Annotated in this window: 50 protein-coding genes, 2 tRNA genes and 6 pseudogenes (2 of these 58 running past the window's edge); 35 read left to right on the top strand and 23 right to left on the bottom strand. The window is 40.8% G+C overall.

What is annotated here, in order from left to right; all coding sequences use genetic code 11:
• The 8 genes from rsmI to K1I97_RS01440 all read left to right on the top strand — a co-directional run.
• A protein-coding gene (gene rsmI / locus K1I97_RS01475; RefSeq protein ID WP_223330952.1) for a 16S rRNA (cytidine(1402)-2'-O)-methyltransferase crosses the window boundary here: on the top strand, nt 1-60 show its end. The gene continues 819 nt to the left of window position 1, outside the view; only the last 60 of its 879 coding nucleotides appear in the window; the start codon falls outside the window, past its left edge; it ends in the stop codon at nt 58-60.
• 186 nt (nt 61-246) lie between these two features.
• On the top strand, nt 247-1,581 hold the full coding sequence (trmFO, locus tag K1I97_RS01470) for a methylenetetrahydrofolate--tRNA-(uracil(54)-C(5))-methyltransferase (FADH(2)-oxidizing) TrmFO (protein ID WP_084972271.1): 1,335 nt from the start codon (nt 247-249) through the stop codon (nt 1,579-1,581).
• Between the two features lie 84 nt (nt 1,582-1,665).
• On the top strand, nt 1,666-2,403 hold the full coding sequence (gene pyrH, locus K1I97_RS01465; RefSeq protein WP_000002996.1) for a UMP kinase: 738 nt from the start codon (nt 1,666-1,668) through the stop codon (nt 2,401-2,403).
• 7 nt (nt 2,404-2,410) lie between these two features.
• Nucleotides 2,411-2,968, top strand: a complete 558-nt coding sequence (frr, locus tag K1I97_RS01460) for a ribosome recycling factor (RefSeq protein ID WP_084972272.1) — start codon at nt 2,411-2,413, stop codon at nt 2,966-2,968.
• 59 nt (nt 2,969-3,027) lie between these two features.
• A complete protein-coding gene (cvfB, locus tag K1I97_RS01455) occupies nt 3,028-3,882 on the top strand; it encodes an RNA-binding virulence regulatory protein CvfB (RefSeq protein WP_001095456.1) in 855 nt (284 codons plus the stop codon).
• A gap of 11 nt (nt 3,883-3,893) precedes the next feature.
• Nucleotides 3,894-4,499, top strand: coding sequence for a GrpB family protein (locus K1I97_RS01450; RefSeq protein WP_223330953.1), 606 nt, complete (start codon nt 3,894-3,896; stop codon nt 4,497-4,499).
• Complete coding sequence (locus K1I97_RS01445) at nt 4,496-4,711, top strand: YozE family protein (protein WP_001232084.1); 216 nt, start codon at nt 4,496-4,498, stop codon at nt 4,709-4,711. The genes K1I97_RS01450 and K1I97_RS01445 overlap by 4 nt, the downstream gene beginning before the upstream one ends.
• 80 nt (nt 4,712-4,791) lie before the next feature.
• Complete coding sequence (locus K1I97_RS01440; protein ID WP_223330954.1) at nt 4,792-5,787, top strand: PhoH family protein; 996 nt, start codon at nt 4,792-4,794, stop codon at nt 5,785-5,787.
• Between the two features lie 242 nt (nt 5,788-6,029).
• On the opposite strand, the gene K1I97_RS01435 is transcribed toward K1I97_RS01440, so the two are convergent.
• Complete coding sequence (locus K1I97_RS01435) at nt 6,030-6,500, bottom strand: arginine repressor (protein ID WP_223330955.1); 471 nt, start codon at nt 6,498-6,500, stop codon at nt 6,030-6,032.
• Nucleotides 6,501-6,516: 16 nt separating this feature from the next.
• Nucleotides 6,517-8,790 (bottom strand): Xaa-Pro dipeptidyl-peptidase, encoded by a 2,274-nt coding sequence (locus K1I97_RS01430; RefSeq protein ID WP_223330956.1) that lies wholly within the window; start codon nt 8,788-8,790, stop codon nt 6,517-6,519.
• Nucleotides 8,791-8,955: 165 nt separating this feature from the next.
• On the opposite strand from K1I97_RS01430, the gene K1I97_RS01425 reads away from it, so the two are divergent.
• The 3 genes from K1I97_RS01425 to pyk all read left to right on the top strand — a co-directional run bounded on the left by K1I97_RS01425 (nt 8,956) and on the right by pyk (nt 14,718).
• Nucleotides 8,956-12,057 (top strand): DNA polymerase III subunit alpha, encoded by a 3,102-nt coding sequence (locus tag K1I97_RS01425; RefSeq protein WP_223330957.1) that lies wholly within the window; start codon nt 8,956-8,958, stop codon nt 12,055-12,057.
• An 81-nt stretch (nt 12,058-12,138) separates the two neighbouring features.
• Nucleotides 12,139-13,146 carry a 6-phosphofructokinase gene (gene pfkA, locus K1I97_RS01420; RefSeq protein WP_060955526.1) on the top strand — a complete coding sequence of 336 codons (1,008 nt, stop codon included), beginning with the start codon at nt 12,139-12,141 and terminating at the stop codon, nt 13,144-13,146.
• Nucleotides 13,147-13,212: 66 nt separating this feature from the next.
• Nucleotides 13,213-14,718 carry a pyruvate kinase gene (gene pyk / locus K1I97_RS01415; RefSeq protein ID WP_223330958.1) on the top strand — a complete coding sequence of 502 codons (1,506 nt, stop codon included), beginning with the start codon at nt 13,213-13,215 and terminating at the stop codon, nt 14,716-14,718.
• A 38-nt stretch (nt 14,719-14,756) separates the two neighbouring features.
• On the opposite strand, the pseudogene K1I97_RS01410 reads toward pyk, so the two are convergent.
• Nucleotides 14,757-15,114 (bottom strand): annotated as a pseudogene (locus K1I97_RS01410) (transposase); the annotation flags it as partial.
• Nucleotides 15,115-15,310: 196 nt separating this feature from the next.
• Here K1I97_RS01410 and K1I97_RS01405 point away from each other — a divergent pair.
• The 4 genes from K1I97_RS01405 (at nt 15,311) to metG (ending at nt 20,541) form a co-directional block, all read left to right on the top strand.
• A complete protein-coding gene (locus K1I97_RS01405; protein ID WP_223330959.1) occupies nt 15,311-16,462 on the top strand; it encodes an efflux RND transporter periplasmic adaptor subunit in 1,152 nt (383 codons plus the stop codon).
• A complete protein-coding gene (locus tag K1I97_RS01400; RefSeq protein WP_223330960.1) occupies nt 16,446-17,147 on the top strand; it encodes an ABC transporter ATP-binding protein in 702 nt (233 codons plus the stop codon). The genes K1I97_RS01405 and K1I97_RS01400 overlap by 17 nt, the downstream gene beginning before the upstream one ends.
• A gap of 1 nt (nt 17,148) precedes the next feature.
• Nucleotides 17,149-18,408: an ABC transporter permease gene (locus K1I97_RS01395; RefSeq protein ID WP_223330961.1), complete on the top strand. Its 1,260-nt coding sequence runs from the start codon at nt 17,149-17,151 to the stop codon at nt 18,406-18,408.
• Nucleotides 18,409-18,543: 135 nt separating this feature from the next.
• Entirely contained in the window at nt 18,544-20,541 is a 1,998-nt protein-coding gene (metG, locus tag K1I97_RS01390; RefSeq protein ID WP_223330962.1) for a methionine--tRNA ligase, read from the top strand.
• 16 nt (nt 20,542-20,557) lie between these two features.
• Here metG and K1I97_RS01385 read toward each other — a convergent pair whose 3' ends face one another.
• The 3 genes from K1I97_RS01385 to coaA form a co-directional block, all read right to left on the bottom strand.
• Nucleotides 20,558-21,091, bottom strand: a complete 534-nt coding sequence (locus K1I97_RS01385) for a DNA topology modulation protein (RefSeq protein ID WP_223330963.1) — start codon at nt 21,089-21,091, stop codon at nt 20,558-20,560.
• A 52-nt stretch (nt 21,092-21,143) separates the two neighbouring features.
• Nucleotides 21,144-21,380 (bottom strand): 30S ribosomal protein S20, encoded by a 237-nt coding sequence (gene rpsT, locus K1I97_RS01380; protein WP_001274000.1) that lies wholly within the window; start codon nt 21,378-21,380, stop codon nt 21,144-21,146.
• Between the two features lie 67 nt (nt 21,381-21,447).
• Nucleotides 21,448-22,368: a type I pantothenate kinase gene (coaA, locus tag K1I97_RS01375; protein WP_223330964.1), complete on the bottom strand. Its 921-nt coding sequence runs from the start codon at nt 22,366-22,368 to the stop codon at nt 21,448-21,450.
• 209 nt (nt 22,369-22,577) lie between these two features.
• Between coaA and K1I97_RS01370 the strand changes: the two genes are divergently transcribed.
• The 8 genes from K1I97_RS01370 to K1I97_RS01335 all read left to right on the top strand — a co-directional run bounded on the left by K1I97_RS01370 (nt 22,578) and on the right by K1I97_RS01335 (nt 30,322).
• Nucleotides 22,578-23,168, top strand: coding sequence for a class I SAM-dependent methyltransferase (locus tag K1I97_RS01370; protein ID WP_223330965.1), 591 nt, complete (start codon nt 22,578-22,580; stop codon nt 23,166-23,168).
• Nucleotides 23,165-24,442, top strand: a complete 1,278-nt coding sequence (locus tag K1I97_RS01365; protein ID WP_223330966.1) for a pyrimidine-nucleoside phosphorylase — start codon at nt 23,165-23,167, stop codon at nt 24,440-24,442. The genes K1I97_RS01370 and K1I97_RS01365 overlap by 4 nt, the downstream gene beginning before the upstream one ends.
• 19 nt (nt 24,443-24,461) lie before the next feature.
• Entirely contained in the window at nt 24,462-25,124 is a 663-nt protein-coding gene (deoC, locus tag K1I97_RS01360) for a deoxyribose-phosphate aldolase (RefSeq protein ID WP_223330967.1), read from the top strand.
• Complete coding sequence (locus K1I97_RS01355; protein WP_223330968.1) at nt 25,111-25,500, top strand: cytidine deaminase; 390 nt, start codon at nt 25,111-25,113, stop codon at nt 25,498-25,500. The genes deoC and K1I97_RS01355 overlap by 14 nt, the downstream gene beginning before the upstream one ends.
• Nucleotides 25,501-25,590: 90 nt before the next feature.
• Nucleotides 25,591-26,646 (top strand): BMP family lipoprotein, encoded by a 1,056-nt coding sequence (locus tag K1I97_RS01350; protein ID WP_223330969.1) that lies wholly within the window; start codon nt 25,591-25,593, stop codon nt 26,644-26,646.
• Nucleotides 26,647-26,782: 136 nt separating this feature from the next.
• Entirely contained in the window at nt 26,783-28,315 is a 1,533-nt protein-coding gene (locus tag K1I97_RS01345) for an ABC transporter ATP-binding protein (protein ID WP_223330970.1), read from the top strand.
• Nucleotides 28,308-29,363 (top strand): ABC transporter permease, encoded by a 1,056-nt coding sequence (locus tag K1I97_RS01340; RefSeq protein WP_223330971.1) that lies wholly within the window; start codon nt 28,308-28,310, stop codon nt 29,361-29,363. Before K1I97_RS01345 ends, K1I97_RS01340 begins: the two co-directional genes overlap by 8 nt.
• A gap of 2 nt (nt 29,364-29,365) precedes the next feature.
• Complete coding sequence (locus K1I97_RS01335; protein WP_223330972.1) at nt 29,366-30,322, top strand: ABC transporter permease; 957 nt, start codon at nt 29,366-29,368, stop codon at nt 30,320-30,322.
• Between the two features lie 58 nt (nt 30,323-30,380).
• On the opposite strand, the pseudogene K1I97_RS01330 reads toward K1I97_RS01335, so the two are convergent.
• Nucleotides 30,381-31,656: pseudogene (locus tag K1I97_RS01330) on the bottom strand (ISL3 family transposase).
• A 235-nt stretch (nt 31,657-31,891) separates the two neighbouring features.
• On the opposite strand from K1I97_RS01330, the gene K1I97_RS01325 reads away from it, so the two are divergent.
• A complete protein-coding gene (locus K1I97_RS01325) occupies nt 31,892-33,022 on the top strand; it encodes an ABC transporter ATP-binding protein (protein ID WP_223330973.1) in 1,131 nt (376 codons plus the stop codon).
• A gap of 93 nt (nt 33,023-33,115) precedes the next feature.
• Here K1I97_RS01325 and K1I97_RS01320 read toward each other — a convergent pair whose 3' ends face one another.
• Complete coding sequence (locus tag K1I97_RS01320; RefSeq protein ID WP_223330974.1) at nt 33,116-35,491, bottom strand: bifunctional 2',3'-cyclic-nucleotide 2'-phosphodiesterase/3'-nucleotidase; 2,376 nt, start codon at nt 35,489-35,491, stop codon at nt 33,116-33,118.
• Between the two features lie 277 nt (nt 35,492-35,768).
• A pseudogene (locus K1I97_RS01315) lies at nt 35,769-36,026 on the bottom strand (helix-turn-helix domain-containing protein); the annotation flags it as partial.
• Between the two features lie 148 nt (nt 36,027-36,174).
• On the opposite strand from K1I97_RS01315, the gene K1I97_RS01310 reads away from it, so the two are divergent.
• From K1I97_RS01310 to ssb, 3 genes and pseudogenes are all read left to right on the top strand, one after another.
• Nucleotides 36,175-36,606 carry a MarR family winged helix-turn-helix transcriptional regulator gene (locus tag K1I97_RS01310; protein WP_223330975.1) on the top strand — a complete coding sequence of 144 codons (432 nt, stop codon included), beginning with the start codon at nt 36,175-36,177 and terminating at the stop codon, nt 36,604-36,606.
• Complete coding sequence (locus K1I97_RS01305) at nt 36,599-36,958, top strand: rhodanese-like domain-containing protein (RefSeq protein ID WP_223330976.1); 360 nt, start codon at nt 36,599-36,601, stop codon at nt 36,956-36,958. Before K1I97_RS01310 ends, K1I97_RS01305 begins: the two co-directional genes overlap by 8 nt.
• A gap of 314 nt (nt 36,959-37,272) precedes the next feature.
• Nucleotides 37,273-37,518 (top strand): annotated as a pseudogene (ssb, locus tag K1I97_RS01300) (single-stranded DNA-binding protein); the annotation flags it as partial.
• On the opposite strand, the pseudogene K1I97_RS01295 reads toward ssb, so the two are convergent.
• A pseudogene (locus tag K1I97_RS01295) lies at nt 37,492-37,605 on the bottom strand (IS30 family transposase); the annotation flags it as partial. The pseudogenes ssb and K1I97_RS01295 sit on opposite strands and share 27 nt — an antisense overlap.
• 240 nt (nt 37,606-37,845) lie before the next feature.
• Between K1I97_RS01295 and K1I97_RS01290 the strand changes: the two are divergent.
• Together K1I97_RS01290 and dtd are read left to right on the top strand one after the other, a co-directional pair.
• Entirely contained in the window at nt 37,846-40,062 is a 2,217-nt protein-coding gene (locus K1I97_RS01290) for a RelA/SpoT family protein (protein WP_223330978.1), read from the top strand.
• Nucleotides 40,063-40,091: 29 nt separating this feature from the next.
• Nucleotides 40,092-40,535 carry a D-aminoacyl-tRNA deacylase gene (gene dtd / locus K1I97_RS01285; protein WP_223330979.1) on the top strand — a complete coding sequence of 148 codons (444 nt, stop codon included), beginning with the start codon at nt 40,092-40,094 and terminating at the stop codon, nt 40,533-40,535.
• Between the two features lie 31 nt (nt 40,536-40,566).
• Here dtd and K1I97_RS01280 read toward each other — a convergent pair whose 3' ends face one another.
• From K1I97_RS01280 to K1I97_RS01255, 6 genes are all read right to left on the bottom strand, one after another.
• Nucleotides 40,567-40,980, bottom strand: coding sequence for a hypothetical protein (locus K1I97_RS01280; protein ID WP_223330980.1), 414 nt, complete (start codon nt 40,978-40,980; stop codon nt 40,567-40,569).
• Nucleotides 40,981-41,087: 107 nt separating this feature from the next.
• Nucleotides 41,088-41,738: a metal-dependent transcriptional regulator gene (locus tag K1I97_RS01275; RefSeq protein ID WP_223330981.1), complete on the bottom strand. Its 651-nt coding sequence runs from the start codon at nt 41,736-41,738 to the stop codon at nt 41,088-41,090.
• Nucleotides 41,739-41,821: 83 nt separating this feature from the next.
• Nucleotides 41,822-42,316, bottom strand: coding sequence for a thiol peroxidase (tpx, locus tag K1I97_RS01270; RefSeq protein WP_093586402.1), 495 nt, complete (start codon nt 42,314-42,316; stop codon nt 41,822-41,824).
• 118 nt (nt 42,317-42,434) lie between these two features.
• A complete protein-coding gene (locus K1I97_RS01265) occupies nt 42,435-43,367 on the bottom strand; it encodes a metal ABC transporter substrate-binding protein (RefSeq protein ID WP_223330982.1) in 933 nt (310 codons plus the stop codon).
• A gap of 25 nt (nt 43,368-43,392) precedes the next feature.
• Complete coding sequence (locus K1I97_RS01260; RefSeq protein WP_000559795.1) at nt 43,393-44,241, bottom strand: metal ABC transporter permease; 849 nt, start codon at nt 44,239-44,241, stop codon at nt 43,393-43,395.
• Nucleotides 44,238-44,960, bottom strand: coding sequence for a metal ABC transporter ATP-binding protein (locus K1I97_RS01255; protein WP_223330983.1), 723 nt, complete (start codon nt 44,958-44,960; stop codon nt 44,238-44,240). Before K1I97_RS01255 ends, K1I97_RS01260 begins: the two co-directional genes overlap by 4 nt.
• Nucleotides 44,961-45,139: 179 nt before the next feature.
• Between K1I97_RS01255 and K1I97_RS01250 the strand changes: the two genes are divergently transcribed.
• Both K1I97_RS01250 and K1I97_RS01245 read left to right on the top strand, forming a co-directional pair.
• Nucleotides 45,140-47,032, top strand: coding sequence for a M13 family metallopeptidase (locus K1I97_RS01250; RefSeq protein WP_223330984.1), 1,893 nt, complete (start codon nt 45,140-45,142; stop codon nt 47,030-47,032).
• Between the two features lie 123 nt (nt 47,033-47,155).
• Nucleotides 47,156-47,920, top strand: coding sequence for a hypothetical protein (locus K1I97_RS01245; protein WP_223330985.1), 765 nt, complete (start codon nt 47,156-47,158; stop codon nt 47,918-47,920).
• Nucleotides 47,921-48,014: 94 nt separating this feature from the next.
• On the opposite strand, the gene K1I97_RS01240 is transcribed toward K1I97_RS01245, so the two are convergent.
• The 3 genes and pseudogenes from K1I97_RS01240 to K1I97_RS01230 form a co-directional block, all read right to left on the bottom strand.
• Complete coding sequence (locus K1I97_RS01240; RefSeq protein WP_223330986.1) at nt 48,015-48,644, bottom strand: MBL fold metallo-hydrolase; 630 nt, start codon at nt 48,642-48,644, stop codon at nt 48,015-48,017.
• Between the two features lie 101 nt (nt 48,645-48,745).
• A complete protein-coding gene (locus tag K1I97_RS01235; protein ID WP_223330987.1) occupies nt 48,746-49,939 on the bottom strand; it encodes a ferredoxin reductase family protein in 1,194 nt (397 codons plus the stop codon).
• 162 nt (nt 49,940-50,101) lie between these two features.
• Nucleotides 50,102-50,410: pseudogene (locus tag K1I97_RS01230) on the bottom strand (Mbeg1-like protein); the annotation flags it as partial.
• A gap of 727 nt (nt 50,411-51,137) precedes the next feature.
• Here K1I97_RS01230 and K1I97_RS01225 point away from each other — a divergent pair.
• Nucleotides 51,138-52,427, top strand: coding sequence for a membrane protein (locus tag K1I97_RS01225; RefSeq protein ID WP_011836379.1), 1,290 nt, complete (start codon nt 51,138-51,140; stop codon nt 52,425-52,427).
• A gap of 9 nt (nt 52,428-52,436) precedes the next feature.
• Nucleotides 52,437-53,525, top strand: coding sequence for an AI-2E family transporter (locus K1I97_RS01220; RefSeq protein ID WP_001055024.1), 1,089 nt, complete (start codon nt 52,437-52,439; stop codon nt 53,523-53,525).
• Nucleotides 53,526-53,663: 138 nt separating this feature from the next.
• Here the strand turns inward: K1I97_RS01220 and K1I97_RS01215 are convergent.
• From K1I97_RS01215 to K1I97_RS01200, 4 genes are all read right to left on the bottom strand, one after another.
• Nucleotides 53,664-53,736: transfer RNA gene (locus K1I97_RS01215), tRNA-Lys, on the bottom strand.
• Nucleotides 53,737-53,798: 62 nt separating this feature from the next.
• Nucleotides 53,799-54,314 carry a DUF308 domain-containing protein gene (locus tag K1I97_RS01210; protein ID WP_000672740.1) on the bottom strand — a complete coding sequence of 172 codons (516 nt, stop codon included), beginning with the start codon at nt 54,312-54,314 and terminating at the stop codon, nt 53,799-53,801.
• Between the two features lie 346 nt (nt 54,315-54,660).
• Nucleotides 54,661-54,733: transfer RNA gene (locus K1I97_RS01205), tRNA-Lys, on the bottom strand.
• Nucleotides 54,734-54,997: 264 nt separating this feature from the next.
• A complete protein-coding gene (locus K1I97_RS01200) occupies nt 54,998-56,269 on the bottom strand; it encodes a replication-associated recombination protein A (protein WP_223331167.1) in 1,272 nt (423 codons plus the stop codon).
• Nucleotides 56,270-56,384: 115 nt separating this feature from the next.
• Between K1I97_RS01200 and K1I97_RS01195 the strand changes: the two genes are divergently transcribed.
• Entirely contained in the window at nt 56,385-56,855 is a 471-nt protein-coding gene (locus K1I97_RS01195) for a DUF3013 family protein (RefSeq protein ID WP_223330988.1), read from the top strand.
• Between the two features lie 18 nt (nt 56,856-56,873).
• Nucleotides 56,874-57,439 carry the 5' portion of a M50 family metallopeptidase gene (locus K1I97_RS01190; RefSeq protein ID WP_223330989.1) on the top strand. Its footprint extends 502 nt past the window's final position, so only the first 566 of its 1,068 coding nucleotides appear in the window; the start codon lies at nt 56,874-56,876; its stop codon lies off the right edge, out of view.

Here is a 57,439-nt window from a genome sequence, read left to right as displayed (position 1 = left end):
AATAAAAGCCAACTCTACGCTGCCTACCACGACTGGGAAGAGAAACAATTCAACGACTAAACAGGGAAGTTTGCCTTCTTCCCTTTTTTTGTTATACTAGTAAAAGAAAAATTAGAAAGATTTGTGGGAGTGAAAAAGTCCAGTGGACTTTTTCAGCCTGAGCCAAGAAACTCGAAAGCGAAGTAAGTTCGGTTGGCTTTTTCAATGTGAAGCTTGTCCTCACACTCCCAAAGAGGTATTAGTGTCGTGTCTCAATCTTATATCAATGTTATCGGTGCTGGTTTGGCAGGGTCTGAAGCTGCTTACCAAATCGCAGAACGTGGTATTCCAGTTAAACTCTATGAAATGCGTGGTGTCAAATCAACTCCTCAGCACAAAACAGACAATTTTGCTGAGTTGGTTTGTTCCAATTCCTTACGTGGGGATGCTTTGACAAATGCCGTTGGACTCCTCAAGGAAGAAATGCGCCGCTTGGGTTCTGTTATCTTAGAATCTGCTGAAGCTACACGTGTTCCTGCAGGCGGAGCCCTTGCGGTGGACCGCGACGGTTTCTCCCAAATGGTGACCGAAAAAGTAGCCAATCATCCCTTGATTGAAGTGGTTCGTGATGAAATTACAGAATTGCCAACGGATGTTATTACAGTTGTAGCGACTGGTCCTTTAACCAGTGATGCCCTAGCTGAGAAGATTCATGCCCTTAATGATGGGGATGGATTCTATTTCTATGACGCGGCGGCACCTATTATCGATGTCAACACCATCGATATGAGTAAGGTCTATCTCAAGTCTCGTTATGACAAGGGAGAGGCAGCCTACCTCAATGCTCCCATGACCAAACAAGAGTTTATGGATTTTCATGAAGCTTTGGTCAATGCGGAAGAAGCACCGCTCAATTCGTTTGAAAAAGAAAAGTATTTTGAAGGTTGTATGCCTATCGAAGTCATGGCCAAACGTGGCATTAAAACCATGCTTTATGGACCTATGAAACCAGTTGGGCTGGAGTACCCAGACGACTATACGGGGCCTCGTGATGGCGACTTTAAAACACCGTATGCAGTTGTCCAGCTTCGTCAGGACAATGCAGCTGGTAGCCTCTACAATATCGTCGGTTTCCAGACCCACCTCAAATGGGGAGAACAAAAGCGTGTCTTCCAAATGATTCCAGGTCTTGAAAATGCTGAGTTTGTCCGTTATGGGGTCATGCACCGCAATTCGTACATGGATTCACCAAATCTTCTCGAACAGACCTACCGTTCTAAGAAACAGCCTAATCTCTTCTTTGCTGGTCAGATGACGGGTGTGGAAGGCTATGTTGAGTCAGCAGCTTCAGGCTTAGTTGCGGGTATTAACGCGGCTCGTCTTTTCAAGGGGGAAAGCGCAGCTATTTTCCCAGAGACCACAGCGATTGGAAGTCTGGCTCATTACATCACTCATGCAGATAGTAAACATTTCCAACCAATGAACGTCAATTTTGGGATTATCAAGGAGTTGGAAGGCGAGCGTATCCGTGATAAGAAGGCTCGTTATGAAAAAATTGCAGAGCGTGCCCTTAAGGACTTAGAGGAGTTTTTAACGGTCTAATTTTTTTTGAAAGAATTGCTCATGACACTATAAAAATCTAAGAAATTGTGATAAAATAGGTAGGATGAAAAAAGGAGAGTAAAAATGGCGAACCCCAAGTATAAACGTATTTTAATCAAGTTATCAGGTGAGGCTCTTGCAGGTGAACGTGGCGTAGGGATTGATATCCAAACAGTTCAAACAATCGCAAAAGAGATTCAAGAAGTTCATAGCTTAGGTATCGAAATTGCCCTTGTTATTGGTGGAGGAAATCTCTGGCGCGGAGAACCTGCTGCAGAAGCAGGAATGGACCGCGTTCAGGCCGATTACACTGGAATGCTTGGGACCGTGATGAATGCTCTTGTGATGGCAGATTCATTGCAACAAGTTGGTGTTGATACGCGTGTGCAAACAGCCATTGCTATGCAACAAGTGGCAGAACCTTACGTACGTGGACGTGCTCTTCGCCACCTTGAAAAAGGGCGTATCGTTATCTTTGGTGCTGGGATTGGTTCACCTTACTTCTCAACAGATACAACAGCAGCCCTTCGTGCAGCTGAAATCGAAGCGGATGCCATCCTTATGGCTAAAAATGGGGTCGATGGTGTTTACAATGCCGATCCTAAGAAAGACAAGACTGCCGTTAAGTTTGAAGAATTGACCCACCGTGACGTTATCAATAAAGGTCTTCGTATCATGGACTCAACTGCTTCAACCCTCTCTATGGACAACGACATTGACTTAGTTGTCTTTAACATGAACCAACCAGGCAACATCAAACGTGTCGTATTTGGTGAAAATATCGGAACAACAGTTTCAAACAATATCGAAGAAAAGGAATAAGAAAATTATGGCTAATGCAATTGTAGAAAAAGCTAAAGAGAGAATGACCCAGTCTCACCAATCACTTGCTCGTGAATTTGGTGGAATCCGTGCCGGTCGTGCCAACGCAAGCTTGCTAGACCGTATCTACGTAGAATACTATGGAGTCGAAACTCCTCTTAACCAAATCGCTTCAATTACCATTCCAGAAGCGCGTGTCTTGTTGGTAACACCATTTGACAAGTCTTCATTGAAAGACATCGAACGTGCCTTGAATGCTTCTGATCTTGGTATTACACCAGCTAATGACGGCTCTGTGATCCGCTTGGTTATCCCAGCTCTTACAGAAGAGACTCGTCGTGACCTTGCCAAAGAAGTGAAGAAGGTCGGTGAAAATGCTAAAGTGGCTGTCCGCAACATCCGTCGCGACGCTATGGACGAAGCTAAAAAGCAAGAAAAAGCAAAAGAAATCACTGAAGACGAATTGAAGACTCTTGAAAAAGATATTCAAAAAGTAACAGACGACGCTGTGAAACACATCGACGACATGACTGCCAACAAAGAAAAAGAAATCTTGGAAGTCTAAAAATAAACAGAAAAACTCAGTTGGCATTGCTGGCTGAGTTTTATTCGAAAGAAGGAAATATGAATACAAATCTTGCAAGTTTTATCGTTGGACTCATCATCGATGAAAATGACCGTTTTTACTTTGTGCAAAAGGATGGTCAGACTTATGCTCTTGCTAAGGAAGAAGGTCAACATACAGTAGGTGATACGGTCAAAGGTTTTGCCTACACGGATATGAAGCAAAAACTCCGCTTGACCACTCTAGAAGTGACTGCCACTCAGGACCAATTTGGTTGGGGAACCGTAACAGAAGTTCGTAAGGACTTGGGTGTTTTTGTCGATACCGGTTTACCTGATAAGGAAATCGTTGTGTCACTCGATATCCTCCCTGAGCTCAAGGAACTCTGGCCTAAGAAGGGTGATAAACTTTACATCCGTCTTGAAGTGGACAAAAAAGACCGCATCTGGGGCCTCTTGGCTTATCAGGAAGACTTCCAACGTCTGGCTCGTCCTGCTTACAACAACATGCAGAACCAAAACTGGCCAGCCATTGTTTACCGTCTCAAGCTGTCAGGGACCTTTGTCTATCTGCCAGAGAATAACATGCTTGGTTTCATTCACCCAAGTGAGCGCTACGCAGAGCCACGTTTGGGACAAGTGCTAGATGCGCGTGTCATTGGTTTCCGTGAAGTGGACCGCACCTTGAACCTTTCTCTCAAACCACGTTCCTTTGAAATGTTGGAAAATGATGCTCAGATGATTTTGACCTACTTGGAAAGCAATGGCGGTTTCATGACCTTAAATGATAAGTCATCTCCTGACGATATCAAGGCAACCTTTGGTATCTCTAAAGGTCAGTTCAAGAAAGCGCTCGGTGGCTTGATGAAGGCTGGTAAAATCAAACAAGACCAGTTTGGGACAGAGTTGATTTAGGCCTCATAGACATGAAAAAGAAACTTGAAGAAATGAGTTTAGAGGAACTCTGGCAACTTTTTCCTATTTTTCTAGTAGAGCACAAGTCAGAGTGGAAAGACTGGTATGAATCGGAAAAAACAAGTCTGAAAAAAATATTGGGTGCAAATGTTATTAAAAGAATAGAACATATCGGTAGCACTGCTATCCCTAATATTTGGGCCAAAAATATCGTTGATATTTTATTAGAAGTAGACAGAATAGAGGATTTAGCAAGAGTTAGGGATTTATTGGTGAAGAATGGTTGGCTAGTGATGTCGGAAAGTCCTAACAGGATTTCGCTAAATAAAGGCTATACAGAGCAGGGCTTTGCCGAGAAGGTTTTTCATCTACATTTGCGATTGATGGGAGATCATGACGAGATTTATTTTAGAGATTATCTCTGCCAGCATCCAGATATCGCCCAAGCGTATCAGGAATTAAAACTAAGTTTGTGGAAAAAATTTGAACACAATCGAGACGCCTATACAGATGCTAAAACAGATTTTATAAACCACTACGTTTCAGAGGCTAAGTCCAGTAATTTTCAAGAATCAGAAAAGTGTCATCAAAAAACTCTTGATAGGAGAAAGAATTGAGAAAATCATTTTACACTTGGCTCATGACCGAGCGCAATCCTAAAAGTAATAGCCCAAAAGCAATTTTGGCAGATCTCGCTTTTGAGGAGTCAGCCTTTCCAAAACATACGGATGATTTTGATGAGGTGAGTCGCTTTTTGGAGGAGCATGCCAGCTTCTCTTTTAACCTAGGAGATTTTGACGCCATCTGGCAAGAATACTTAGAACACTAGAGACAATGAGATGAGGCTAGTATTTTATTGTTCTCTTTGCTATAATAAAAAGAAATAAACGGATTAGAGAGGTTCTTTATTTGAAGGAACATTCAATAGACATTCAACTAAGTCATCCAGATGACTTGTTTCATCTTTTTGGATCCAACGAGCGCCATCTTCGTTTGATGGAAGAAGAACTCGATGTGGTGATTCATGCTCGTACAGAGATTGTCCAGGTTTTGGGAGAAGAGGCTGCCTGTGAGGAAGCCCGTCAGGTTATTCAGGCATTGATGGTCTTGGTTAATCGTGGGATGACGGTTGGCACACCAGATGTAGTGACTGCGATTAGCATGGCCAAAAACGATGAAATCGACAAGTTTGTCGCCCTTTACGAAGAAGAAATTATCAAAGACAATACTGGGAAACCGATCCGTGTCAAAACCTTGGGTCAAAAGCTTTATGTAGACAGTGTCAAACAGCATGATGTGACCTTTGGAATTGGGCCAGCAGGGACAGGGAAGACCTTCCTTGCAGTGACCTTGGCAGTAACTGCCCTTAAACGCGGGCAAGTAAAGCGGATTATCCTCACTCGACCAGCAGTGGAAGCGGGAGAGAGTCTAGGATTTCTTCCGGGAGATCTCAAGGAGAAGGTCGATCCCTATCTTCGACCAGTTTATGATGCCCTGTATCAGATTCTGGGGAAAGACCAAACGACTCGTCTCATGGAACGTGAGATTATCGAAATTGCGCCCCTTGCCTACATGCGTGGGAGGACCTTGGACGATGCCTTTGTCATTCTAGATGAGGCACAAAATACGACCATCATGCAGATGAAGATGTTCTTGACTCGTTTAGGCTTTAATTCTAAAATGATTGTCAATGGAGATATCAGTCAGATTGACCTACCACGTAATGTCAAGTCCGGTTTGATTGATGCCCAAGAAAAACTTAAGAACATTCACCAAATTGACTTTGTTCATTTTTCAGCTAAGGATGTGGTTCGCCATCCAGTTGTCGCTCAGATTATCCGAGCTTATGAACCAGCTCCAGTCAAGGTTGAAGAAAAGGGACAAGAAGTAGAAGAACTTGTATAGAGACTGGAAATAGAATATTGAAAGAGAATACATTTTAATCACTCTTTTCATCGTTAAGGTGATGAAAGTTAATTTCTTAAGGTTGAAGTAATTTCCAACATGAAATCAAGTTTATTATAGATTATATGGGATTTTTTCTATAGTAAAAGAGAGTTTATAATCCTTACACTGATTTTGCATATTGTAGAAATTATATCGTTATAAAACAGAACCCCGTGATTGTATTTATCACGGGGGATTTTTTAGTCATTGAAGAAAAATGGTGGCGCAAATTTTTTTAGAATTTCAAAGCAAGTCTGTGCTTCTTCAGCATTTTCACAGATAAGAAGGCAGACGTCATCACCACATACGGTGGCAATGATTTGTTTGAAATCAAGCGCATCGAGAACAGCTCCAAACGATTGGGCAAGGCCTGGCAAGGTTTTGAGGACAACCTGATGCTGGACAGGACGTAGCATGACCAAGCTATCTTCCATATAGTTTTCCAAGCGTTTTTCCCACTTGGAGATGGAACCAGTATTTAAAACATAGTAAGAATGATCTGCTTCGCGAACCTTTGATAGATTCATGGTTTTGATATCGCGTGAGAGAGTGGCCTGTGTGACTTGAATATCATTTTCAGCTAGTAAAGTTTGCAACTCTGCTTGTGTATGAATCTTATTTTTAGCTACAAGTGAACGGATGAGTTGGTGTCTATGTTCAGATTTATTCATATGAGGCTGACTCCTTTTATGAGGGGATAGTGATAGAAGACTGTGCTAAATCAATAGTTAAGTGGTAGTCTGTATTATCTCGAATTGTAATCTCAAAGTCTGTTGTGTAGAGAACAAGGCGAAGTGTGTCACCTTTTTTCAGCTTGTAGATAGTTGGTTGCAGTTCTAGCTTGAAGTCCATCCATTCATTTGGTTGGATATTTTCAATCCTTAAGAGATCGTTTCGATTTTGCAAATTAAGGTAGCCTTTGGAGATGACACGTTGAACACTTGGAGTAAATGGCAGTTCGCAGAGATTTTCAAGCATATGGTAGCGACCATTATCAATTGTTCGGACAGATTGAACCGCTGGATAAGGTTGTAGATATTTCTTTTGTCCAAGTTCCAGCAGTTGAGCAGATAATAAGCCCTTGTTTGTACTTGATTTGACACGAAGTTTCAGCTCCACTCGACCATTTAAGTGGATGTCATTGGTCACTGGAAGGTCAATGGTGATTTGATTGGCTTTTCCTTGGTAAAGCTCAGTGTTGAAGGTCTGGTAAGTCTTGCCATAACGGTCAAAATCTTTTTGATCATACTGATTTTGAATCACTTTTTCCTCATTACCAAGAGAGAAGGTATGCAGTTCATCTTGCTTGCCAAAGTCATCAAGACCCTGCCAACTTTGAGGTACAGTATTGTCTTGCCAGATGACAGTAGGAAGTTGATAGCTTGAGTCAAGTCCTAACAATTTCTTGCTTAAGAGAGCATTCATGGACTCGCGGAAATCGATCGACTGCCAGTTGTTCATATAAACGTGGGCGCCATGATGGAAAAAGAGGTGCTTATTGATATGGCTAGGAAGGGCATGAAACATCTGGTAAACATGAAGAGGTTTGACGTTCCAATCCTGGGAACCATGCGTAAAGACGACCTCAGCTTGAACCTTGTGAGCATTGAGCAGATAGTTGCGGTCATGCCAAAACTGATTGTAGTCACCAGTCTTGCGATCGAGTTTCTCTTTTACCTTTTCTAAGTCCGCTTGATGAGCTTCATTACAACGGATATAGTCACCAGCTAAGAGATTGCGGGAGTAGGTCAATTCAGCAAGTGAGTCAAAATCCTCACCTGGATAACCACTAGGGCTAGTGACCAGACCATTTTCACGATAGTAGTTACACCAAGAGGAAATACCTGCTTCAGCGATAATCACTTCTAAGCCATCAACACCAGTGGTCGCAAGACCATTGGACATGGTGCCTAGATAAGAAATTCCTGTTGTTGCGACTTTTCCGTTTGACCAATCAGCCTTGATTTGACGTTTGCGCGTGTGATCCGTGAAAGCACGGCAACGGCCATTAAGCCAGTCAATCACGTTTTTATATGCTTCAATCTGCTGGTAGTCCCCATTGGTCATGAGACCTTGGGAATCCTTGGTTCCAACACCCGATACATAGAGATTGGCAAATCCACGTGGGAGGAAGTAATCGTTGAGAGTGTAAGAACTATTGATGTGAGTTAGCTTTTCTTCAGTTTCAGAGACGGTTTCTGCTTGACCATGAGGCTCGACAAAATTCAGCTTAGGTTCCTCGAGCTCAATGGTGTGGGGTGGCTTGACCTCAAGCTCTCCTTCCATTTTGTAGAGAGCCTTGTCGCTGGCTTTGTCGTTGGTGCCTTGGTGATAAGGACTTGCAGTCATAACCGCAGGAATCTGTCCATCATAGCGAGGGCGAATAATGCTGACCTTGACTAAATCAGGGAGTCCGTCTTTATCAGTATCCACACGGCTCTCGACATACACGACTTCACGAATGACATCATGAGTAGAGAAGGTTGCTAAGCTCTTGCCGTTAAAGTAGTGGTAGTGATTATCTTCCGCAATAAGCCCATCACTAACAAGCTGGTCAATGAGTGTATTTCCTTTTTTAGTTCGCGTATTGAGCAATTGATAAAGATTTTCGATGAGATCTCCATAAACAATAGGAAATCCAGTTTCTTTACGGAATTGTTCGGCGTCTTCAAAGTCAACCAGATAACTAAATCCCAGAAGTTGAAAAACTACTGTGTAGAAAATCTCCGTAGTTAACTCACGGTCTGACTGGAAAAAAGTTACTAAATCTGTTTCTCTATCTGCTGCCAGAGTGGATAGAGCATAATCGGTGTTCGCATAAGTGAAAAAACTCCAGCGGACAAATTGTTCAAGTTGTTTTTTTGATGCTTGTTCTGGTGCCAGCTTCAAACCAAGCTGAGATAACTCGCGTAAAACTTGCGAATGAAAAACAGGAAGGTAGCTGAATTGATTAAAACGCATGGGGCTCTCCTTTGAAAATATTCTAAATTTAGTATATCAAAAATAAGATAAAAAAGATATTGTTGACCTGTGATGAAATCACTTTAAAAGGAATGGCCTCTAGCTTTTCATTCTAGTTTTTAAAATGGTATAATAGTACTATATCTAAAGCAAGGGGGAGAAGAAATGATTGCACAGCTCGACACCAAGACTGTTTATAGTTTTATGGAAAGTGTGGTTTCGATTGAAAAATACGTACAAATGGCTAAAGAATATGGCTATTCTCACCTTGCTATCATGGATGTGGATAATCTCTATGGAGCCTATCATTTTCTAGAAGCGACTCGTAAGTATGGCATTCAACCTTTAATTGGTCTTGAAATGACCTTGGTCAAAGATGAGGACAATATTTCTCTTCGTTTTCTAGCCCTATCTACTAAAGGTTACCAAGAGTTGATGAAGTTATCCACTCTAAAAATGACTGGTCGAAAAAATTGGTCTGACTTTACCAGTCACCTTGAGGATATTGCTGTTATTGTTCCTTATTTTGATGGAATTGAAAAGCTGGATTTGGGACTTGAATATTTTATCGGTGTTAGCCCCGATACTCACCAAGAAGGCTTTACCAAACCCATTCTTCCACTGTATCAGGTCAACTCTTTTGAGAAAGAAGACATACAGGTTTTGCAAATCCTATCGGCAATCAAGGATAATGTCAGTCTGAGAGAAGTGGATGTGCATTCACAACAAGGGATCTTTCTACCAGCCTCAGACTTAGAAGCTCGATTTAAAAATCGCTTCCCTCAGGCACTTGCCAATCTCCAAGGTGTGATAGAGAATGTTAGCTACCAACTTGATCCAAGTTTAAAACTCCCTCGCTTTAATCCGGAAAGACCAGCGGTAGAAGAGCTTAGAGAGAGGGCTGAACAAGGGTTGACTGACAAGGGGTTAAGATCAGCTCTTTATCGAGAGCGGTTGAATGAAGAATTGGCTGTTATTCATGATATGGGCTTTGATGACTATTTTCTAGTTGTTTGGGATTTGTTGCGTTTTGGACGTTCCCAAGGCTACTATATGGGAATGGGGCGCGGTTCTGCTGTAGGTAGCTTGGTAGCCTACTCACTTGACATCACAGGGATTAATCCGGTTGAGAAAAACTTGATTTTCGAGCGCTTTTTAAATCGTGAGCGGTACACCATGCCTGATATTGATATTGACATTCCAGACCTTTATAGACCAGAGTTCATTCGTTATGTTCGTGATCGGTATGGCAGTCAACACGTAGCGCAGATTGTCACTTATTCGACCTTTGGAGCAAAGCAAGCAATTCGGGATGTTTTCAAACGTTATGGTGTCCCTGAGTATGAACTAACCAATATTACGAAAAAAATCAGCTTCCGAGATACGCTAACGATGGCCTATGAAAAGAATTTGCAATTTAGGCAGGTCATCAATAGTAAAATCGAATACCAAAAAGCTTTTGAGATTGCTCGGAAAATTGAAGGGTATCCTCGTCAGACCTCTATCCATGCGGCAGGGGTAGTTATGAGTGACCAAGACTTGACGGATTATATTCCTCTAAAATATGGTGAGGATATGCTCATCACCCAGTATGATGCTCATGGTGTTGAAGCCAATGGACTTCTAAAAATGGATTTCCTCGGTTTACGTAACCTGACTTTCGTACAGAAAATGCAGGAATTACTGGCAGAGTCAAAAGGTATTCATCTAAAAATCGAAGAGATTGATCTGGAAGACAAAGAAACCTTGGCCCTCTTTGCGTCTGGAAATACGAAAGGTATTTTCCAATTTGAACAACCAGGAGCCATTCGACTCTTGAAACGAGTCAAGCCACAAGTCTTCGAAGAAGTGGTAGCAACAACATCTCTAAACAGACCAGGTGCTAGTGATTATATCGATAATTTTGTGGCTCGTAAGCATGGCAAAGAAAAGGTGACGGTGCTGGATCCTGCCTTGGAGGACATCCTGTCATCAACCTACGGTATCATGCTCTATCAAGAGCAAGTCATGCAGGTAGCTCAGCGCTTTGGAGGCTTTAGTCTTGGGAAAGCCGACATTCTCAGACGAGCCATGGGTAAGAAAAATGCTAAAGAGATGCATTTGATGAAGGAAGATTTTATCTCCGGTGCAGTTAAACTCGGGCATTCAGAAGAGAAAGCCAATCAAGTTTTTGCAGTGATGGAAAAGTTTGCAGGCTATGGATTTAATAGATCCCACGCTTATGCTTACTCAGCACTGGCATTCCAACTTGCTTATTTCAAGACGCACTATCCTGCTATTTTCTTTCAAGTTATGTTGAATTATTCCAGCAGTGATTATATTATAGATGCATTGCAGATGGGCTTTGATGTAGGGCCTTTAGCCATCAATAGCATTCCCTATCATGATAAGATTACTCAGAAGACAATCTATCTTGGTTTGAAAGCCATTAAAGGAATGCCGAGAGATTTTTCCTATTGGATCATTGAAAATCGTCCCTTCTCAAGCATTGAGGATTTCGTCACACGTCTTCCTAAGAATTACAAGAAACTGTCACTTTTGTCTCCTCTGGTTGAACTGGGGCTCTTTGATGAATTTGACAAGAACCGCCAGAAAATCCTAGTAAACCTACCCAACCTCTTTGTATTTGTTGAGGAGTTGGGAGGACTCTTTGCGGATGCAAACTATAGTTGGACGGAGGCTGATGATTTTACAGAAGCAGAGAAATTTTACAAGGAGCAGGAACTGATCGGGGTTGGTATCAGTGCCCATCCTCTACAGACACTTGCCAAACAAGCCATTTATCCAACGACCCCGATTGCTAATCTTATTGAAGGAGCTCAAGCTACTCTCCTAGTTGAAGTTCAAAAACTAAAAGTGATTCGAACTAAGAAAGGCGAGAGTATGGCCTTTCTACAGGTCCATGATAGTAAGTCTCGGATGGATGTGACTGTATTTTCGGATCAGTATCGAAAATTCGCCTCTATCCTATCCGAAGGGAAATTTTACTATATCAATGGTAAGGTTCAATCTCGAGATGGTCGTTTGCAAATGATTGCACAAGATTTGAAAGAAGCAGTGGCTGAGCGATTCTGGATTCAAGTTAAAAATCACGACTACGATAAAGAAATTTCAACTATCTTGGAACAATATAAAGGCTCAATTCCTGTTATTATCAGGTATGTAGAGGAAGAAAAAACAATTGTTTCCTCCCGTCATTTTGTAAAAAAAGACCCTACTTTGGAGGAGAAATTAGAGGGAATTGCTATGAAAACGATTTATCGCTAAAAATACGGAAAATAGAAGAATTTTCGATTTAAATGTGGTATAATCAGTAAGAATGTTAAAAGAAAAAGGAGCATAAACCAAATGAAACGTATTGCTGTTTTGACCAGTGGTGGGGACGCCCCTGGTATGAATGCTGCCATCCGTGCAGTAGTTCGCCAAGCAATCTCAGAAGGAATGGAAGTTTTTGGTATCTATGATGGATATGCAGGTATGGTTGCCGGTGAAATTTATCCACTTGATGCTGCTTCAGTAGGAGACATCATTTCACGTGGTGGTACTTTCCTTCACTCTGCTCGTTACCCTGAGTTTGCAAAACTCGAAGGTCAACTTAAAGGGATTGAGCAATTGAAAAAACACGGTATCGAAGGTGTCGTAGTTATCGGTGGTGACGGATCTTATCATGGAGCTATGCGCTTGACTGAGCATGGATTCCCTGCTATTGGACTTCCAGGTACAATCGATAACGATATCGTAGGTACTGACTTTACAATCGGATTTGATACTGCAGTTACGACTGCTATGGATGCCATTGATAAGATTCGTGATACATCATCAAGTCACCGTCGTACTTTCGTTGTTGAAGTAATGGGACGTAACGCTGGTGATATCGCTCTTTGGGCTGGTATCGCAACTGGTGCTGATGAAATTATCATCCCTGAAGAAGGCTTCAAGATGGAAGATATCGTAGCTAGTATCAAAGCTGGTTATGAGCACGGTAAAAAACACAACATTATCGTTTTGGCAGAAGGTGTTATGTCAGCAGCTGAATTTGGTCAAAAACTAAAAGAAGCAGGAGACACTAGTGACCTTCGTGTAACAGAACTTGGTCACATCCAACGTGGTGGATCACCAACTGCGCGTGACCGTGTATTGGCATCACGCATGGGGGCACACGCTGTTAAACTCCTTAAACAAGGAATCGGTGGTGTCGCTGTTGGTATCCGTAACGAAAAAATGGTTGAGAATCCAATCCTTGGTACAGCAGAAGAAGGAGCTTTGTTTAGCTTAACAGCTGATGGTAAGATCGTTGTTAACAACCCTCATAAAGCTGATCTTGAACTTTCTGATTTGAACAAGAGCTTGTCCTAATCAACTTTCATTAATTTGGTAACATGACCATAAAAGGTCGAATTATATAAAGGAGTCACAAAAATCATGAACAAACGTGTAAAAATCGTTGCAACTTTAGGTCCTGCGGTTGAAATCCGTGGTGGTAAAAAATTCGGTGAAGACGGATACTGGGGTGAAAAACTTGACGTTGAAGCTTCAGCTAAAAACATTGCTAAATTGATTGAAGCAGGAGCAAACACTTTCCGTTTCAACTTCTCACACGGTGACCACCAAGAACAAGGTGAGCGTATGGCAACTGTTAAACTTGCTGAAAAACTTGCAGGTAAAAAAGTTGGTTTCCTTCTTGATACTAAAGGACCTGAAATCCGTACAGAATTGTTTGAAGGTGACGCAAAAGAGTACTCTTACAAAACTGGTGAAAAAATCCGTGTTGCAACTAAACAAGGAATCAAATCAACTCGTGATGTGATTGCTTTGAACGTTGCTGGTGCCCTTGATATCTACGATGATGTTGAAGTTGGTCACCAAGTTTTGGTTGACGATGGTAAATTGGGTCTTCGTGTTTTCGCAAAAGACGATGCAACTCGTGAATTTGAAGTAGTCGTTGAAAATGACGGTATCATTGCTAAGCAGAAAGGTGTAAACATCCCTAACACTAAAATTCCTTTCCCTGCTCTTGCTGAACGTGATAACGATGATATCCGTTTCGGTTTGGAACAAGGTATCAACTTCATCGCGATTTCATTCGTACGTACTGCAAAAGACGTCGACGAAGTTCGTGCAATCTGTGAAGAAACTGGTAACGGACATGTTCAATTGTTTGCGAAAATCGAAAACCAGCAAGGTATCGACAACTTGGATGAAATCATTGAAGCTGCTGACGGTATTATGATTGCTCGTGGTGACATGGGTATCGAAGTACCATTCGAAATGGTTCCAGTTTACCAAAAAATGATCATCACTAAAGTGAACGCAGCAGGTAAAGTTGTTATCACAGCAACAAACATGCTTGAAACAATGACTGAAAAACCACGTGCAACTCGTTCAGAAGTATCAGACGTATTTAACGCTGTTATCGACGGAACTGACGCTACAATGCTTTCAGGTGAGTCTGCAAACGGTAAATACCCACTTGAGTCAGTAACAACAATGGCTACAATTGACAAGAACGCACAAACTCTTCTTAACGAATACGGACGTTTGAACTCAGATACTTTCGAACGTAACTCTAAGACAGAAGTTATGGCTTCAGCTGTTAAAGATGCTACGAACTCAATGGATATCAAATTGGTTGTTACTTTGACTAAGACTGGTCACACTGCTCGTTTGATTTCTAAATACCGTCCAAATGCTGATATCTTGGCATTGACATTCGACGAATTGACAGAACGTGGCTTGATGTTGAACTGGGGTGTTATCCCAATGTTGACAGAAGCACCTTCATCAACTGATGACATGTTTGAAATTGCTGAACGTAAAGCAGTTGAAGCAGGTCTTGTAGAATCTGGTGACGATATCGTTATCGTTGCAGGTGTACCACTTGGCGAAGCGGTTCGTACAAACACAATGCGTATCCGTACAGTACGTTAATCTAACCTTAAAACCTATTATATAAAGATGCCTCTTTATCAACTGTAGTGGGTTAATGAAAAGTTACAATTTGGAGAGGGCCTTTGGGCCCTCTCCTTTTTGATATTCGAAGCGATGAGGATTCTGATTTCAAAATTGTTAAAGTTCCGAAAGTCGAAAGCATTTCTCTCGATGACTTTGATGAGGTTATTGGTAGCTTCTAGTTTTGCGTTTGAGTAGAGCAGTTTCAGTACGTTCAGGATTTTGTCTTAATCTTTCAAAAAGGTCTTGAAAATGGTTTGGAAAATAGGATTTACACAAGAAATGGACAGACTGTTTCTCTTGAAAGTGAAGAAGCAAGAGTCTATCTAGAATTTCTTTATTGGCCAAGTACATGTGAAAAGTTGAGTTTTTAAAATGAATCAGAGTTTGTACCTCGTACACGTATTTTGGATTCTTTCTGGAATCATAGTTAGCTATTGCAAATATCGTAGAATCTAGAGCGAAAGCGTGAGTTCAAGACTGTTTCTCTTTTCTCGCTATACAATCATTGTTTATAGTGGATAAATTTGATATAATGGACTTTAATGGAAAATATGAAAGGCATTTTAGGATGAAGAAGAATACGAAAAGGAAAAAAAGGAAATTTTACACAGTCATTGGAATTGCAAGTGTTGTTATTGTCGGGGCTATTGGGATTTTACTTTTTAGACAACCTTCTAAGGTTGCTGTTAAAGATACAACTTCTCATTTGGTGACTGCCAAAGAAGGAACGGTTGCTTCATCTATTCTTTTATCTGGTACTGTTACTATAAAAAATGAACAGTATGTATATTTTGATGCAAGTATGGGTGAGATTGAAGAAATTTTAGTCTCTGTTGGAGATAAGGTCGAAAAAGGACAAGCATTAGTAAAATACAATAGTTCCGACGCTCAGGCAGCATATGATGCTGCCAATCGTGCAGTAGCAAAGATTGATCGTCATATTAGTGAATTAAAGGAATCTCGAAGCAAAGCCCTTACTTACTCTGAAGAATATGGTGGTTCAGATGCTAGCACAGTATCTTCCCTTGATTCTCAAATTAAGGATGCACGTGATAATCGTGCAGATGCAGAAGCTCAAGTTAAAAAAGCAAAGGCTCAATTAGATGCGACAACTATTTTAAGTACAATAGAAGGAACAGTTGTAGAGGTGAATCGTGATCTTTCCAAATCTTCTGCGGGTAATGGCAAAGTAATAGTGCATGTAGTGAGCAATGAAAATTTGCAAGTTAAAGGCGAATTATCTGAGTACAATCTTGCCAAGCTTTCAGTCGGACAAGAAGTGACCTTCACTTCTAAAGTCTACCCAGATAAGACTTGGACAGGGAAAATCAACTATATCGCAACTTATTCAAAGAGTGGTGTTGATGGAAGCAATGGTGTAGGTGCATCGAATGTTGGCCCTAAATATCCATACACTATTGAAATTACGAGTGATATCGGTGAGTTGAAGCAAGGATTTTCTGTTAGTGTAGAAGTTAAAAGCGACAGTACATCTCTTCTCGTACCATTAACCAGCATTGTAGAAGAAGAAGGTAAAAACTACGTCTGGGTTGTTGACGAAGAGAATAAGGCTAAGAAAATCGAAGTTAGCCTAGGAAATGCTGACGCAGAAAACCAGGAAATTACTTCTGGTTTGACAAATGGGGCTAAAGTCATCAGTAATCCAACAACTTCCTTGGAAGAAGGAAAAGAGGTGAAGGCTGATGAAGAAACTAATTAGTCTAAAAAATATCTGTCGGAGTTATCGAAATGGAGATCAGGAACTTCAGGTTTTGAAAAATATCAACTTAGAAGTGAATGAAGGAGAGTTTGTTGCTATTATGGGACCGTCTGGTTCTGGAAAATCTACTCTAATGAATACCATCGGAATGTTGGATACGCCAACGAGTGGTGAGTATTACTTAGAGGGGCAGGAAGTGGCTCAATTAGATGAAAAACAGTTGGCTGAAGTCCGTAACCAAGAGATTGGCTTTGTCTTTCAACAATTCTTTCTTTTGTCTAAACTAGATGCCCTTCAGAATGTTGAATTGCCTTTAATATATGCTGGAGTTTCAGCTTCCAAACGCCGTAAATTGGCAGAGACCTATTTGAAAAAGGTAGACTTGGCAGATAGAAGTCACCACTTGCCTTCGGAATTATCTGGTGGGCAAAAACAACGGGTAGCCATTGCCCGTGCCCTTGTCAACAATCCTTCGATTATTCTGGCAGATGAACCAACTGGAGCTTTGGATACAAGGACAGGAAGCCAAATCATGGAACTCTTGGTGGAGTTAAATGAAGAAGGAAGAACCATTATTATGGTCACGCATGAGCCTGAGATTGCGGCTTATGCAAAACGTCAGATTGTAATTCGTGATGGAATTATTGCATCTGATAGTGGGCATTTAGAAGGGGAGGGGCATTAAGATGGAAAATCTAAAATTTGCCTTTTCATCGATTATGGCACACAAGATGCGTTCATTTTTGACCATGATTGGGATTATTATAGGAGTATCTTCAGTCGTTGTTATCATGGCTCTGGGAGACTCTATGTCTCGTCAGGTCAATAAAAATATGACCAAATCTCAGAAAAATATTCAGGTCTTCTTCTCGCCTATTAAAAGTAAGGATGGCTCTTTTACCCAAAAACAATCTTCTCTAACGCTTTCAGGTAGAGAGGATACCGCTTATGTTGTCCCACCCAAAACACAGGAAGCATGGGTTAAGGAAGCCGCTAAACTAAAAGGTGTAGATGGTTACTTTGTGACGAATAGTATAAATGTTACTCTGACTTATAAAGATAAAAAAGTTGAGCAGGCTAGTTTAACAGGTGGTAATATGACCTATATGACTGCCGCTGAAAATGAAATAATAGCTGGTAGGAGTCTAAGAGAACAAGATTACAGAGATTTTGCAAGTGTGATCTTACTCGATGAAGAACTGGCTAAAAGTCTTTTTGACTCACCACAGGCAGCTCTTAATCAGATAATCTCAGTTAATAACTTTCATTATCGAGTTATCGGAGTATACACAAGTTCTGAGGCTAAAACTGCAAAGATGTTTGGTATCGGAGGTTTGCCAATTACAACTAATACATCTGTTGCTGTTAATTTCAATATGGATGAAATATCTAATATTGTCTTTCGTGTGAATGATACGAGTCTGACACCGACTTTAGGACCAGAACTCGCACGTAGAATGACAGAAATATCAGGAGTGCATCAAGGAGAATACCAAGTTGCGGATGAAACAGCAACTTTTGAAGAAGTTCAAAAACTCTTTGGCTTTATAACCACGATTATCAGTGCCATCGCAGGGATTTCACTCTTTGTTGGTGGAACTGGAGTTATGAACATTATGCTGGTTTCGGTGACAGAACGTACGCGGGAGATTGGTTTGCGTAAGGCGCTCGGAGCTACAAGGGCCAATATCTTAGTTCAGTTTTTGATTGAGTCCATGATTTTGACTTTGCTAGGTGGAGTCATCGGTCTTGGGATTGCTGCAGGAATGACTATGTTAGCCGGAGTGCTACTTCAAAATATGATTGCAGGTATCGAAGTTGGAGTTTCCATCCCAATTGCTCTCTTTAGCTTGGCTGTGTCAGCCAGTGTTGGGATGATTTTCGGAGTCTTGCCGGCCAATAAAGCCTCTAAGCTTGATCCGATTGAAGCCCTTCGTTATGAATAAAATATAGAACAGAAAAAACAAGATGGACACTTGTCTGTCTTGTTTTTGTATGGATTTTCCTATCGAAAATCGCTAAAAATATGATATAATGAAGTGTTAGAAAAACAGGTTTCATTTGCCTGGAAAGGAAAAATTATGTCTGAAAAGAATTTTTATATTACAACGCCGATTTACTATCCATCTGGTAAACTTCATATCGGTTCTGCCTACACAACCATCGCTTGTGATGTCCTAGCTCGATACAAACGCCTCATGGGCTACGATGTCTTTTATTTAACAGGTCTTGACGAGCATGGTCAGAAAATCCAGCAAAAAGCTGAAGAAGCTGGCATTACACCTCAAGTTTATGTTGATGGGATGGCGGTTGGCGTCAAAGAACTCTGGCAATTACTAGATATCTCATACGATAAATTCATCCGTACGACTGATGATTACCATGAAAAAGTAGTGGCTCAGGTCTTTGCACGCTTACTTGCTCAAGATGATATTTACTTGGGCGAATACTCTGGTTGGTATTCAGTTTCAGATGAGGAATTCTTTACAGAAAGCCAGCTTGCGGAAGTTTTCCGTGATGAAGCTGGAAATGTGACAGGCGGTATCGCTCCATCAGGTCACGAAGTGGAATGGGTTTCTGAAGAATCTTACTTCCTTCGCCTCAGCAAATACCAAGACCGTTTGGTTGAATTTTTCAAATCGCACCCTGATTTCATCACTCCTGATGGTCGCCTTAATGAAATGTTGCGCAACTTCATCGAGCCAGGTTTGGAAGACTTGGCGGTTTCTCGTACAACCTTTACATGGGGTGTGCCAGTCCCTTCCAATCCAAAACACGTTGTCTACGTTTGGATTGATGCCCTTCTTAACTATGCGACTGCTCTTGGTTACGGTCAAGAGGATCATGCTAACTATGATAAATTCTGGAATGGAACAGTCTTCCACATGGTCGGAAAAGACATTCTTCGTTTCCACTCCATCTACTGGCCAATCCTTCTCATGATGTTGGATATGAAATTGCCTGACCGCTTGATTGCCCATGGTTGGTTTGTCATGAAAGACGGCAAGATGTCTAAGTCAAAAGGGAATGTCGTTTACCCTGAAATGCTAGTAGAACGTTATGGACTGGATCCACTTCGTTACTACCTCATGCGTAGCCTTCCAGTCGGTTCAGATGGAACCTTCACTCCAGAAGACTATGTCGGCCGTATCAACTATGAATTGGCCAATGACCTCGGAAACCTCCTCAACCGTACGGTTTCCATGATTAACAAGTACTTTGATGGGCAAGTCCCTGCCTATGTAGAGGGTGTGACTGAGTTTGACAATGCTCTTGCTCAAGTAGCAGAACAATCAATCGCTGACTACCATACACACATGGATGCGGTTGACTACCCACGTGCTTTAGAAGCAGTCTGGACGCTTATCTCACGTACCAATAAATACATCGATGAGACAGCTCCATGGGTCTTGGCTAAGGATGAAGCACTTCGTGACCAATTGGCAAGTGTCATGAGCCACTTGGCAGCCAGCCTTCGTGTTGTAGCTCACATGATTGAGCCATTTATGATGAGAACTAGTCGCGCTGTATTGGCACAACTTGGTCTAGCAGAAGTTTCTAGCCTAGAAAACTTGAGCTTGGCAGATTTCCCTGCAGGTGTGACTGTTGTTGTCAAAGGAACACCAATCTTCCCACGTCTCGACATGGAAGAAGAGATTGCCTATATCAAAGAACAAATGGAAAGCAACAAACCAGCAGTCGAAAAAGAATGGAATCCAGATGAAGTTGAACTCAAACTCAACAAGGATGAAATCAAGTTTGAAGACTTTGACAAGGTTGAGATCCGTGTCGCAGAAGTCAAAGAAGTTTCTAAAGTGGAAGGTTCTGACAAGTTGCTCCAATTCCGCCTCGATGCAGGTGATGGCGAAGACCGTCAAATCCTCTCAGGAATTGCCAAATACTATCCAAACGAACAAGAATTGGTCGGCAAGAAGGTCCAAATCGTTGCCAACCTCAAACCACGCAAGATGATGAAGAAATATGTCAGCCAAGGAATGATCCTCTCAGCTGAACATGAAGGCAAGTTAACCCTTCTCACAGTTGATCCAGCTGTACCAAACGGAAGTGTGATTGGCTAATAGCAAAAAACCAACGTTAGACACGTTGGTTTTTCTTGTTATGTACGAGATTTTCTAAGAAGTAATCCATCTCCTTTTGCGACTTGAGGACAATTACTTTCTCAGGGTAGGTTTCTTGAACCCGTTGATAGCGTTCTTTAGCATTCTTTGTCCGCCCATCCCAGAGAATCCATCTGATAAAATCCCAGTCAAAGCGTTCAGGACAGCCTGCTGCCATACTTTCTCTGACCTTGCCTCGGTATGTGAGATACCGTTTAAAGGCTCGAAAGAGACAAGTCCATGGGGAAAAGTTGAGAAAGATGATTTGGTCAGCTTCCAGCATTCTTTCTTCATAGTAACACCAAGAGTAGTTGCCGTCGATGACCCAAGCTTCGTGCTTTGTGAGAAAGTTTTTCATCTCAGTCAACATCCATTCGCGGTCACTGTCTTGCCAACCAGGTTGAAACTGAAGTGTATCCATATGCAGTTTGGGGATGGAGTAGTAGTGAGATAACTTTTCTGCTAGGGTTGACTTGCCTGATCCAGAATATCCGATGATTGCGATTTTCATTTTCTACCTTTTCTGATTAGAAGACAAAAAAACAGCCTCTATGGACTGTTTCTTATTTAGCAAGTTTAGCTGAAAGACGAGCTTTATCGCGGCTTGCTTTGTTTTTGTGAATCAAACCTTTAGTTTCTGCTTTGTCGATAGCTGAGCTAGCAGCACGGAAAAGTTCTTCAGAAGGGTTTGCTTCGAAAGCTTTGATAGCAGTACGCATAGCTGATTTTTGAGCTGAGTTTTTTTCGTTTTGTTTAACGTTCAATTCAGCGCGTTTGATAGCTGATTTAATGTTTGCCAATGTTCTTACCTCCATATTTACTAACTATACCATTATATCTGAAAACTTAGGTTTTGACAAGGGAAAATTATTTTTTTAGGTAAATTTCATCGATTTCGTGGTTTTTAGTCTTGTGGAGAATAACCTCGGCGCGATTCCTTGTTGGTTCGATATAGTTTTGTAGATTTATTAGATTAATGCTGGTCCAGATCTGATGAGCGAAGGCTTCGACCTCTCCAATCGGCATTTGCGTAAAGCGGTGGTAGTAGCTGCCAGAATCATTCTGGGCAAAGCTAAGGAGTTTTAAGAAACGATCCAGATACCAGCTTTCAATGTCCTCGACAGCAGCATCCACATAGATGGAGAAATCAAAGAAATCAGTGATGTAAAGTCGCTCATTTTGAGGGTTTTGAAAGACATTGATGCCCTCGACAATGACAAAATCAGCAGCTTTGACGCGTTGCTTCTCTCCAGGAACGATGTCATACACTTCATGAGAATAGACAGGAATGTCAACATCTTGCCCATTCTTTAGACGGTCAAGAAAATTCAGCAAAGTTTCCATATCATAACTCTCTGGAAAACCTTTGCGATTTAAGATATCTTGCTCAATTAAAGTTTGGTTGGGATAGAGAAAACCGTCAGTTGTCACCAATTCTACAGTAGCATCCGGGAGAGTACGTGATAGAAGAATCTGAAGTAAGCGACTAGTGGTCGATTTCCCCACAGCAACACTACCAGAAACCCCAATGATAAAAGGTTGGGATTTGCTTTCACGTTGGAGGAAAATTCCTTTTGAAAAGGCCAAATCATCCTTGGTGCGCTTGTAAATATGGATAAGATGGACTAGGGGAAGATAGACATCCGTTACGTCCTGTAGACTAATCTGGTCATTGAAACTCTTGATGGATTCTAACTCTTCCTCTGTCAAGGGAGGGGTTGTTTTGCGATGCAATGATTGCCAAGTTTGGCGACTGATTTTTTCAAAATGTAAAAATTCGTTGGTCATAAGTTTGTCTTTCTGATTCGATACTTTAGTATATCATATTTAACTTATAAAAACAGAAACGAATTGAACCTATTTATGATATATAGTTTTTGAAAGAAATGAAAACCTATGAAAAACTTTTGTTGTTATTATAGCAGATGTAGTCTATGTCTTGAAATTTAGCTTTGTAAACGATTTAACATTTCACTAAATTATGGTAAAATAGTTTTATGAGTAAAATGTATTATGCAGAAAATCCTGATGCTGCTCACGACATTCATGAGTTGAGAGTGGAGTTGTTGGGAGAAAAAATGACCTTTTTGACGGATGCGGGTGTTTTTAGCAAGAAAATGGTTGATTTTGGGAGTCAGCTTTTATTGAAGTGCCTAGAGGTTAACAAAGGAGAAACGATTCTTGATGTAGGCTGTGGATACGGGCCTTTGGGTTTGTCATTGGTCAAGGCTTATGGAGTTCAGGCGACCATGGTCGATATCAATAATCGTGCCTTGGACCTAGCGCGACAAAATGCTGAACGTAATAAAGTAGAAGCAACGATTTTCCAATCCAATATCTATGAACAAGTTGAAGGGAAGTTTGACCATGTTATTTCCAATCCGCCGATTCGAGCGGGCAAACAGGTTGTTCATGAGATTATCGAAAAGAGCAGAGATTTCTTGAAAGACGGAGGAGATTTAACCATTGTCATTCAGAAAAAACAAGGAGCTCCAAGTGCTAGAAATAAGATGGAAGACGTTTTTGGCAATTGTGAAATCGTAAAGAAAGATAAGGGATACTATATCCTTAGAAGTGTGAAAGAATGAGAGCGGTTGATTTAATCCAAAAGAAACGAGATGGTCAAGAACTGACTGCAGCTGAAATCAAATGGTTGGTAGAAGGCTATGTGGCTGGAACTGTTCCAGACTATCAGATGTCTGCTTTTGCTATGGCTGTTTATTTTAAAGGAATGACCACACGTGAGATTTCTGATCTAACGATGAATATGGTCAAGACAGGTCAGGAGTTTGATTTGTCAGCTATTGAGGGGGTTAAAGTTGATAAGCATTCGACTGGTGGTGTAGGTGATAAGGTGACCTTAATCTTGGCTCCACTTGTTGCGAGTTTCGGTGTGCCCGTTGCTAAAATGAGTGGTCGTGGTCTCGGCCATACTGGTGGGACAATTGATAAATTGGAGTCCATTAAGGGCTACCAAGTCGAGCGAAGTCAAGAGGATTTCATTCGTCAGGTACAGGATATTGGTGTATCTGTCATTGGGCAGTCCGATCAACTGGTTAAAGCAGACAAACTTCTCTATGCCCTCCGAGATGTGACCGCAACTGTCGACACGATTCCTTTGATTGCGAGTTCGGTGATGAGCAAGAAAATTGCTGCAGGAGCGGATGCCATTTTGCTAGACGTAACGGTCGGTGAGGGTGCCTTCATGAAGACGGTTGATGAGGCGCGCGAATTGGCTCAAACCATGGTGGATCTTGGTAAGGCTGTTGGTCGAAAGATAGTAGCAGTCATTACCGATATGAGCCAACCCTTGGGAAAAGCTATTGGCAATCGTCTCGAAATCCTTGAGGCAATCGAGATTCTCCAAGGAAAAGGCCGAGAAGATATTAGTCACTTTATCTGCGAGCTAGCTCAGATTATGCTTGGCTTGGCTGATGTTGAGAAAACGATTGAGGAAATCCGTCAACACCTGGAAAATGGCCAAGCACTGGCTAAGTTTGAAGAAATGGTAGCAGCACAAGGCGGTGATTTAGAAGATCTTTATCGCCCCGTCAAAGTTGCCCATGTGGTGGAAATCCCTGCTCAAGAAACGGGTGTTATTTCAGCTCTCCCTGCCATGGAATTTGGACTTTATGCCATGAGGCTGGGGGCTGGTCGTGCAGTCAAGTCTGATGACTTGGACTATGAAACAGGGATTGTTTTTGAAAAGAAAGTTGGAGAATCCGTTCAAAAAGGGGAAATTGTTGCAAAAGTTTATACAAATGGAAAAATTTCTTCTGAACTAGTTACAGAATTTCAAAAATATGTTAAAATAAATGATGGAGTGCAAAGTTTACGAGAAATTATAGAAATTATCTCATAAAACCAGGGAGAATCCGAATATGAAATTAAATAAATATATCGATCATACGCTTTTAAAGCAAGATGCAAGTCAAGAACAAATTGATCGTTTGCTATCTGAAGCGCGTGAGTATGACTTTGCCAGCGTTTGTGTCAATCCTACATGGGTTAAACATGCGAAAACAGGGCTTGAAGGCTCAGATGTAAAAGTTTGTACAGTAGTAGGTTTTCCTTTGGGAGCAACAACTTCAGCTGTGAAAGCTTTTGAAACAAAAGAAGCCATCCAAAATGGTGCAGATGAGATTGATATGGTTATCAATGTCGGTGCCCTCAAATCGGGCAATCTTGAGTTGGTTGAATCGGACATCCGTGCTGTCGTAGAGGCAAGTGGTGACAAGTTAGTAAAAGTTATTATTGAAGCTTGCTTGTTGACAGACGATGAAAAGGTTGTGGTTTGCCAATTATCCCAGAAAGCAGGCGCTGACTTTGTCAAAACATCAACTGGATTTTCAACTGGTGGTGCCACGATAGAGGATGTTCAGTTGATGCGTAAAACAGTCGGGCCAGATATGGGAGTTAAGGCAGCTGGTGGAGCTCGCTCTTATGCGGACGCTCTTGCCTTTGTAGAAGCAGGTGCTACTCGTATTGGAACATCAGCTGGAGTTACAATTTCAAAAGGAGAATTAGCAGATGGCGACTACTGAGTTGATCGAACTAGCAATTGAAACCAGCAAGTATGCCTATGTCCCCTATTCTCACTTTCCTATCGGAGCTGTTTTAGTAGCCAAGGACGGTAGCATTTATACGGGTGTGAACATCGAGAATGCTAGTTATCCCTTGACTAATTGCGGAGAACGTACAGCTATTTTCAAAGCAGTTTCGGAGGGGCAACGCGAATTTTCAGAATTGATTGTCTACGGACAAACTGAAAAACCCATCTCGCCATGTGGTGCTTGTCGCCAGGTCATGGTTGAGTTTTTTGAACAAAATCTAAAGGTGACCCTTGTCGCTAAAGATAAATCGACGGTCGAGATGACGGTCGGAGAGTTACTTCCATACTCATTTACAGACTTAAATTAGTCTGAGCTACTCTTCGAGTGGCTGTGGTCTACGTGACCAAACGATCTATAATTGCAACATCGTTGCACATCTTATTTAGGAGGTTCAGTAATGAACAAGAAACAATGGCTAGGTCTTGGTCTAGTGTCTGTCGCAGCAATCGGACTTGCTGCATGTGGGAATCGTGCATCTAAATCAGATAGCTCAAATGCTAAAACTGATTTAAAAGCTGCTATCGTAACCGATACAGGTGGTGTTGATGATAAATCATTTAACCAATCTGCATGGGAAGGTTTGCAAGCCTGGGGTAAAGAAAATGGTCTTTCAAAAGATAACGGATATACTTACTTCCAGTCTACGAGTGAAGCGGATTTCACGAATAACTTTAGCCAAGCAGCAACAAATGGCTATAAATTAGTTTATGGTGTTGGTTATAAATTAGCGCCTGCTGTTACGGCTGCTGCGGATGAGAATGCTGATATTAATTATGTTATTATTGATTCTGTTATCAATGATAAGAAAAATGTAGCATCTGCTGTTTTTGCTGATAATGAGGCTGCTTATCTTGCAGGTGTTGCTGCTGCAAAAACTACAAAGACAAATAAAGTTGGCTTTATTGGTGGAGCACGTGGCGAAGTTATTACTCGTTTTGAAAAAGGCTTTGAAGCAGGTGTGAAATCTGTCAATAAAGATATCTTAGTTGATGTTCAATATGCCGAAGACTTTAATAATCCTGAAAAAGGAAGAACAATTGCAGCCACTCAATACGCTGCAGGAGCTGACGTCATTTATCAAGCTGCTGGTGGTACTGGAGCTGGTGTCTTCAAGGAAGCAAAAGACTTGAATGAGAAGAAGAATGAAGACGAAAAGGTTTGGGTTCTTGGTGTTGACCGTGACCAAGTTGACGAAGGAAAATACAAATCAAAAGATGGTAAGGAATCTAATTTCGTATTGGCCTCTACCTTGAAACAAGTTGGTAAAACTGTTCAAGAAATTGCAACTCAAACTGCTACTGGTAAATTCCCTGGTGGAAAAGTGATTACATTCGGTTTGAAAGATAACGGTGTTGATTTGACAACTTCTAATCTTTCTGAAGACACTAAAAAAGCAGTAGAGGATGCCAAAAAACAAATCATTGATGGTAGTGTAAAAGCTCCTGAAAAATAGTAAAAATCCAGAAGCGACCCAACCTTCTTGGGTTGCTTTTTTAGGATATTGAGGCATTTTGTCTCAATAGAACTTACTAGTTTAGTTAGTAGGTTCTACTGAAATAAAATATAAATTTCTAGAAAGGAATACTCTAATGGCACATGAAAATGTCATTGAGATGCGTGAAATAACCAAGGTTTTTGGTGAATTTGTCGCAAATGACAAAATCAACCTACAGCTACGTAAAGGTGAGATTCATGCACTTCTTGGTGAAAATGGAGCTGGGAAATCTACCTTGATGAATATGTTAGCTGGTCTTTTAGAGCCAACTAGTGGAGAAATTTTTGTCAAAGGAAAGTCGGAAAAATTGGATTCTCCTTCTAGGGCTGCAGCTCTTGGAATAGGAATGGTTCATCAGCACTTTATGTTGGTTGAAGCATTCACTGTTGCTGAAAATATTATTCTTGGTAGCGAAATAACAAATAAAGGTGTATTAGATTTGAAAAAAGCTAATGCGGATATCCTTGAGTTATCGGAGCGCTATGGCTTAGCTGTTGATCCAACAGCTAAAGTTGAAGATATTTCTGTTGGTGCCCAACAACGTGTAGAGATCCTGAAAACTCTCTATCGTGGTGCCGAAATTCTGATTTTTGATGAGCCAACAGCAGTGTTGACACCTGCTGAGATTTTGGAATTAATGGATATTATGAAAACTCTTGTCAAAGAAGGGAAATCTATTATCCTCATCACTCATAAATTAGATGAAATTCGGGCTGTAGCGGATTGCGTCACTGTTATTCGCCGTGGAAAATCAATTAAGACCGTTAGTATTGAAGGTGCTTCAAACAAAGATTTGGCTGAAATGATGGTAGGGCGCTCGGTTTCTTTTGTTACTGAAAAGGAGGAAGCTAAGCCTAAAGACGTCGTACTCCAGATTTCTGATTTGATAGTGAATGAAAATCGCGGTGTGCCAGCTGTTAAAGAACTTTCTCTTGAAGTTCGTGCAGGTGAAATAGTGGGAGTTGCTGGTATTGACGGTAATGGCCAGAGTGAGTTGATTCAGGCTATTACTGGACTTCGAAAAGTAAAATCAGGAAGCATTAAAATCAAGGGAAGAGAAGTTGTAGGATTTTCTCCACGGAAGATTACTGAAATGCAAGTTAGTCATGTACCTGAAGATCGTCACCGTGATGGTTTGGTACTTGAAATGATGCTTTCTGAAAATATCGCTCTCCAAACTTACTATAAAGAACCACTCAGTAACAAAGGTGTTTTAAATTATAATCAGATTAATTCTTACGCCCGCAAATTGATGGAAGAATTTGATGTTAGAGCAGCTAGTGAACTCGTTCCAGCACGTGCTTTGTCAGGAGGAAATCAACAAAAAGCTATTATTGCTCGAGAAGTTGATCGTGATCCAGATCTATTAATTGTCAGTCAACCTACTCGCGGATTGGATGTTGGTGCGATTGAATATATTCATAAACGCTTAATTTCTGAACGTGATAAAGGAAAAGCTGTTCTTGTTGTTAGCTTTGAATTAGATGAAATTCTCAATTTATCAGATCGCATTGCTGTCATCCACGATGGAAAGATTCAAGGAATTGTAAAGCCATCTGAAACTAATAAGCAAGAGCTTGGTATTCTAATGGCTGGTGGAGAAATCAAGGAGGGTTCTAATGGATAAAAAAATACAGCAAATTGCTATTCCTTTTATTTCAGTGCTCTTGGGAATCTTACTTGGTGCCATCATTATGTGGATTTTTGGCTATGATGCCTTGTGGGGTTATGAAGAGTTGTTCAAAACGGCTTTTGGTTCTGTCAAAAATATTGGAGAAATTTTTCGAACTATGGGGCCTCTGATTTTGATTGCTCTTGGGTTTGCAGTGGCTAGTCGTGCTGGTTTTTTCAATGTAGGTTTGCCAGGTCAGGCCTTGGCAGGGTGGATTGCAGCTGTTTGGTTTGCTTTGTCTTTTCCAACAATTCCTCGTTTAGCAATGTTACCGTTGACTGTCCTTGTAGCAGCAGTTGCAGGTGGTTTGATTGGTTTAATTCCTGGCATGCTAAGAGCATTTTTAGGTACCAGTGAAGTCATTGTTACCATTATGATGAACTATATTGTTCTATTTGCTGGAAATGAAATCATTCGTAATTTTCCTAAAGAATTAATGGTTGATTCTGAATCAAGTATTCCTGTGTCGGCAAATGCTAGCTATCGTCTAGATTTTCTTACCGAAATTACCAAGTCACGTATGAATCTTGGAATTTTTATTGCTTTGATTGCTGTCGTGGTAATTTGGTTCATTATAAAGAAAACTACACTTGGTTTTGAAATTCGCTCGGTCGGTCTCAATCCTAATGCTTCGGATTATGCAGGGATGTCAGCGAAACGTACTATCATCCTTTCAATGGTAATTTCTGGAGCTCTTTGTGGTATTGGAGGAGCGGTTGAGGGAATAGGTACTTTCCAGAACGTTTACGTTCAAGCAGGCTCCCTAGCTGTTGGATTTAATGGTATGGCAGTTGCTCTTCTTGCTAGCAACTCCCCTGTCGGTATCATTTTTGCTGCTTTTCTGCTTGGAACATTACAAACAGGTGCTCCAGGTATGACGACGGCTACTATTCCTCCAGAACTTGTCAATATTGTGACAGCTTCTATCATCTTCTTTGTAAGTGCTCACTATATTATTGAGAAATATATCAAACCGATAAAACGAATGAAAGGAGTAGAATAAGAATGAATATTGTTGCTATACTAACAATACTTGTATCAAATATGCTAGTTTATGCTGCTCCTCTCATTTTTACCAGCATTGGGGGTGCCTACTCTGAGCATGCCGGTGTAGTTAATGTTGGTTTGGAAGGCATTATGGTTATGGGAGCTTTTACAGGAGTTGTCTTTAACTTAACTTTTGCTGGAAGTCTAGGAGAAATGACTATTTGGTTTTCTCTTTTTGCAGGTGGTTTAGTTGGTCTCGTTTTTTCTGCGATTCACGCTGTCGCAACTATTAATTTTCGAGCCGATCATGTTGTTAGTGGTACTGTATTGAACTTGATGGCACCAGCTTTAGCAGTCTTTCTTGTGAAAGCTATTTATGGAAAAGGGCAAACTAATAATATTGAACTATCTTTTGGTAAATTTGATTTTCCAATTTTGTCTAATATTCCTATCATTGGAGATGTTTTCTTTAAGAATACTAGCTTAATGGGATACCTAGCTATTGGATTCTCGTTTTTGGCTTGGTTCATTATGTTTAAGACGAAATTCGGGCTTCGCTTACGTTCAGTAGGTGAACATCCTCAGGCCGCTGATACATTAGGAATTAACGTTTATCTCATGCGTTACTATGGAGTGTTAATTTCTGGATTCTTAGGAGGAGTAGGTGGAGCTTTATATGCTCAATCTGCTTCGGTTAATTTCTCTGCTACGACTATTGTTGGCCCTGGTTTTATCGCTCTAGCTGCTATGATTTTTGGTAAATGGAATCCGATAGGTGCTATGCTTTCAAGTCTTTTCTTTGGACTTTCCCAAGCTTTGTCTGTTGTTTCTACTCAGATTCCTTTCCTTGCTCATATACCTGCGGTTTATCTTCGTATTGCACCTTATGTGTTGACAATTATTGTCTTGGCCGCTTTCTTTGGTAAATCAGTTGCACCAAAAGCAGACGGTATTAACTACATCAAATCAAAATAAATGTACAAAAAAACGTCGGTTTAGTGGCTCATTGTCAACTGTAGTGGGTTGAAGTCAGCTAAGCTCGAGAAAGAACGAATTTCGTTCTTTCTTTTTTAATGTTGAGAGCGATGAAAATCCTTTTTTTGAAGTTTTCAAAGTTTCGAAAACCAAAAGCATTGCGTTTGATGAGTTTAATGAGATTATTAGTTGCTTCCAATTTGGCGTTGGAATAAGGTAATTGAAGGGCGTTGACGATTTTCTCTTTATCCTTGAGGAAGGTTTTAAAGACAGTCTGAAAAAGAGGATGAACCTGCTTTAGATTGTCCTTGATGAATCTGAAAAATTTGTCTGGTTCCTTATTCTGAAAGTGAAAAAGCAAGAGCTGGTAGAGCTTATAGTGGTGTTTCAAGTCTTCTAAATAGCTCAAAAGCTTGTCTAGAATTTCTTTATTCGTCAAGTGCATACGAAAAGTAGGGCGATAAAATCGCTTATCACTCAATTTACGGCTATCCTGTTGAATGAGTTCCCAGTAACGTTTGATGGCCTTGTATTCATGGGATTTTCGCTCAAATTGGTTCATGATTTGAACACGAACACGGCTCATAACACGGCTAAGATGTTAACAATGTGAAAGCGATCTAGAACGATTTTAGCACATGGAAAAAGCTGTTTAGCCAAGTCATAGTAAGGACTAAATATATCCATAGTAATGATTTTCACCTGACAGCGAACGGTTCTATCGTAGCGAAGAAAGTGATTTCGGATGATAGTTTGTGTCCTGCCTTCAAGAACTGTGATGATATTGAGTTTTTCAAAATCTTGTGCAATGAAACTCATCTTCATCTCCCGATTGAAACAGTCACTCCCCTGACTGTTTCAACATCCCAAGACATAATCTCAGGAAGTCGGTTAAAATCATGTTTAAAGTGAAAGTCATTGAGCTTGCGAATGACAGTTGAAGTTGAAATGACTAGCTGATGGGCTATATCGGTCATAGAAGACTTTTCAATCAACTTTTGAGCAATTTTTTGGTTGATAATACGAGGAATTTGGTGATTTTTCTTGACAATAGAAGTCTCAGCGACCATCATTTTCGAACAATGATAGCACTTGAATCGACGCTTTTTAAGAAGGATTCTAGTAGGCATACCAGTCGTTTCAAGGTAGGGAATCTTAGACGGTTTTTGGAAGTCATATTTCTTCATTTGATTTCCGCAATCAAGACAAGATGGGGCGTCGTAGTTCAGTTTAGCGATGATTTCCTTGTGTGTATCTCTATTGACGACATCTAGAATCTGGATATTGGGGTCTTTAATATCGAGCAGTTTTGTGATAAAATGTAATGGTTCCATATGATTCTTTCTAATGATGGTTTGGTCGCTTTTCATTATAGGTTATATGGGACTTTTTTTCTACAACAAAATAGGCTCCATAATATCCATAGGGGATTTACCCACTACAAGTATTATAGACTTATTTTGTGCAAGTTGCACAGAACTTTTTTATTTTTTTGGTCACCTTGCCATAGAAAGGTAAAGCGTTTTCATTTATAATAAAACTATCAAAAGACAAAAGGAGTTCACCTCGATGGTAGAATTAAATCTTAAAAATATTTACAAAAAATATCCAAACAGCGAACACTATTCAGTTGAAGACTTCAACTTGGACATCAAAGATAAAGAGTTTATCGTTTTCGTAGGTCCTTCAGGATGTGGTAAATCAACAACTCTTCGTATGATTGCTGGTCTTGAAGACATCACAGAAGGTACTGCATCTATCGATGGCGTGGTTGTCAATGACGTAGCTCCAAAAGACCGTGACATCGCCATGGTTTTCCAAAACTACGCTCTTTACCCACACATGACTGTATATGACAACATGGCTTTCGGTTTGAAATTGCGTAAATACAGCAAGGAAGACATTGACAAACGTGTTCAAGAAGCTGCAGCAATCCTTGGTTTGAAAGAATTCTTGGATCGTAAACCTGCTGACCTCTCAGGTGGTCAACGTCAACGTGTTGCCATGGGTCGTGCCATCGTCCGTGATGCAAAAGTGTTCTTGATGGACGAACCTTTGTCAAACTTGGATGCTAAACTTCGTGTATCTATGCGTGCTGAAATTGCGAAGATCCACCGTCGTATCGGAGCTACAACTATCTACGTAACTCACGACCAAACAGAAGCGATGACACTTGCAGACCGTATCGTTATCATGTCAGCAACTAAGAACCCTGCTGGTACAGGTACTATCGGACGTGTTGAACAAATCGGTACACCTCAAGAAGTTTACAAAAACCCAGTTAACAAGTTCGTTGCAGGATTCATCGGAAGCCCAGCTATGAACTTCATCAATGTGAAATTAGAAGGCAATGAAATTGTTTCTGACGGTTTCCGCTTGAAAGTTCCAGAAGGAGCTTTGAAAGTTCTTCATGAAAAAGGCTACGAAGGAAAAGAATTGATTTTCGGTATTCGTCCAGAAGATGTGAATGCAGAACCTGCTTTCCTTGAAACATTCCCAGAATCAGTTGTAAAAGCAACTATTTCTGTATCAGAATTGCTTGGTTCAGAATCTCACCTTTACTGCCAAGTTGGTAAAGACGAATTTGTTGCGAAAGTGGATGCTCGTGACTACTTGCAAACAGGTGCAACAGTTGAACTTGGATTTGACTTGAACAAAGCACACTTCTTCGATGTAGAAACTGAGAAAACAGTCTACTAAGCAAATGAAATGTCAAAACACTGCTAGAGAAATCTGGCAGTGTTTTTGCTGGTTAAAAAGAAGCAGGACGAGTCTCGTCTTGCTTCTATTATATTATTCTTCCTTTTTCTTGAGAGAAAGCCCAAGCCCCGCTAGAATGACACCTAGGAAGGTTAGGATAGACGTTTTCTCACCTGTATTTGGTAGGGTAGTAGCTACTGGATTATGAGTGCTTGGTAAAATAATAGTTTGGCCACCGTTTGAAAGAGTGATTGCATCGCCTTGATTTTGTCCCTGCGTATCTTGAATTTCGTGGTGATTTGTTTCTGCAGGTTTAGTCTTAGGCTCTACATAAAGAAGGCGGTATTCGCCGAAACCTTCTTGGTCAGAGCTTGCTAGATATTGAATGTCACCATCTGTGCCGACCAAGTCTTTGGCCTTATCAGCTGTCAAGAAACGAACGTCCAACCCTTTTATGCTGTTTGTGAAGTGCCAGTTTTTATCTGCACTTGGGTTGATATTTTTTACATCGAGGATATAGTTGATGATAACCTGGCGATTTTCAAGTCCGAGGAGACGATTGAGGCTAGCATCACGAACACCAGGGAATTTACCATTTGCGCGATAATTGTTGGTTACCACGATGAATTCCTGATCTGGACGGACATCTTTTCCTTGGTATTTTAGGTTGCGGACACGACTAGCATCAGGGTGGATTAACTTACCTTCGCGATCGTATTTATTTGGTTGGGTGACGTCGTACTCATAGGTTACACCGTCAATCACGTCAAAGTTATAAGTGCGGTAGCTTGGATTGATGAGCTGTTGCGCTTCTTTTTTAGTTGGATCAATCGTGTTGAACTGACCAGCAGACATTTCCAACCATTCTTTGAGTTGAGCTCCAGTGACTTTTAGGATGGCCGTGACATTGTCGTAGAGGTAGAGATCGGCTACGTTTTTGATGGCGATTGGGCCAGCTGGAATATCTGTATAGGCAGTAGCATCTCCACGGGTTCCCGCCTTAAATGGTGCCGCAGCCGAGAGAATAGGAAGATTTCCTTCAGGAGTCCCTGCTAGTTCTTTCTTAGCATACCAGATTTGCGCGTTATTGACGATTTGGACAGATGGATCATCCTTGACAAGGGCAAAATAACTCGTGATCGGTGCGGTTGTTGTTCCGACTTGTTGGCGAACGTATTGGATGGTTCCTTCGTGGGCTGTTTTGGCAATTTCTTTGATTCGTTCATCAGCGTCTTTGGACTTAGTGTGAATCTTACGAATAGAACCTTTGCTGTTGGCAACAGTCCATTTTCCGTTTTTGTAGATAAGGTTAAGGTCGATAATGCCGAGGTGATCCCCATATTTTCCAGCCATGGTTACAGGGGTACCATTAATCTTACCATTTACGCCATCAACACCAGCATATTTTTCATAAAAGCCAGTGCCATTTCCACTTGGAAATTCAGCGTGAGAATGCCCTGTTACAACTGCATCCACACCAGGTAGACTTGCAATTTGATAGCCTTCGTTTTCTTCCCCTTTTTCGTACTTATCATCTCCGATGCCTGAGTGAGAGAGTACAAGAGTGATGTCTGCACCTGCTTTGCGCATTTCAGGGATAATCTTTTGAATAGCTTCGACGGAGTCATTGACCTGAATTTTTCCTTCGAGGTTGGCCTTGTCCCAGCTGAGAATTTGAGGGGGAACAATTCCAGTCACCCCAATTTTGACGGTCGTTTTGCGACCAGTTTTATCAACAAAGGTTTTGCTGATGATTTTATAAGGGTCGTAGACATAAGCGCCCGTTTTAGGATCTACAACATTGGCGTTGACAATTGGCATTCCAGCTGTATCAATGACACGTTTGAGGTAGTCTAAACCATAGTTAAACTCATGATTTCCTAGTGTACCAGCTTCAAAACCGAGCTTTTGAAGGGCTGCATACATAGGGTGTTGTTCCCCTTCTTTGACAGGGTTAACGATGGCCTTGTAAGTTCCAAGTGGCGTTCCTTGGATGGTGTCTCCATTATCTACGAGAAGTGTATTGCTATTTTCTTTTTTAGCTTCCTCGATGAGAACAGCTGTCTTTGCTAGTCCAACGTTCTCAGCAGGTTTGTCTTGGTAATAATCATAGTTAACTAGATTAGTGTGAAGGTCAGTTGTTGCAAGGATGCGGACATCGACTTCCTGTCCTTCTGTTAGTTGAAGGGCTTTGTCGTCTGCAAGGCTTCCTTCTTTAGAAGGGGTTGTTTCAGTGCTTGCTACTGGAGTAGCATTTTCATCTTGCTTAGCAGGAGCGTCTGTTTTTTCAGATGCCGTTCCCTTTTCATTTCCAGTAGTTGCAACGGGTTTCTCAGATTGATTTGCTACTGGCGTTGGTGTTGTGCTAGTATCTAGATTTGCAGCTTTTTCATCTGCTTGTGCAGTAGAAGCCGCAAATACAGCTGCAGTCAGACCTAAAAGGGCTGCTTGTTTACGAAATGATGACATAAAAATCTCCTCAAAAATAGTTTCACTCTATTATACAGGATGGAAGGCAATCAATCAAGTTAATTACGAATGTTTTTATAATCTGTGTTTAAAAACGATAGGAAATGACAAATTATTTATAAAATGCCCTCATTAATTATAAAAATAAATGATAAATTGCAAGAATAAGCGCAACATTTACTCTAACTCATCCACTAGAGTCTCATAAGCAGTTCTGTAAGCTAAACATTTTCGTGGTTGGTGATTGATATCATATAGGGCCTTGTTCAAAGCCTCAGGAGGATTTTAAACCGTTCTCAATTTCCTTTTTCAACTTTGGTGTGAAACAAGACTTCCGACCTTTTTGCTTAGCCTTGTGGTCGTACTGTTCCTGTGCTAAGACTGCGGAGTAACCATTTTGACATCGTCTCAACTCTCTTGAAATAGTAGACTTATGGACGCCAAGTTTTCTTGCAATTTGGCAAGGTTTTAAACCTAATTCCAAGTAGGTTTCTCTCTTTATTCGGTCGGTTATGGTAAGATGGAAGTAGCTCATAGTTTTTCCTCGGGATTCTGTTTGTGTGGTTACTTACAGTTTACACCAATGAAACATTATGAGTTTTTTTGTTGCACTATATTTTACAATTTATCTTGACAAAAAAATATTTTTGTTATATAATCAGTTAAACTGATTATCAGAAAGGATGATTAATATAGATGTAAATAAATCGTTGGGTTTTCAATTAAGCAAAATAGCTCAGGAAATGGATTGGCGTTTCTCAGAATTGTTGAAAGAATATCAAATAAATTCAAGAGATTATGGAATACTGTTAGTCATATCTAACAAGGAAGAGCTAACGCAAATAAATGTTGGCGATTTGCTTAAAATTGATAGAACAACTATTGGACAATTAATTGATTGCTTGGAAATGAAAGGACTAATTTTTCGGAAGCGGAATCCACAGGATCGCCGGCAAAACATCGTGTTGCTAACAGATAGCGGTAGAGAACTTGTAGAAACAATGTGGTTAAAAATGCTAGGAGTCGAGAAAGAAGTGCTGAATGACTTATCAGGTATTCAAGAGAAGGTTATCTTAGATATTGCTCAATTTATAAAGGAGAAGAACAATGGATAAATTAGAGTTTTTAAAACTGCAAACAGAGTTGACTATTAGTCCGATGGACTATTTGGCACAAGCTAAATCAGGAACAGAGTTCATGTTAATTGATGTACGAAATGCCCCTCCGCATTTGAAGAAAGAAAAAATTCAAGGAGCGATAGAAATTCCTCTGAATAACTTAGCTTCCTGTTTAGAGGAGTTGCCTAAGGATAAGGAAATTGTTGTTTATTGTTGGGATGTTTGGTGCAATATGGCTAAAAAAGCTTCCATTATCTTGTTGGAAAATCATTTCAAAGTAAAAGAATTATCTGGTGGTATAGCTGCTTGGAAAACTTTAGGTTTATTTACAGAAGATTTGCATAATTAACAATAGCAGTGAAGCAAATGAGCTTAATTTCTCATTTGCTTCACTGCTATAATGATTGTAAGTATTTTTAAATTTTTCCTCATACTGTCTCAAAAGAAGACGCTGTCGCTATTGCTTTGCGAGTCGGTTGATGATTGAGGAGTGGCTGTGGGGCTCTGGCTCGGAGTGTTGTATTTGTAATAGTTATCGGAGCCGCCGTTGTACAAATCTAGTAGGAAAAGGGCAGAAACTGCAACTTTCCTTTTTAACTATACTATACCACATTTTTTCACTATTTTCCTCCTATTACGAATGATAAGATAGGAGGAAAGAATATGTATAATAAAGTTATCTTAATTGGACGCTTGACGTCTACACCAGAATTGCACAAAACCAACAACGACAAGTCCGTAGCGCGCGCAACTATCGCTGTGAACCGTCGTTACAAAGACCAAAATGGGGAACGCGAAGCCGACTTTATCAATCTGGTTTTTGGGGGGAAATTGGCTGAAACCTTGGCAAGCTACGCAACAAAAGGCAGTCTCATTTCAGTAGATGGTAGACTTATGGACACTAAGTTTACTTGCAAATTGGCAAGGTTTCAAACCTAATTCCAAGTAGGTTTCTATCTTTATTCGATCGGTTATGGTAAGATGAGAGTAGCTCATAGTTTTTCCTCGGGTTCTGTTTGTGTGGTTACTTACAGTTTACACCAATGAAACGCTATGAGTTTTTTTGTTGCACTATATTTTACAATTTATCAAATAAAAATAATAAAACAGTTTAAAGTTTATTGTTCTTTTTGAGATCCTTGTAAGGAATGGAGTAAATTATAGAACTGCAGAGCTTTTCTAGTTTTCATATCCTTAAAAAAGTGATAAAATGGTAGGAAGAATTGGAGAGTATAGATGCCGAAAGAAGTGAATTTGACGGGCGATCAGGTAGTCGCTTTAACGAAAGAATATTTAACAAAGGAAGACGTTGCTTTTGTACAAAAAGCATTGATTTACGCAGTTGATTGTCATAGTGGGCAGTTTCGGAAATCAGGAGAGCCCTATATTATCCATCCCATTCAGGTAGCAGGAATTCTGGCTAAGCTCAAGCTGGATGCCGTAACCGTTGCCTGTGGTTTTTTGCATGACGTTGTTGAAGACACAGATGCGACACTGGATGATTTGGAGAGAGAGTTCGGTCATGATGTTCGGATTATCGTTGATGGGGTGACCAAGCTTGGTAAGGTTGAGTACAAATCACTCGAGGAACAATTGGCTGAAAATCACCGCAAGATGCTTATGGCCATGTCTGAGGATATCCGTGTTATCTTGGTTAAATTATCGGATCGTTTGCACAATATGCGGACTCTCAAACACCTGCGAAAGGACAAGCAAGAACGGATCTCCAGAGAAACCATGGAAATTTACGCACCACTTGCTCATCGTCTAGGGATTTCCAGTGTCAAGTGGGAGTTGGAAGATCTATCTTTCCGTTACCTCAATCCAACTGAGTTTTACAAAATCACTCACATGATGAAGGAAAAACGCAGAGAACGTGAGGCTTTGGTCGATGAAGTCGTAACCAAGTTGGAAGAGTATGCTACCGAACGCAATCTCAAAGGAAAAATCTATGGTCGTCCTAAGCATATCTATTCGATTTACCGCAAGATGCAGGATAAGAAGAAACGCTTTGAGGAAATTTATGACCTGATTGCCATTCGCTGTATCTTAGATACCCAGAGTGATGTCTATGCTATGCTAGGTTATGTGCATGAACTTTGGAAACCGATGCCAGGCCGCTTTAAAGACTATATCGCCAATCGCAAGGCCAATGGTTACCAGTCTATCCATACGACTGTTTATGGGCCAAAAGGTCCGATTGAATTCCAGATTCGTACTAAAGAAATGCACGAAGTGGCTGAGTACGGGGTTGCGGCTCACTGGGCTTATAAGAAAGGCATTAAAGGGCAGGTCAACAGCAAGGAATCTGCTATTGGGATGAACTGGATCAAGGAGATGATGGAGCTCCAAGACCAGGCTGATGATGCCAAGGAATTTGTGGACTCTGTTAAGGAAAACTATCTGGCGGAGGAGATTTACGTCTTTACTCCTGATGGTGCAGTTCGCTCCCTTCCAAAAGATTCAGGACCGATTGACTTTGCCTATGAAATCCATACCAAAGTCGGTGAAAAAGCGACTGGCGCCAAGGTCAATGGCCGTATGGTTCCGCTGACAACCAAGCTCAAGACAGGGGATCAGGTTGAAATTATCACCAATCCCAACTCCTTTGGTCCGAGTCGTGACTGGCTCAACATGGTCAAGACCAGCAAGGCGCGCAACAAGATTCGTCAGTTCTTTAAAAATCAAGACAAGGAATTATCCGTTAACAAGGGCCGTGAAATGTTGATGGCCCAGTTCCAAGAAAACGGCTATATAGCCAATAAGTTTATGGACAAGCGCCATATGGACGAGGTTCTTCAAAAGACCAGCTACAAGACAGAGGAGGCTCTCTACGCAGCCATTGGTTTTGGAGAAATTGGCGCTATTACCGTCTTTAACCGTTTGACCGAAAAGGAACGTCGTGAGGAAGAACGCGCTAAGGCCAAGGCGGAAGCAGAAGAGCTTGTCAAAGGTGGCGAAGTTAAGGTCGAAAACAAAGAAACCCTCAAGGTTAAGCATGAGGGTGGTGTGATCATTGAAGGTGCTTCAGGACTCCTCGTTCGTATTGCCAAGTGTTGTAATCCAGTGCCGGGTGACGACATTGTCGGCTACATTACTAAGGGACGCGGTGTAGCTATTCATCGTGTGGACTGTATGAATCTCCGTGCCCAAGAAAACTATGAGCAACGTCTCCTTGATGTGGAATGGGAAGATCAATTCTCAAGCAAGGAATACACTGCCCACATCGATATCTATGGTCTCAACCGTACAGGACTCTTAAATGATGTTCTGCAAGTTCTCTCCAACACAACCAAGAATATCTCAACCGTTAATGCTCAACCAACCAAGGATATGAAATTTGCTAATATCCATGTCTCCTTTGGTATTTCCAACCTCTCAACTCTAACGACAGTAGTGGATAAGATTAAAAGTGTGCCAGAGGTCTACTCTGTCAAACGAACCAACGGCTAATTCTCCTAGCTCTTACTAGAAAGGCTATTATGAAAATCATTATCCAACGGGTTAAAAAAGCCCAAGTGAGTATCGAAGGCCAAGTTCATGGAAAAATTAATCAGGGGCTTTTATTACTGGTCGGTGTTGGGCCAGAGGACCAAGAGGAAGATCTGGACTATGCTGTGAGAAAGCTTGTCAATATGCGGATTTTTTCAGATGCAGAAGGCAAGATGAATCTGTCTGTCAAGGATATTGAAGGGGAATTCCTTTCTATTTCTCAGTTTACCCTCTTTGCGGATACCAAGAAAGGCAATCGTCCCGCCTATACAGGAGCAGCCAAGCCGGATATGGCAGCTGCCTTCTATGAGGCTTTCAACCAAAAGCTAGCTCAGGAAGTGCCCGTTCAGACAGGCATCTTTGGAGCGGATATGCAGGTGGAGCTGGTCAATGACGGACCGGTCACCATTATCCTTGATACAAAAAATAGATAAGAAAACCAAGCCCAGCTGGCTTGGTTTTTGTTTATAAACACTTCCAGAAAGAAATGTGTTTGTTGTAAAAGTCTGGATAGTTTTCTCTTATGTGGCTAGCCATTATATAATAAAAAGTAGAATGACAAGAAGTAACGATTGGCATAAGAGAGGAAAATCGCTGATAACTAGTGAAGGCTAAAAGGACAAATAATAGAAAATCAATGGTGAGAACCCCTAGATAGTAGAGGTGAATTTTTTTGTTAATCTGAGGATAAATCTCAGCGAATTGATTTTTGAGTCGGTTGACTAAGCGAAATAGCAGTAGTCCCTGAGCAAGGATGAAAATAAAGCCAGAGAGTAGCATCCACTCTACAGAGGGATCGGTTTTGGAGATAAAAATTGCTAATAGTAGCAAATCACTGAGTGCAATGGTTGCAAAATGGATTCTAAATAGCTTTTTCATAAGATGACCTCCCTCTTTTCTCTAACTTCATTCTACACCAAAAGAATGGGACTTACAACTAAAATAATAAAAAATCCCTGAAAGAAGTTTCTTTCAGGAACAAGGGGTTAGTTGATTTTTTCGACATAGAGTTGTTTGGCGATATCCATACTAATTTGGAGGTCTTCACCTTTGTTGACCAGTGTAAAGGTATTGGAAAAATTATCAAACTGTTTGACTTGGAGTTGGTCACCGATATGAATTTCATGCTTTTCTAAGTATTTGAGCAGATCAAAGCTATCATGAACCCGAGTCAGGAGGTAGGTACCGGCTTCTTTGGTCTCTGCTAGTGGTAAGTTGTTGATTTCGACCAAGAGCTCTCCCTTGGCTGGGATGGTTCCTCCGTGGGGGCAGGTTTGAGGGAAGCCAAGCAGTTTATCCAATCTCTCCACAAAGAGGTCAGAGACAGTGTGTTCTAGAACCTCAGCTTCCTCGTGGATTTGATCGCTGGTATAGTCTAGATGGTGAACTAGAAAGACTTCAATCAAACGGTGTTTACGATAAAGCTCAGAGACCAGTTTGAGGCCAATATCTGTCAATAGATAGCCGTTCTCCTTGTCCTTGAGGATGAGATTTTCACTTTTCATGCGTTTGATCATCTCTGTTACGGCAGGTGGAGAGACCTGCATACGGGCAGCAATTTCTTTATTGGTGATTTTTTGCATTTCCGTACCGATTTCATAAATACATTTTAGGTAGTCTTCTTTATTTGGCGTCATTCGTTCCCTCTTGTCTTTTCTCTCCATCTAGTATATCAAAAAAAGCTAGATTTCTCTAGCTTTCTGCCATAATGCTTGTGATTTTAGTCTAGTTCTTTAACCGCAGCAATGGCAGCTTCAAAGTTTGGCTCCGTGTTGATATTATCAACGTATTCTACATAACGGATGATATTGTCAGCATCGAGAACAAAGACGGCACGTGCAAGGAGATGCCATTCGTTGATCAAGAGGGCATAATCACGTCCGAAAGAATGGTCAAAGTAGTCTGAAAGCATGATGGCATTGTCAAGGCCTTCAGCCCCACACCAGCGTCCTTGGGCAAATGGTAGGTCCATAGAAACAGTAAGAACGACGGTATTGTCAAGGCTAGCAAGTTCTTGGTTGAAGCGACGAGTTTGCGTTGAGCAGATACCAGTGTCGATAGAAGGGACAACACTCAAGACTTTTTTCTTTCCATCAAAGTCAGCCAGCGTTTTTTTAGAGAGATCGGTTGTAGTGAGGGAAAAGTCGAGCGCCTTGTCTCCGACTTGTAGTTGTTTACCTGTAAAGGTTACAGGATTTCCTAGAAAAGTGGTCATGAAACTACTCCATTCTTTTTTCTTTCATTTTACCGAGAATTGTCAGATTTTTCCAATGATTTGACCGGAAAGTGTAAAAAAAAACGTCAATTCCGTGAGAACGACGTTTTTTAATGGATTACTTAGACAATCCTTCAGCAATCTTGTCAAGATTGTATTTCATCATGTTGTAGTAGCTGTCACCTTCTTTACCTTCTTCAGCGATTGAGTCAGTAAAGATTTGTGCGTAAATTGGGATATTTGTATCTTGTGAAACAGTTTTCATTGGACGGTCATCGACACTTGATTCAACAAAGAGTGATGGAACTTTTGTTTGGCGAAGTTTTTCAACCAAGGTCTTGATTTGTTCAGGTGTTCCTTCTTCTTCTGTGTTGATTTCCCAGATGTAGGCACTTGGAACTCCGTAAGCCTTAGAGAAGTATTTGAAGCATCCTTCGCTGGTTACGATGAGTTTCTTCTCAGCAGGGATATTGTTAAATTTCTCTTTGGCTTCCTTGTCCAGTTTGTCTAGTTTTTCAGTATAGTCTTTGAGATTTTTTTCGTAGAATTCCTTGTTGCTAGGGTCTTTTGCAATGAGCTGTTTAGCGATATTTTTAGCATAAATCATCCCATTTTCAAGGTTGAGCCAAGCGTGTGGATCTTCTTTGCCTTTCTCGTTTTGGCCCTCAAGGTAGATAACATCAACGCCTTCGCTAACTGCAAAGTAGTCTTTGTTTTCAGTTTTCTTGGCATTTTCTACTAATTTGGTAAACCAAGCATTGCCACCAGTTTCAAGGTTGATACCGTTATAGAAAATCAAATCAGCTTGAGAAGTTTTCTTTACGTCTTCAGGAAGTGGTTCGTACTCATGAGGGTCTTGTCCGACAGGTACGATACTGTGAAGGTCAATCTTGTCACCAGCGATATTTTTAGTAATATCAGCGATGATAGAGTTAGTCGCTACAACCTTCAGTTTTTGGTTTGTAGATGCTGCATCTTTTTTCCCACTAGCACAGGCAGCTAATCCAATGATAGAAAGAAAAAGAACGAGCAATGTACCTAATTTTTTCATTAGATTCCTCCAGAAGGGTTTCCCCTTATTTATTGATTTTTTTATTTTTTAGTTTCAAGTATCGTTGCTTAGGAGAGATAAAGAAACTGATTAAAAAGAAGCTGGCGGATGTGAGCACGATGCTGGATCCTGCTGCGAGATTGAAGCTGTAGCCGATAAAGAGTCCCAAGACAGAAGCGGTTGCCCCTAGGGTTGATGAAAGAAAAATCATACTCTTTAGGCTATTAGCATAAAGGTAAGCCGTCGCAGCTGGGGTGATCAACATGGCCACGATAAGAATAGTTCCAACACTTTGCATGGCGGTAACGGATACAAGGGTCAAGAGCACCATGAGCAGATAGTGGTAGAAATTGACGGGCATTCCCATGGCTTTAGCCAAAAGCTCGTCAAAGGATGTAATCAATAGTTGTTTAAAGAAAATCCCGATAATCAAGAGAATCAATGCCCCCACACCGATGGTGATCCACATGTCCGTATCTTGGACAGCGAGGATATTCCCAAAAAGGATATGGAAGAGGTCTGTCGAACTCTTGGCAACACTAATCAAGATGACACCTAAGGCTAAGAAAGATGAAAAGGTAATACCAATGGCAGTGTCACTCTTGATGATAGAGTTTCCCTTGATGTAGGTAATGATGATGGAAGCCATCAAGCCAAAGATGATCGCTCCAATAAAGAAATCAATTCCCAGGATAAAGGAAAGGGCTACGCCGGGCAAAACTGCGTGAGAGATGGCATCCCCCATGAGAGACATTCCGCGTAGGATGATAAAACATCCCACAGCTCCAGCAACGACTCCGATGACAATAGCTGTGATCAAGGCGTTTTGTAGGAAATGGAAATTTTGCAATCCATCGATAAATTCTGCTATCATAGGTCACCTCCATTGAAAAAGAGTTTGCTACCGTAGGCCTTTTTGAGATTGGCCTCGGTAAAGGTTTCTTCGGTCGGACCAAGGTCTATTAATTCTCGATTGAGAAGCAAAACTTGGTCGAAATAATGGGGGACTTTACTGAGGTCATGATGGACGATAAGAACTGTTTTACCAGCTTTTTTAAGGTCTCTCAGCGTATTCATGATAATCTCTTCACTAACCGAATCAATCCCGACAAATGGCTCATCTAGAAAGATGTAGTCAGCTTCCTGCACTAAGCAACGGGCAATCAAAACACGTTGGAATTGTCCTCCTGAGAGCTGGCTGATTTGGCGATCAGCATAGTCTGAGAGTCCAACGATTTCAAGTGCATCTGCCACTTTTTTCCAGTGGCTGGCCTTTAAGGTGTGAAAGAGTGGGATAGATGGATAGAGTCCCAGCGAGACGCATTCCTTGACCTTGATAGGGAAATTGTAGTCGATATGGATTTTTTGCTCGACATAGGCAACTCGATTTAAAGATTTCTTGACTTCTTTGTCGTCGAGAAAGGCCTGACCTTCATGTGGGATAATTCCCAACATACTTTTTAATAAAGTTGATTTTCCAGCACCGTTTGGACCAATAATTCCGGTAATAGTTGGTCCGTGGAGCACTAGTGAAATATCCTTTAGTGCCAACGTTTCTTTGTAGGAGACACTGAGGTTTTCGATACGTATCATACAGTTGTATTCCTCCTGTCTTTTAATATACATTAAAAAAAAAATTAAGTCAAGTTAATTTCTGTAAAATTTGAAATAATAACTGAAAAATGAAGTGAAAAGAGAGACCATTTTTAATTGCATTCTCCTGTGTTTTTTGCTAAGCTAAGAATAAGTGAAAAAATGAAAGCGAGAACAAGATGACACGTTATCAAGATGATTTTTATGATGCAGTCAATGGCGAATGGGAAAAAACAGCTGTGATTCCAGCTGACAAATCTCGAACAGGTGGTTTTATTGACCTTGACGAGGAAATTGAAGATTTGATGTTGGCAACCACAGAAAAGTGGTTGGCAGGTGAAGAGGTCCCAGAGGATGCTATCCTCTCAAATTTTGTTAAGTACCATCGTATGGTACGTGATTTTGATAAGAGAGAAGCAGATGGGATTAAGCCCGTCCTTCCTCTACTCAAGGAATACCAAGACTTGGAGAGTTTTGCAGATTTCACCAGCAAACTAGCAGCGTTTGAACTAGAAGGCAAGCCAAACTTCCTCCCATTTGGTGTATCGCCAGACTTTATGGATGCCAGAACCAATGTTCTCTGGGCCAGCGCTCCAAGGACGATTTTGCCAGATACAACTTATTATGCTGAAGAACATCCGCAACGAGAAAAGCTCTTGACTTTATGGAAAGAAAAAAATCGCAACCTTCTTAAGGTTTATGGTTTTTCAGAGGATGAGATTTCGGATTTACAAGAAAAACGATTGGAGTTGGACCGTCGAGTTGCGGCTGTAGTACTTTCTAACGAAGAAAGTTCAGAATATGCGAAACTTTATCATCCATATTCTTATGAAGATTTCAAGAAATTTGCCCCTGCACTCCCTTTGGATGATTTCTTCCAAAAGGTGATTGGACAAACGCCAGACAAGGTTATTGTAGATGAAGAACGTTTCTGGCAAGCAGCAGAGCAATTCTACAGTGAAGAAGCGTGGCCTTTGCTCAAGGCAGCCTTGATTTTGGCTGTGGTCAATCTTTCAACCAGTTATTTGACAGATGAGATTCGTGTTTTGTCAGGTGCCTACGCGCGAGCTCTTTCAGGTGTTCCAGAAGCTCAGGACAAGGTCAAGGCGGCTTACCACTTGGCCCAAGGTCCTTTCAAGCAAGCCCTAGGTCTCTGGTATGCGCATGAAAAATTCTCCCCAGAAGCAAAAGTAGACGTAGAGAAAAAAGTAGCGACTATGATTGACGTTTATAAGGAACGTTTGGCTAAGAATGACTGGCTCACTCCTGAAACGCGTGACAAGGCCATCGTCAAACTCAATGTCATCAAACCTTATATCGGTTATCCGGAGGAGTTGCCAGCCCGTTATAAGGACAAGGTAGTGGATGAAACAGCCAGCCTCTTTGAGAATGCCCTAGCCTTTGCGCGTGTGGAAATCAAGCACAGCTGGAGCAAGTGGAACCAACCTGTTGACTACAAGGAGTGGGGCATGCCAGCACATATGGTCAATGCCTACTACAATCCTCAGAAGAACTTGATTGTCTTTCCAGCGGCTATTTTGCAGGCTCCATTCTATGACTTGCATCAGTCGTCTTCTGCCAACTACGGTGGTATTGGGGCAGTTATTGCCCATGAAATTTCCCACGCCTTTGATACAAATGGTGCTTCTTTTGATGAAAATGGTAGCCTCAAAGACTGGTGGACAGAAAGTGACTATGCTGCCTTCAAAGAAAAAACACAGAAAGTTATCGACCAGTTTGATGGACTGGAGTCCTACGGCGCAAGAATCAACGGAAAACTAACTGTATCAGAAAACGTTGCCGACTTGGGAGGAATTGCTGCAGCGCTTGAAGCTGCCAAGAGAGAACCGGACTTCTCTGCTGAAGAATTCTTCCACAACTTTGCTCGTATCTGGCGTATGAAAGGCCGTCCGGAGTTGATGAAACTCATGGCTAGTGTCGATGTGCACGCGCCTGCTAAACTCCGGGTCAATGTCCAAGTACCAAACTTCGATGACTTCTTTACAACCTATGATGTCAAAGAAGGTGATGGCATGTGGCGTGCACCAGAGGATCGTGTGATTATTTGGTAAGAGTGTTCTATTAAGAGATTCCGTTAAACAAGGATTCAGAAAGTACATGCTAAAGTGTACTTTCTGATTTTTTGAGTAAATTGCTAATTTTAGAATACTTAAAATGAAAATAATGAGGGAAACATGAAGAAATATTGGATGATGATGATCGTAGCTCTTTGCCTTCCAATTTTGGCATCTTGTGGAGGGAATCAAAGTAGGGAAAATGTAGAGACGTCAACTACAGCAACCACTTCAGCTAAAGAAGTTCAAAAGGATATAGCTACAAAATCAGATAGCGAAGCTAGCATAAGCTCTTCCAAAACGGCACCATCAACTACGGTTGAAAGGGAAAATGATACGGGACAGGACCTATATAAAGAAGTTCTCGAACGATATAAGCGCTATGTATCACTTTTAAATCAAGGTAAGAGAGAAGAGTTGCAAAAAGAGCTGAAGGAGAATAAAGTTTCCCCAGAGGAGTTTGGCTATATTTTCACATTAAGCACCTATGAAAAACCAGTGGCTCCAGAATATGTTTTTTCAGATTTGAACAAAGATGGACAGGATGAATTGCTAATTGGGAATGGCCAAAATCTTACAGCAGTCTATTATTTGGAAAATCAAAAACCCACATTGCTTCATACAGGTTATGCAGCATCTGCGGGTGGTTTTCGATCTAGTTTAAGTCTCTATGAAAATGATCAAGTTAGCTATGCAAATTGGCATTCGACTTCTCCAGAAATGGACCTAACTCTTTATTCTTTGAATAACAAAGGCGTAAAGATAGTGAAAGAAATGACTCTTAAAATTGGTGGAAATGAAAAAGTTGCTCAAGTTTTAGAGGTTTCTTCTGAAGAGGTTGATCTGACTAAATTTGATTGGAAAGCCTTTGAGCTAGTGAATTAATTTTGGTTCCACTTATTCGCCCATCTTCGATTTGGCAGAGTGAGTCCTGATACAGAAAAATTAACCAAGGAAATTATCCTTGGTTTTTTGTTTGCTAGAAAAAGGGATTAAAGGTCTTTTCGTGAGCGATGGTCGTAGCTGGACCATGTCCAGGATAGACATCGTAGTTAGGGAGGGTAAAGAGTTGAGTTTGGATACCATGAAGAAGCTGTTCCATACTACCTGTAGGAAGGTCGGTCCGTCCGATGGTTTCGCGGAATAGAGCATCTCCTGTTAAGACTAGATGGGCATCAGGAAAGACCAGGGAAACACCACCGATAGAGTGACCAGGAGTTGGTAGGGCAGTAAAACGGAATTCCTCGATCTGGTATTCTTCATGAAAGACATAGGTGTGTTCAGCTGGTTTGCAGATGACATCAGCCATATCATCGTGACGAGGGAGACCAGAGAGATTATCTACAGGTGTATAAAGCCAGCTAGCTTCACTCTCTGCTACATAAACTGGAGGATTTCCAAAAGTCTCACGAACTAAGTCCAGACTCATAATATGGTCGTAGTGGGTGTGGGTCAGGAGAATCGCGCAGACTGGTTTGTTGATCTTCTCGATAGTCTTGCGAATAGATTCCCAATGGCTACCTGGGTCAACCACAATCAGGTGTTGATCTCCTTCCAGGTAATAAGTATTTTCATAGGCAACGGGATTCACGGTTTTATGGATTTTCATACTGGCTCCAATCTCAAAGAATGTACTAAACTAAGTATAGCATAGAAGAGGTAAATAAAGCGAAAAGAAAGTCCCTCTTTTGTGTTAGAGGGACAATGATCTTATTTAAACTTGAAACCTTCGTAAATGAGTTTTACTTTGGGATTCTTTTTCTTGATTTGCTTAGCAAGGGTCTTCATCATAGGAAGCGGTCCACACATATAGACCGTAGTCTGGTCAGGGATTGCTTCTTGATCCAAAGTCAGGTATCCTTTTTCATTGCTATCGACTAGCTGCAGGTCAAAGTTAGCATTTTGACGGGCGTAGTCACGAAGTAGATCTAGGTAGACAGCATTTTCCTCTCCACGGAAACTATAGTAGAAGCGGACGTTCCTGTCCAGGATAGGATGCTCCCGGATATAAGAGATGAAAGGTGTAATTCCAATCCCACCTGCGATCCAGATTTGCTGCTTTGAACCGTGTTCCATAGTCATATGTCCATAGGCGCGATCAACCGCAACCTTGCTACCAACTTGAAGATTGTCATAGATATTCTTGGTGTGGTCACCAGAGTTTTTTATCGTAAAATAAAGAGTTCGTCCTTGTCCTCCAGAGATGGAGAAAGGGTGTGGAGCAGTCTCAAAACCCTTTTGGAAAATTTTTAGAAAGGCAAATTGCCCGTATTCGTAGGTGAAAGTATGACTGAGCTCTATTTCAATTTCAGCTGTATCGTGGTTGAGGCGTTTGATTCCTACGATTTTTCCAAGATAGGTGAAACCGATCTTTTGATAAAGGAAAATAATATAAAAACCTGCAAGCAAGCCTAAAATAGCATAGATTCCAAAGATAAGACCTAGGAAACTAAAGGAGAGGAGGCGATTTCCCATGATCATCAAAACATGAAAAAGGCCAAAGATATAGGCTAGATAAACCAATCGATGAATCCATCTCCAAGCTTCATACTGGATGTATTGTCCCAGATAGGCAACCAGAACGATGCTGATAAAGATATAGATAGCGATATTTCCAAACTGTGCAGCCAAATGTGAACCCCAGAGACCGCCCATGCTAAAGTTGTGTAGGGTTAGTAGGAGAATGGATAGAAAAGCGGTGAATTTATGAGCTAGATACATCTTTTCAAGTCCGTTAAACCAAGATTCAAGCAGGGGTAAACGGCTAGCTAGTATAAAAGTCAGTGAGAGGGTAGTGAGAGCTAAACCAGGGATTAGAAACTGACTAGCACCTGAACTGAGCCAAGCTAGAATAGTCAGAAGCATACTAAGTCCAATAAATAAAATACCTTTTAATGATTTCATAGTAGAAGTCCTTTCATAGATTATCCTATGTTAAATGTAATAAGATTTGTTACATTTTAACAAAAAAAGAATCTCTCGTCAAGGTTCGTGATTTAGGCTAACTTTTCTGACCCTTTTTTCTAAAAAAGCCAATGAATCGGGTGATTCATTGACTTTCTTATCTTAACGATTCTTCCAAGCTTGGTAGCGAGTATCACTCAAGAGTTGGGTTAAGCGTCCCATGGTTTCTCTTTCTTCAGGAGTGAGGGATTAAGCTTGGACAAAGAGTTGATGAATGTGTTCAATGACCTTGAAAGAAGAGGGATCGTTGATAGAGGAGATGCCTGCATCAAGAATGATTCCAAAAAAGAGGTCGAAGTAGAGCTGCAGTTCAGTATCAGGGACCGTCTCAACCCATTCCTTGAAGGTAGTATCGACTTGCCGGCTGTCACTATTGGTCTCGTCTAGTTGGGCAAAGTGTTTGCCTTCAACCTAAAAAACCTTGATAATGTACTGACCCCAAAAGTTAGGTTTTTTCTGTCTAACTTTTGGGGTGCAGTTCAGAAGGGGTGTTTTTTCTATCGTTTTTTAGTGCTAAGACTACACAAAAAAGCCTAGTAAATCAAGGCTTTTTCCTGTTGTATTTAGATGCCCCCTACAGGGATTTGGAAAGGACTTTCATATTGAGAGCAATTAAAAATATTGAAATATAAGTGATTTTAGGTATTTTCAATGTCATGATTTAAAAATGGGACAAAAGTGGGGCAAAAACCATACAGATTCTAAACTGTATGGTTCTTTTTTTATCTAACCAAGAAAGGTTAAAACTTATTAAAACAAATGCAATCAACTGTTGAAAACTTTTTAGTCCGTGTAATATAAAAACAAGTAAAAAGTTGAACTATAGGGAATATTGTGTCATAATAGGTAATAGATGAATAATTAATAGATTGGAAATAATGCTTTCTTACCTTAACAAGTTGAATTGGTTATACATTTTTTCGTCGCAATTGTGTCTATCTCTCGAGTTTAGCTAGTTTTTATAAGCTCTGGTTTCTAATCAATATAACAAATTTTAGAAGTGCATAAGACAAGATGGTGACATTACTACAGTCATTTCTAGTCACCATATGTTGCTGGCACAGGCTGTTTGTAGTGTTGGCTATTTACTAGTCAGTTTAATCGGAGTGTTTAATTTTTATTGTTGAAAGGTTTTTATATGGCGAAAATTCTATCTTTAGGTCTGACAGGTAAGAAATTACTTGCTCAGGGGTTCTTGTTTGTTCTGCTAGGTCTCATCTTGATGGTCACGGGGACTTGGTTGCCAGTAACAGTTATTCGCCTGGTTCTGTTTTTAGCTTGGATAGCAACGGTCGTAGATTTGCTATTAAGAGTTTTCAAAAAAAGCCAGTCAACGGATACCTTGGGAGTTGCACTGGTTAAATTGTTAGTGCTGGGATATTTGCTAGGTTCTAATCTTGCGACTGATATACCGATTTATGTTCTGGCTCTTGTGATTGGAGTTTATCAGATTTTTAGGGCCACGATTAATCTTGTCACCTATGTTCTCTACCGTAAAAATAATATTCGACCTCGTTTTCGTCTCTTACTAGATGGTATTCTACTAGTTTTTCTTGGTGGAGCTAGTCTTTTGTCCTCTACGGGAAATTCTGTCTTTCAACTCTTTGTTTTAGGGGCTTATTTTTTCCTTTATGGTCTGTCCAATATCCGTGACGGTTTCTTATTTGAAGGGGAAATTGGGAAAAACCATCTCAAACGTCGCATTAGAATTAGCTTACCTATTGTCCTAGCCGCTCTCATCCCTGCAAGAACTTTAGCAAAAATTAACAAATTTATGCTGGAAAATGCTGATGAGGAAGAAGATATCCATCTTGGAATAGTGAAGTCTGGTAAGACAGCAGAGCTAGAAATTTTTGTTCATACAGCTGAGACCTCCCTGTTTTCGGCAATTGGTCATGTGGATATCTGCTATCAAGGCCGTGTTATTTCTTATGGCAACTATGATCCGTCTTCTGAGACCTTATTTGGCATGGTAGGAGATGGTGTCTTATATTTCTGTGATCGTGACAAGTACATTGACCTATGTAAACGTGAGAGTCAAAAAACGCTTTTTGGTTATGGGATAGATTTGACGCCTGAAATGGAAAAAGCAGTTCAGAAAAAGTTGGCTGAATTGAAACAACTGACGATTCCATGGGAGCCAAGTGCAGATAAAATCATGACAGGTGATGGTAAGGAAGACTACACCTACGCTTATAAAATCAGACATGAGACAGATGGGGAACTTTATAAATTTATCAAATCTAAGTTTAAATCCTACTTTGTCTTATCTACAAACTGTGTGCTCTTGGCTGATACCATAGTCGGTCAGGCTGGCACCGATATCCTCTCACCCAAAGGATTTATCGCACCAGGAACTTACCAAGCTTACCTTGACCGAGAGTTTGAAAAACCAAATAGTATAGTCGTATCTAAACATGTTTATTAAGGAGAATTTATGAATTTAGTAAAAAAATACACCCCATTAATACTTTTTATAGGGCTGGTTACTCTTGTAATTCTGAATGCATCAAGCTTTATATCAGGGGCAGTATCTCTCTTTGAAGTAACTTCTACCTTGATTTATGGTGCTGTCATTGCTTTTGTGCTCAATGTTCCCATGAAAAAAATTGAAGAATTCCTAGTTAAAATGAAGGTAAAGGCAGGGTTGCGCCGTCCGATTGCTATGGTGCTTGTTTTCCTATCTCTTATCTTAATCGTGATCTGTCTTTTGGTTTTGGTGCTTCCAACCCTTGCTCAGACTATTAGTCAGCTGGGAGCAGTCCTTTCAACAGTCCTGACTCAACTTGGGAAATTGCTAGACAGCTCGGAATTTGTAACCAAAGACATGCTGTCAACTATCGTATCAGGAATTCAGGGACAGTCTAGCTCTATTAGTCAAGCTTTGATAACCTTCTTATCCGGTCTGACTAGTAATATAGGAAATATTTTTTCAAGTATAATGAATGCCTTTCTGATTATAGTATTTACCTTTTTATTTTTATCCAGTAAGGAACATCTGGCAGCGATGACGAGTAGACTTCTAAAAGTTATATTTCCAGAGAAAGTGGTGACAAAGTTAACTTACATTGGACAAGTAGCACTAGAGACTTATGACCAATTTTTGATGAGTCAGCTGATTGAAGCAGTCATCATAGGAGTTATGATAGCGGTTGGCTACAGCCTGTTTGGACTACCTTATGGGGTAATGACAGGTATATTTGCAGGAGTGCTATCGTTCATTCCTTATGTAGGGCCTATGATTGCTTGTGTTGTGGGAGCGATTTTTATCTTCACAGTGAGTCCTACTCAAGCCTTACTTTCTCTTCTTCTATATCAAGTTATACAGCTGATTGAAGGAAACCTTATTTATCCTAGAGTTGTAGGTCAATCTATTGGTTTGCCAGCTATTTTCACGCTTGCGGCTGCTAGTATTGGAGGCAATCTCTTTGGCTTACTTGGGATGATATTCTTTACACCGATATTTGCTGTTATCTATCGATTGGTTAAGGAATTTGTCGTTGCAAAGGAAAATCAGCTAGATTAAGAAAAACTAAATTTAATAAGATATACTGAGAAGAGAGTGAGAGATTCTCTTCTCTTTTATTTTTAAATACTTTTCTACAAAAAGCTATTAGACGTTAAAAAAAGCCTTGGTTTCAAGGCTTATTTCTGTTGATTTAGATGCCCCCTGCAGGGCTCGAACCTGCGCCCCATAGCTTAAGAGTCTACTGCTCTACCAACTGAGCTAAGGAAGCAACAGAAAAAGCTGAGAATGTAACTTCCCAGCTTTTTTAATATGCCCAAAATGGCAGCTAGATTATTTACGAAAGGCATCAAGGATATAGGTGAAACCAACAATTAAAAATGCAAAGGCAACGACATAAACGACAAAGACACTTGTAGCTACTGGATTGAACAAAATCACTAGACCTAGTAAAAATGCAAGCAACGCTATCCACATGATATGGTTGCCAATAATAGGGAAAATCAATCCCAAACGATTGCCTTTAAAGAAAACTATAATGGCTTCTACAATTAACCAAATTCCTAAAATAGTTGGAATGACAACTGGCAGCGTCACAAAGCCATAGGCAACGAGGTAAAGAGCTAAGAGAAGATTAACAATCCCTTGGAAAAGATGAGCTGGTGAGCGAAGCTCTTTTGGTACAGAGAAATAGCCTAAAATAGCTGCTATAGAAGAAACCAGTAAACCAAATGCAATCCACCAGCTGTAAGCAACAAGATTAGCTACTGGGTTTGTAAATAGGAAAAGTCCTAAAAGGACAAAAACAACTCCTGCAAGGAATAGCAGTAAACGATTAGAAAATTTCATTTCAATACCCCCTATATAGTATAGTTTGATAAAAAAATATTATACACCTTTTTAGAGGAAATGTCAATAAACAAAATGGAAAATTTGGAAGTTTCAGTCTGATTTATGAAAAGAAAATCAGTTTTTATTATTTTGAAAATAAAAAAAGAAGATAAAATTTGTCTTCTCTACATGAAAATATTGTATGGCATCAAAGCAAAAGTAACTGGCTTTACACTATTTGTAAAGATGTAATTTGATTCAAAAAGAAAAGATAGATTTAAAATGTGGGACAAATGATGAGGCAAATCAGTTATAGATAAGCAAAAAAGCCTTGGAACTCAAGGCTTTTTCCTGTTGATTTAGATGCCCCCTACAGGGATCGAACCTGTGACCCACGGATTAAGAGTCCGCTGCTCTGCCAGCTGAGCTAAGGAGGCAAAGAAAAAAGCTGTATTGGTGCCGAAACTTCACGGTTTGTATTGAACCCGCGCAATTAAGCAGGTGGGCAACTCGCTCTAACTGAAGCTGTTTCCGTGTGAGACGGCCTACATGCTGTTAGAAGACTTTTGTTTCCCTAATAATACAAAAAATAGTCGGTCAACACTTAAGTGTGAAGTCGTACACCACAGCGTTTCTATGTTTATATGATACCACTTTTTCAAAAAAAATCAAGAGAAAAATGCAATTTTTTGAAAAGGATTTCAGTTTTCTCGTAAATGATCGATTGTTTCTTTTCTTTGTGCTAAGGCGCGTTCATATTTACCCGTATCTTCCGGAGTGAAATAGCGATGGCTTTTAATTTTTTCTGGCAGATAATCTTGCTTGACCCAATTTCCAGGATAGTTGTGGGGATAGAGATAGTCTTGGGCATTTCCCAGTTCCTTGCTTCCACTGTAGTGACCATCGCGCAGGTGTCGAGGGATAGGCAAATGCCCTGATGTTTTGAGATCAGCAAGAGCCTTGTCCATAGCAGCATAGGCTGAGTTGGATTTTGGAGAAAGGGCCAAATCAATCACGACATTGGCAATGAGAATGCGGGCTTCTGGGAACCCAATCTTTTGGGCAGCATCCAGAGCAGTCACGGTGTGGACTTGAGCTTCGGGATTGGCCAAGCCGATATCTTCATAAGCAATAACGGTCAAGCGACGAGCGAGACTAGGCAGATCACCAGCTTCAATCAAGCGGGCGGCGTAGTGGAGACTGGCATCAACATCCGAACCACGGATGGACTTTTGCAGGGCTGAAAGGACATCATAGTGTCCGTCCCCATCCTTGTCCATAGTAATATAGCTCCGCTGCAGGCTATTTTCCATGATGTCAAGTGTTATATGGTGAATGCCTTTATCATTTGCTGGAGTCGAAAGAACAGCCAAATCCAGCGAATTAAAGGCAGAACGCAGATCACCGTTTGTAGATGTTGCGATGAAATCCAGTGCATCCTCATCTAGCTCAACTGGGAAATCAAAGCCACGTTCAGGGTCAGTTAGAGCGATTTGAATCGCCTCTTTAACATCTTGATTGGCCAAGGGTTCTAACTCAAAAATCTGAACACGACTGCGAATGGCTGGAGTGACAGAAAAGAAAGGATTTTCAGTCGTAGCCCCAATCATGATGACCAGTCCACTTTCCAAGAGGGGAAGTAGAAAATCTTGCTTGGTTTTATCTAGTCGGTGAATCTCGTCCAGTAGCAGAACCAGTCCACCTGAGAATTTAGCCTCTTCAGCGATTTCTTGGAGTCGCTTTTTACTATCCACTGTCGCATTAAAGGTCCGAAAGGCATACTTGGTCGTTCCAGCGATGGCAGAAGCGATACTGGTCTTGCCGATTCCTGGAGGTCCGTAGAGAATCATGGAGGACAGACGATTGGCTTCCACCATGCGACGGATAATTTTTCCAGGTCCGACTAGATGCTCCTGACCGATGACCTGGTCGATGGTTTTGGGGCGCATGCGAAGCGCGAGATTGTCTGGCATAGCAGTCCTTTCTAACATGGATTTTCTGATGTATATGTGGTAAGATGGTAGTATCTATTTTAGCATATTTCCGAGCAATCGGGGCGATTAAAGAGTCGCATAGAAAGAGGACAAAATGGCAACATACGGATTTTTAGATGTTTTAGAGGAAGAGTTGGACAAGAACTTTCCCTTTGACTATGAGATCAGCTGGGATAAGCGCAACCATGCAGTTGAAGTGAGTTTTTTACTAGAAGCGCAAAACGCTACAGGTGTGGAGATGGTGGATGAGGACGGAGAAGTTTCGTCAGATGATATTCTTTTTGAGGAAGCGGTGCTTTTTTACAATCCTGCCAAGTCAACAGTCAATGAAGAAGACTATTTAACGGTCATCCCTTATCTGCCTAAAAAAGGATTTTCTCGTGAATTTTTGGCCTATTTCGCCCTTTTTCTTAAAGATACTGCCGAGGTTGGGCTGGATGCCCTCATGGACTTTTTGGAAAACCCAGAAGCAGAGGAATTCGTCATGGAATGGAACCAAGAAGTCTTTGAAGAAGGAAAAGTTGGCTTGGAAGAGGGAGAGTTTTATCCTTATCCGAGATACTAGGAGTTTGGAGAAGGTGGTATGAAAAAATTTGGGACGTATTTGGTTTATGTGCTAGCTTTTGTCTTTATTATGCTAGCTTTTGCTTGTGGCACTATCGCATTTGCAGAGTTGGGGTATTCCGCAGTTTTAGTCTTTACTTTTGGTTATACCTTCGCTCTTTTAAGCATATATTTAATCTTTATTCTTCATGAGCTGGGTCATGCTCTTTGTGGTTACTTAACAGGCTATCGGCTGGTGGCTTTTGGATTAGGACATTTTCTTTTGACCAAAAAGTCAGGCAGGTTTCATCTTAGTCGAACAGCCGTTCTGAAAAATGTTGGTGCTCAGTATATTGGTTTAAAGGAGGACGAAAGTGATCAAAGAATCATCCTGATGCTTTCAGGAGGCTTGATGGTTCATCTCAGTTTGATATTATTGGCGATATTGTTTGGATTTTTGACAAAAAGCTGGTATTTTGCTGGTACTTGGATTTTTCTTAATTTGTCTTTCTTTCTAAACAACGCTTTGCCAGTCGGCATTACCGATGGAGCGAAAATCTGGGAATTGCTACAACACCCTGAAAATACCAAATACGCTTACTTGGT

It is taken from the genome of Streptococcus oralis, from assembly GCF_019929345.1.
Classification (GTDB): Bacteria; Bacillota; Bacilli; order Lactobacillales; family Streptococcaceae; genus Streptococcus.
This window is presented reverse-complemented; position numbering and strand designations above follow the sequence as displayed.

What these genes read in the sequence shown, in the direction of transcription:
- K1I97_RS01210 (WP_000672740.1), bottom strand. Translation starts at nt 54,314, where the DNA reads ATGAAATTTTCTAATCGTTTACTGCTATTCCTTGCAGGAGTTGTTTTT.
- K1I97_RS01310 (WP_223330975.1), top strand. Translation starts at nt 36,175, where the DNA reads ATGATTAATATAGATGTAAATAAATCGTTGGGTTTTCAATTAAGCAAA.
- K1I97_RS01355 (WP_223330968.1), top strand. Translation starts at nt 25,111, where the DNA reads ATGGCGACTACTGAGTTGATCGAACTAGCAATTGAAACCAGCAAGTAT.
- K1I97_RS01235 (WP_223330987.1), bottom strand. Translation starts at nt 49,939, where the DNA reads ATGAAATCATTAAAAGGTATTTTATTTATTGGACTTAGTATGCTTCTG.
- K1I97_RS01395 (WP_223330961.1), top strand. Translation starts at nt 17,149, where the DNA reads ATGGAAAATCTAAAATTTGCCTTTTCATCGATTATGGCACACAAGATG.
- coaA (WP_223330964.1), bottom strand. Translation starts at nt 22,368, where the DNA reads ATGACCAACGAATTTTTACATTTTGAAAAAATCAGTCGCCAAACTTGG.
- K1I97_RS01280 (WP_223330980.1), bottom strand. Translation starts at nt 40,980, where the DNA reads ATGAAAAAGCTATTTAGAATCCATTTTGCAACCATTGCACTCAGTGAT.
- pyk (WP_223330958.1), top strand. Translation starts at nt 13,213, where the DNA reads ATGAACAAACGTGTAAAAATCGTTGCAACTTTAGGTCCTGCGGTTGAA.
- deoC (WP_223330967.1), top strand. Translation starts at nt 24,462, where the DNA reads ATGAAATTAAATAAATATATCGATCATACGCTTTTAAAGCAAGATGCA.
- K1I97_RS01225 (WP_011836379.1), top strand. Translation starts at nt 51,138, where the DNA reads ATGGCGAAAATTCTATCTTTAGGTCTGACAGGTAAGAAATTACTTGCT.
- K1I97_RS01305 (WP_223330976.1), top strand. Translation starts at nt 36,599, where the DNA reads ATGGATAAATTAGAGTTTTTAAAACTGCAAACAGAGTTGACTATTAGT.
- K1I97_RS01425 (WP_223330957.1), top strand. Translation starts at nt 8,956, where the DNA reads ATGATTGCACAGCTCGACACCAAGACTGTTTATAGTTTTATGGAAAGT.
- K1I97_RS01405 (WP_223330959.1), top strand. Translation starts at nt 15,311, where the DNA reads ATGAAGAAGAATACGAAAAGGAAAAAAAGGAAATTTTACACAGTCATT.
- cvfB (WP_001095456.1), top strand. Translation starts at nt 3,028, where the DNA reads ATGAATACAAATCTTGCAAGTTTTATCGTTGGACTCATCATCGATGAA.
- K1I97_RS01370 (WP_223330965.1), top strand. Translation starts at nt 22,578, where the DNA reads ATGAGTAAAATGTATTATGCAGAAAATCCTGATGCTGCTCACGACATT.
- K1I97_RS01385 (WP_223330963.1), bottom strand. Translation starts at nt 21,091, where the DNA reads ATGAAAATCGCAATCATCGGATATTCTGGATCAGGCAAGTCAACCCTA.
- K1I97_RS01365 (WP_223330966.1), top strand. Translation starts at nt 23,165, where the DNA reads ATGAGAGCGGTTGATTTAATCCAAAAGAAACGAGATGGTCAAGAACTG.
- K1I97_RS01250 (WP_223330984.1), top strand. Translation starts at nt 45,140, where the DNA reads ATGACACGTTATCAAGATGATTTTTATGATGCAGTCAATGGCGAATGG.
- K1I97_RS01200 (WP_223331167.1), bottom strand. Translation starts at nt 56,269, where the DNA reads ATGCCAGACAATCTCGCGCTTCGCATGCGCCCCAAAACCATCGACCAG.
- K1I97_RS01325 (WP_223330973.1), top strand. Translation starts at nt 31,892, where the DNA reads ATGGTAGAATTAAATCTTAAAAATATTTACAAAAAATATCCAAACAGC.
- K1I97_RS01435 (WP_223330955.1), bottom strand. Translation starts at nt 6,500, where the DNA reads ATGAATAAATCTGAACATAGACACCAACTCATCCGTTCACTTGTAGCT.
- pfkA (WP_060955526.1), top strand. Translation starts at nt 12,139, where the DNA reads ATGAAACGTATTGCTGTTTTGACCAGTGGTGGGGACGCCCCTGGTATG.
- dtd (WP_223330979.1), top strand. Translation starts at nt 40,092, where the DNA reads ATGAAAATCATTATCCAACGGGTTAAAAAAGCCCAAGTGAGTATCGAA.
- tpx (WP_093586402.1), bottom strand. Translation starts at nt 42,316, where the DNA reads ATGACCACTTTTCTAGGAAATCCTGTAACCTTTACAGGTAAACAACTA.
- K1I97_RS01260 (WP_000559795.1), bottom strand. Translation starts at nt 44,241, where the DNA reads ATGATAGCAGAATTTATCGATGGATTGCAAAATTTCCATTTCCTACAA.
- K1I97_RS01290 (WP_223330978.1), top strand. Translation starts at nt 37,846, where the DNA reads ATGCCGAAAGAAGTGAATTTGACGGGCGATCAGGTAGTCGCTTTAACG.
- K1I97_RS01320 (WP_223330974.1), bottom strand. Translation starts at nt 35,491, where the DNA reads ATGTCATCATTTCGTAAACAAGCAGCCCTTTTAGGTCTGACTGCAGCT.
- K1I97_RS01275 (WP_223330981.1), bottom strand. Translation starts at nt 41,738, where the DNA reads ATGACGCCAAATAAAGAAGACTACCTAAAATGTATTTATGAAATCGGT.
- K1I97_RS01220 (WP_001055024.1), top strand. Translation starts at nt 52,437, where the DNA reads ATGAATTTAGTAAAAAAATACACCCCATTAATACTTTTTATAGGGCTG.
- frr (WP_084972272.1), top strand. Translation starts at nt 2,411, where the DNA reads ATGGCTAATGCAATTGTAGAAAAAGCTAAAGAGAGAATGACCCAGTCT.
- K1I97_RS01265 (WP_223330982.1), bottom strand. Translation starts at nt 43,367, where the DNA reads ATGAAAAAATTAGGTACATTGCTCGTTCTTTTTCTTTCTATCATTGGA.
- pyrH (WP_000002996.1), top strand. Translation starts at nt 1,666, where the DNA reads ATGGCGAACCCCAAGTATAAACGTATTTTAATCAAGTTATCAGGTGAG.
- K1I97_RS01340 (WP_223330971.1), top strand. Translation starts at nt 28,308, where the DNA reads ATGGATAAAAAAATACAGCAAATTGCTATTCCTTTTATTTCAGTGCTC.
- K1I97_RS01255 (WP_223330983.1), bottom strand. Translation starts at nt 44,960, where the DNA reads ATGATACGTATCGAAAACCTCAGTGTCTCCTACAAAGAAACGTTGGCA.
- K1I97_RS01345 (WP_223330970.1), top strand. Translation starts at nt 26,783, where the DNA reads ATGGCACATGAAAATGTCATTGAGATGCGTGAAATAACCAAGGTTTTT.
- K1I97_RS01450 (WP_223330953.1), top strand. Translation starts at nt 3,894, where the DNA reads ATGAAAAAGAAACTTGAAGAAATGAGTTTAGAGGAACTCTGGCAACTT.
- K1I97_RS01335 (WP_223330972.1), top strand. Translation starts at nt 29,366, where the DNA reads ATGAATATTGTTGCTATACTAACAATACTTGTATCAAATATGCTAGTT.
- metG (WP_223330962.1), top strand. Translation starts at nt 18,544, where the DNA reads ATGTCTGAAAAGAATTTTTATATTACAACGCCGATTTACTATCCATCT.
- K1I97_RS01245 (WP_223330985.1), top strand. Translation starts at nt 47,156, where the DNA reads ATGAAGAAATATTGGATGATGATGATCGTAGCTCTTTGCCTTCCAATT.
- K1I97_RS01350 (WP_223330969.1), top strand. Translation starts at nt 25,591, where the DNA reads ATGAACAAGAAACAATGGCTAGGTCTTGGTCTAGTGTCTGTCGCAGCA.
- K1I97_RS01240 (WP_223330986.1), bottom strand. Translation starts at nt 48,644, where the DNA reads ATGAAAATCCATAAAACCGTGAATCCCGTTGCCTATGAAAATACTTAT.
- K1I97_RS01430 (WP_223330956.1), bottom strand. Translation starts at nt 8,790, where the DNA reads ATGCGTTTTAATCAATTCAGCTACCTTCCTGTTTTTCATTCGCAAGTT.
- K1I97_RS01195 (WP_223330988.1), top strand. Translation starts at nt 56,385, where the DNA reads ATGGCAACATACGGATTTTTAGATGTTTTAGAGGAAGAGTTGGACAAG.
- K1I97_RS01400 (WP_223330960.1), top strand. Translation starts at nt 16,446, where the DNA reads ATGAAGAAACTAATTAGTCTAAAAAATATCTGTCGGAGTTATCGAAAT.